The organism is Rhizobium sp. Root1204 (assembly GCF_001424965.1).
Lineage (GTDB): Bacteria > Pseudomonadota > Alphaproteobacteria > Rhizobiales > Rhizobiaceae > Pararhizobium.
Genome location: NZ_LMCZ01000007.1, coordinates 55082 through 112752, shown reverse-complemented (window position 1 = coordinate 112752; position 57671 = coordinate 55082). Strand labels below are relative to the sequence as shown.

The window sequence follows — 57671 nt, the reverse complement described above, 5'->3', positions numbered from 1 at the left end:
TGTTACCTCATCGTCTTCCTCGGCACGATCCTGCGCCGCAAGGAACCGCATATCTACGTCGCCAACTGGTTCTACCTGTCGTTCATCGTCACGGTGGCGATGCTGCACATCGTCAACAACCTGGCGGTTCCGGTCTCGATCACCGGCTCGAAGAGCTATTCGGCTTTTGCCGGTGTTCAGGACGCGCTGACCCAGTGGTGGTATGGCCACAACGCCGTCGGCTTCTTCCTGACCGCAGGCTTCCTTGGGATGATGTATTATTTCGTGCCGAAGCAGGCCAACCGGCCGGTCTACTCCTACCGCCTGTCGATCATCCATTTCTGGGCGCTGATCTTCCTCTACATCTGGGCCGGTCCGCACCACCTGCATTACACCGCTCTGCCGGATTGGGCGCAGACGCTCGGCATGGTCTTTTCCATCATGCTGTGGATGCCTTCGTGGGGTGGCATGATCAACGGCCTGATGACGCTCTCGGGCGCCTGGGACAAGATCCGTACCGATCCGATCATCCGGATGATGGTTGCGGCCATCGCCTTCTACGGCATGTCGACCTTCGAAGGCCCGATGATGTCGATCAAGGCGGTCAATTCGCTCAGCCACTATACCGACTGGACCATCGGTCACGTCCATTCCGGAGCGCTTGGCTGGGTCGGCATGATCACTTTCGGCGCGGTCTACTTCCTCGTGCCAAAACTGTGGAACCGCGAGCGGCTTTATTCGGTGCGCATGGTCACCTGGCACTTCTGGTTCGCCACGCTCGGCCTCGTCGTCTACGCCGCGGTCATGTGGGTCTCGGGCATCCAGCAGGGTCTGATGTGGCGCGAATACGACCAGCAGGGTTTCCTGGTCTACTCCTTCGCCGAAACCGTCGAGGCGATGCACCTCTACTACGTCGTGCGTGCGCTGGGCGGAGCTCTTTATCTCATCGGCGGGCTGATCATGGCGTGGAACGTCACGATGACCATCCTCGGGTACCAGCGCGACGAACAGGAAATCGGCGGCGCCGTGCCAGCGCCCCAAGCGGCCGAATAAGGAAAGAAGACCATGGGTATCCTGGACAAACACGCGATCCTCGAGCGCAATGCGACGCTTCTGCTCATCGGTTCGTTTCTGGTCGTCACCGTCGGTGGCATCGTCGAGATCGCACCACTGTTCTATCTCGAAAATACCATCGAGAAGGTAGAGGGCATGCGGCCATACTCGCCGCTGGAGCTTGCCGGCCGCAATATCTACATCCGCGAGGGTTGTTACGCCTGCCATAGCCAGATGATCCGGCCCTTCCGCGACGAAGTCGAGCGTTATGGCCATTACAGCCTGGCCGCGGAATCGATGTACGACCATCCGTTCCAGTGGGGGTCCAAGCGCACCGGGCCGGACCTTGCCCGCGTCGGCAACCGCTACTCGAATGAATGGCATGTTCAACATCTGACGGAGCCGCGCGACGTCGTGCCGGAATCGATGATGCCGAGCTACGCCTTCCTGAAAAGCAAGCCGCTGCCGGTCAAGGACTTCGCCACGCATCTGAAGGCCAATGCCGCTGTCGGCGTGCCCTACAGTCAGGACATGATCGACAATGCTGATGCCGATCTGCGCGCCCAGGCCGACCCGACGGTCGATACATCAGGCATCGAGAGCCGTTATCCGAAAGCCCGCATCGGCGATTTCGACGGCAATCCGCAGGCGATCACGGAAATGGATGCGCTCGTCGCCTACCTGCAGATGCTCGGCACGTTGGTGGACTTCAAGAGCTACGACGAAGCAGGCAGTGACCGCTGAGGAGGAAAACCAGATGGAATACCAACAACTACGGACCTTCGCCGACAGCTGGGGCCTTCTGGCGATGACGCTGTTCTTCGTCGGCACGCTGATCTTCGCGTTCCGCCCCGGTAGCCGGAAATCTGCCGATGAAGCCGCACAAATCCCGCTCAAGGATGACTGACATGCACGATCCTCATAAAGATCCTCATCTGGACGAGTTGTCGGGCGTATCGACGACCGGGCACGAATGGGATGGCATCAAGGAGCTCAACAATCCGCTGCCGCGTTGGTGGGTCGTGTCCTTCTATGCCTGTATCGTCTGGGCCCTGGTCTACACGGTCTTCTATCCTGCCTGGCCGTTGCTGACGTCCGCCACCACTGGCGTGCTTGGCTATTCGAGCCGTGCCGATGTACGCTCCGAACTGGCCGCTGCCGAAGCGGCTCGCTCAGGCTATGTCGCGGCCATTAAGGCCGCCGATATGCAACAGATTCTTGCCGACGAGACGCTGCGAACGGTTGCAACGGCCGCCGGCAGCGCCGCCTTCAAAGTCAACTGCATCCAGTGCCATGGATCGGGCGCGCAGGGTTCGAAAGGGTTCCCGAACCTCAATGATGATGATTGGCTCTGGGGTGGAACGCCGGAGCAGATTCTGACGACGATCGCCCATGGTGTTCGTGCGCCGGAAGACGCCGACACGCATGTCAGCGAAATGCCCGCCTTCGGCGACATTCTGAAACCCGAGGAGATCGCGTCCGTCGCCACGTTCGTTGCCGATCTGTCGAACGGCACCGGCTTTCCGGAGGAAACGGCGCCCGGCGCGCAGATATTCGCCCAGAACTGCGCGAGCTGCCACGGCGACCGTGGCGAGGGTAATCAGGAGATGGGCGCGCCCAATCTTGCCGACAGCCTGTCGTTGCTGGTGGATGGTGAGGAGGCGATCGCCGCGCAAATCCGTGCGCCGAAACACGGCGTCATGCCGGCCTGGGGCGGACGCCTTGGTGATGTCACGGTCAAGGAACTTGCGGCATATGTCTATTCGCTCGGCGGCGGCAAATAGATTTCTCGCGTTACGGTCGCTTGACCTCGATCAAGGAGATTGGCGCCATCACGTGCCACTCTCCGGTTCAAAGACGAGTGGCCGGCCTTGCCGGCGTCATGCCCTTGAGGGCTGGAATGCTGGAAAAAATGGACATCGAAAGACTGGACGCCGAGGCGGTCAATTCGCAGAAGCAGCGGCAGGTGCTTTATGCGCCGCGTAAAAAGATCTTCCCGAAGCGCGCCTCGGGAGGATTTCGCCGTTTCAAATGGCTCATTATGGCGATCACGCTCGGCATCTACTATCTGGTGCCCTGGCTGCGCTGGGACCGTGGCGGTTATGCACCGGATCAGGCCGTGCTGATCGATATCGCCAACCGGCGTTTCTATTTCTTCTTCATCGAAATCTGGCCGCAGGAGTTTTTCTACGTTGCCGGTCTGCTGGTCATGGCCGGTCTCGGCCTGTTCCTTTTGACCTCGACGGTCGGGCGCGCCTGGTGCGGCTATACGTGCCCGCAGACAGTCTGGGTTGACCTCTTTCTGGTCGTCGAGCGGGCGATCGAGGGTGATCGCAATGCGCGCATCAAGCTCGACAAGGAATCCTATTCGCCGCGCAAGCTGGTGTTGCGGACCACCAAACACGTCATCTGGCTGCTGATCGCGGTGGCCACCGGCGGGGCCTGGATCTTCTATTTTGCCGATGCACCGACACTGCTTGTCGATGTCTTCACCGGCCAGGCTGAAATCGTCGCCTACAGCACCATCGCGTGCCTGACGGCAACGACCTACATCTTCGGTGGGCTGATGCGCGAGCAGGTCTGCACCTATATGTGCCCGTGGCCGCGCATCCAGGCGGCGATGCTCGACGAGGCGTCGCTGACGGTGACCTACAACGACTGGCGCGGCGAGCCGCGTTCGCGCCACGCCAAGAAATCGGCAGCGCAGGGTGCGGTGGTCGGCGATTGCGTCGATTGCAACGCCTGTGTCGCCGTCTGTCCGATGGGGATCGATATCCGCGACGGCCAGCAGCTGGAGTGCATCACCTGCGCGCTGTGCATCGACGCCTGTGACGGCGTGATGGACAAGCTCGGCCGGGAGCGCGGGTTGATCTCCTATACGACACTCAACGACTACAATGCCAACATGGCGCTGGCGACGGCCGGAGGCACCCAGCCGATCGACCCGGCGCGCGTCCGCACACCTGACGGCAAGCTCGCGGCGACGCTGCGCCATATCAGTCTCGCCTCGTTCCTGCGGCCAAGAACGTTGCTCTACGCCGCACTCTGGTCGCTGGTCGGCATCGGCCTCGTTTATGCGCTGGTCACCCGCGACCGGCTCGACGTCAACGTCCTGCATGATCGTAATCCGCAATTCGTCATGTTGTCGGATGGATCGGTGCGCAATGGTTACACACTGAAAATCCTCAACATGATCGCCAAGCCGCGTGTGATGGCCGTGCGGATCGAGGGCTTGCCGCAAAGCTCCGTCGCGATCGCCGGTAACGAGGCTCAGGGTGACGGAACATTCCTTGTACCGGTCGAGCCGGACCGTCTGCGCAGCCTGAAGGTTTTTGTCACCCAGCCGCGCCACGTTGCTGACAAGCAGGTGCAGACCTTCCGGTTCGTCATCGAGGATACAGAAGGCCCCGAGACAAAAACCTACACGGCAACATTCCAGGCACCGGGAGGCTCGAAATGAAACTTCAATCCCGTGAATTTACCGGCCGGCATATGCTGCTGATCATGCTTGCCTTCTTCGGGGTCATTATCGCCGTCAACTTTGTCATGGCGCGGTTTGCCGTGACCAGCTGGACCGGACTGGTGGTCGAGAATTCCTATGTCGCCAGCCAGCAGTTCAACGAAAAGATGATCGCGGTACGAGCCCAGAACGATCTCGGCTGGGTGCCGAAGCTCGACATCGCCGCTGGAAAGATCACCTTCACGCTGGCCGACCGTATTGGCAATCCGGTGAAAATGACCGGTGGCAAAGCGACCTTCCAGCATCCGAGCTTTGAGGCGGCGGACTGGTCGGCGGTACTGGTTCCGTCGGGAGATGGCCAGCTCAGCGCCTCCTCAGCGGTATCTCCCGGCATCTGGGTGGTCAATGTCGAGGTCGAAGGCGGCCTGGCCGTGCCCTACCGCCATAGCGAACGTGTTCTGATCAAGGATGGAAAACGCCAATGAGCTGCTGTGCCGTCGGCAATGCATCGATGCTCGAGCTGGAGGCGGAGCGCCAGGCGATTCCGCCGGCGGATGAAATCCGCCTGCTCAGCCACGTGCTCGGCGACGGTTTGAGGCAGACCAATCTGTCCGTGCCGGATGTGCATTGCGCTGCCTGCATCGGCAAGATCGAGCGGGCGCTGAGCAAGCTCGAGGGCGTCGAGCATGCCCGCGTCAACCTCTCCACCCGGCGAGTTTCGATCCGCTGGCGCGATGGAGCTGTTCCGGATTTCTGTGGGGTGTTGTACCGGCTCGGTTATCCCGCACATCTGTTTTCCGAGCAGGACGGTGAAGGTGATCGCACCCGGTCCGAGCTGATCCGGGCGGTCGCTGTCTGCGGTTTTGCCACGGCGAACATCATGCTCTTGTCCGTCTCTGTCTGGTCGGGGGCCGAAGGTGCAACGCGCGATTTGTTCCACTGGATTTCGGCGCTGATTGCGCTGCCGGCGCTCCTGTTCGGCGGCGGCATCTTCTTTCGCTCGGCGGTATCGGCGCTCCGGCATGGCCGCACCAACATGGACGTGCCCATCGCGGTCGGCATCTCGCTTGCCTTTGGTATGAGCCTTTACGAGACGATCAACCACGGCCAGCATGCCTATTTCGATGCCGTCGCCTCGCTTCTGTTTTTCCTTTTGATCGGTCGCGTGCTTGATCACGTCATGCGTGAGAAGGCCCGCTCGGCCGTCAGCAGTCTCGTGCGGATGACCCCTGCGGGCGCGGTGGTTCTTGGACCGGATGGTAGCCGTGAATATATGCCGCTCGCGCGGATAGAGCCCGGAATGAAGGTGTTCATTGCCGCCGGTGATCGCATTCCAGTCGATGCCATCGTCCGGCAGGGTCTCTCCGAGCTCGATTGCTCGCTGGTGACGGGCGAAAGCGACCCGCGTCCGGTAAAGGCCGGCGATACCATCAGCGCCGGTACGCTCAACCTGACAGGCCCGCTGACGATCGAAGTCACCGCCGCTGCTGAAGCATCGTTTCTCGCCGAAGTCATCCGGCTGATGGAAGCGGCCGAAGCTGGCCGTGGGCTCTACCGGCGCATCGCCGACCGGGCCGCGACCTATTATGCACCGGCGGTTCATCTGACCGCATTTCTCACAGGGATCGGCTGGCTGCTGGTCTCGGGTGATTGGCACAAGGCCATCACCATCGCGATTGCGGTTCTGATCATCACCTGCCCATGCGCCTTGGGACTGGCTGTTCCGATCGTCCAGGTCGTTGCCGCGCGCCGGTTGTTCGAACGCGGCATCATGGTCAAGGACGGGTCGGCCATGGAACGGCTTGCCGAGGCGGATACTGCCGTATTCGACAAGACGGGAACCCTGACGTTGGGCCAGTTGAGTCTTGCCAGCAGCGACGCGCGGGACGAAACAGCTCTTGCCGTCGCTGTCTCCCTGGCGGGATATTCAAGCCATCCCGCCTCACGCGCCATCTGGAAAGCGCATCCCGGCCTTCATTATCCGGATGTCCGGGCTGACCGGGTCACCGAACATCCGGGGCTCGGGATCGAGGCGGCGATAGCCGACAAGACCTATCGCCTTGGGCGCAGCCCCTGGGCGGGAACGATCGAACCGGGCGCGCCGGGCACGACGACGGCGCTTTCGGAAGACGGGATCGTCATTGCCCGCTTCACCTTCCGCGACAAGCTTCGCCCGGATGCGGCTTCGACCATCGAGCATCTGCATCAGAGCGGCATGGCTGTCGAACTTCTTTCGGGGGACACACAGGCGGCGGTGCAGTCTGTTGCGAAAACCTTGAAGATCCAACGCTATGGCGCCGGGCTTTTACCCGCCGGCAAACTCGAACGCCTGCAGACACTGGCGCGGGAGGGCCGGCGACCGCTGATGGTCGGGGACGGGCTCAACGACGCCCCGGCGCTTGCCGCAGCGCATGTTTCCATGGCACCGGCGACGGCTGCGGACGTTGGCCGCAATGCCGCCGATTTCGTTTTCCTGCGCGATTCGCTGAGCGCCGTTACCGTGGCGCTGGATGTGTCGCGCGGGGCTGGCCGGTTGATCCGGCAGAATCTGGCGCTGGCAATCGGCTACAACGCTTTTGCCATCCCTATCGCGGTTTTTGGCTACGTGACGCCGCTCGTTGCCGCCATCGCCATGTCTGCATCCTCGCTGCTGGTGATCGGCAACGCCCTGCGTCTCAATGCCGGGGCGGGCCATTTCGACGCGCCGTCATTATCGCCAGCTGCCAACCCGGAGGGCCAGTTGCGATGAAATCGCTGATCTATCTCATGCCAGTTGCCATCTCGCTCGGATTGGCCGGGCTCGGCGCTTTCATCTGGTCGCTGAGGAGCGGTCAGTACGAGGACATGGACGGCGCGGCACAGCGGATACTGCTTGATGACGAGCGCACACAGCCGAAAGACAACGGGGCTACTTGATCGAGGTCAAGGTGGCAGGAGGCGCGTGGATGTTTCATCAGGCAGAGGAAACGGCGGCATGTTCGCTGCGACACGGGCAAATGCCGAACCGGGGAGGGCCATCGATGGACGCGAAGCTGCCGGGATGGGAAAAGGTTATAACAGGAATTCATCCGGCGCTTGATCGGCTGGAACATGCACTCAAGGACCAGATGGTCCTGTGCGATGCCCTGGAAAGTCTTGCAGACCGGCTGCCGGACAATGTCGCGCACGGTGAATGCCTGCATCTTCGCCGGGCGATCCCGCCGATCCTGACGGCCGTACATCGCCTGGAAGAGGAAATCATCCTTCCATTCATTGCGAAATGCGGGCGAATGCCGCTTGGTCTGCCGGAAATCCTCGACCAGATCCACTACGAGCAGATCGAGGAGGAATGCTATGCCGAAGAGCTCTGCGATGCTCTGCGCGCGTTTGGTACAGGGCTGGTCAAACCGTCACCGGAAACGCTCGGTTACATGCTGCGGGCCTATTTCGATTGCGCCAGGCGGCGCATCCGGTTTGATTGCACCGTTTTGCTCCCAATGCTTTGCGCAGCCCCGGCGTTGCCGGTTAACCGCAGCGAGCCTTGAGGCGGCTGAGGCTCGGGACTGTGATCTCGCGGTTGGCGACTACGGCAATCACCCCTTCGGTCCGCAGCTTGGTGATCTGGCGCGAAACTGTCTCAATCGTCAGACCGAGAAATTCAGCAATGTCCATGCGCGATAAAGGCAGATCAAACTCGGCGGTGTCGCGTGTTTCGGTGCCGGTTGATGGGTTGATATGGCCAGCGATCAGATACAATAGGCTGGCGACCTTTTCGGCCGCGGTCTTCTGTCCAAGCGTGACCATCCAGTCCCGGGCTTCATCGAGCTCGCGCAAAACCTGAGCGAAAAGCCGGTGTTCCATCTGCGGATATTCGGCCACCAGCCGCTCGAAGGCGGCGCGGGGAACTTCGCAGAGCTCGACATCGGACGCAGCCTCTGCCGTCACTGCATTCTCCCGACCAAACAGTCTGCCCAGGAAATCCGGCGCGAACTGCAGGCCGACGACCTGCTGGCGGCCGTTCTCAAGCACCTTTGTCAGCTTGACGACGCCGCGCATGACGTTGGCATAGGACTGGATCGGCGTTTCCTCGCCGGCCAGCAGTTTGCCGGCCTCGTGGCGGGTCATGCGGGTGTGCTTTGCCATGGCAAGCAACTGCCCGGCATCAAGCGCGCCGCACAATCCCTTGTGACGCACTTCGCAGCTTCGACAGAGAATGGGCGTCTCGGAGTTGTGGATATCGATCCGGGCCGTTTCAGACAGTTTGGTTCCCCAATGCTTGGTCAAATTTGCAACTGGAACACGTATTAGCAGATTCCACCGGCCTTTGCCGCTGCGAAGTTGGCTGGCATCGCGGACCTTTCGTCGCGGGTCGCCCGTGCGGCGCCGATCGTCCGGCGGATATGCCAATCAACCGGCCCCGGGATCAGGCAGTTCTGACAAGATCATCATTGGAATTCTAAACAGAATTTAATTCTGGCCTGGTCATTCCTGACACCGTGTTGCCCGGTTCGAGGTCATTGATAACCGTTAGTATTCGGATAATCCGAGTATTCGGCAAAAGCGTTGTTGCCATCGAAGGAAAACAACATGCGGTACCGGAATTCACTTCTTGTTGTGATTGTTGTTGCTGCTGGTGTCTTTCTTGGCCGCGCAGAACTCGGCCGCTATTTGCCAGACCCGATCGCACGCCTTCTTTCGATCGATTCCGCCGAAAGCAAGCCGAACAGCGAAGCAGATAAAGCGACGGCAGCCACCGGACATGTGCGCAACGCCGTGACCGTCACTACGACGGCCGCAAAAGCCGGCGCGCTGCCGGTGACGCGCAGTTCGCTCGGAACCATTGTCCCCTTCGCGTCCACCGCTCTTTCGAGCCCGGCATCGGGCACCGTCGCGCAGATCCTGGTCAAGGACGGTGCCGAAGTCACCGCGGGCACCTTGCTGGTGCAACTCGACGATCGCACGATCAATGCGAACATAGCGCGGGACACCGCCCTGCTTGCCAAGGATCAGGCAGCACTCGACGAAGCCAATACAAACCTCAAGCGGGTAGAGGCGTTGAGCAATGACGGCGCAGAGACCCGCCAGCAATATGATGATGCAATCGCGGCCGCCAAACAGGCGGAAGCGGCAATCGGCGTCGATAGTGCCACGCTGGCTGCCGACAAGGTGGCGCTGACGCAAACACAAGTGCGCGCACCCTTCGACGGTAAGCTCGGGGTGATCCTGTTGTCGCCCGGGGCCTATGTCGCGCCGGGTGAGGATATCGTCACGCTGACGCAGATGAAGCCGGTCTATGCGGAGTTCACGCTACCCGAAACGGATCTGGCTCTCGCCCGTCAGGCGCTTGCAGACGGGCAACTGAATGTCAGCATTTCCCCCACCCTGTCGCAGGATAAAACGGCAGGAGAGACTGGACCGATTGTGTTCATCGACAATGCGGTCGATGCACCCTCCGGCACGTTCAAGATGCGGGCGCGTCTTGATAATGCCAACGGGACATTCTGGCCGGGACAGTCGCTGCGTGTCACGGTCACTGCCGGTGAGCAGAAGGACCTGGTCCTGGTGCCCACAGTCTCGGTGCAGCCGCAGAGCGACGGTGCCGTCTGCTACGTCGTCAGAAAGGACAAGACCGTTGAGGTGCGCAAGGTGAAGGTCGCTTTCAGCGTTGGGGATACGACCGGCATCGCCACTGGCCTGAAGGCGGGCGAGATCGTCGTCACCGAAGGACAGGCGGGCCTGGTAGAGGGAACACCAGTCGAAATCGTATCGGCGCCGGTGGTAGCACCTGAAACGATGGCTGAAGGCGGAGCGATCGAATGAAGATCTCCGAAATCTTCATCCGGCGTCCCGTCGCGACCATCCTCCTGATCGTTGGTGTTCTGCTCGCAGGGGCTTCCGCCTACACCAACCTGCCTGTCGCCGCCCTGCCACAGGCTGATTTCCCGACCATCAATGTCACGGCACAGCTCGCCGGCGCTTCGCCGGATACGATGGCCAGTTCCGTCGCTACGCCGCTGATCAAGCAGTTCGAGACCATCGCCGGGATCGATACGATCAGTGCCAGTTCGTCGCTCGGCAACAGTCAGATCACCATCCAGTTCAATCTCTCTCGCGATATCGATGCCGCTGCGGCCGATGTGCAGGCAGCGATTGCCAGAGCCCAACGGCAATTGCCGGACAACCTCACGGCGCCGCCCAGCTATCGCAAGGCCAATCCTGCCGATGCGCCGGTTTTGATCCTGGCCTTGACCGGAGATGGTGCCTCGCTGACGAAAATGGACGACGTCGCAGAAAACATCATTTCCCCGGCGCTCTCGACCATTTCCGGCGTGGCGCAGGCGCAGGTGTTTGGCGCGAAGGCCTATGCGGTACGGATCGAGGTCGATCCGAACAAGCTGGAAAGCCGCGGCCTTTCGCTGGATGGGCTGGCGGCGACGGTTGCTGTCGCCAACGATCAATCCCCTGTCGGCACCTTGCAAAACAAATCGCAGGCACTGACGGTGGATGTCGCGACCCAGCGCAGCGATGCCGAGGCGTTCAAAACACTGATCATCGCCCAGCCCGGCGGCCGCATCGTCCGGCTGGATGATGTCGCGGATGTCGTCGACAGCGTACAGATCGTCAATCAGGGTAGCTGGCTTGACGGCAAGCCGGCCATCGCGCTTGCCGTGCAGCGCCAGCCCGGTGCCAACACCGTGGTAGTGGTCGATTCCATTCTGGCCAAGGTGCCGAACCTGCAGGCCAACCTTCCTGCCAACATGCACATCAACATCGTCAACGACGCCTCAGTCTCGATCCGTGCGGCGGTGGCCGATGTCGAGACGACGCTGATGATCACCATTGGGCTCGTGGTTCTGGTCATTTACCTGTTCCTCAGGCGCGTTTCGGCAACACTTATCCCGGCGCTCGCCGTGCCTTTGTCGCTGGTGGCGACACTGGCCGCGATGTATGCGCTCGGTTTTTCCATCGACAATATTTCGCTTCTCGGCCTGACCCTCTCGGTCGGTCTTGTGGTCGATGATGCCATCGTCATGCTGGAAAATATCGTTCGCAAGGTGGAGGAGGGCATGGCGCCGCTTGAGGCGGCCATCGAGGGCAGCCGCGAAGTCACCGGCACCATCATTTCGATGTCGATTTCGCTGGTCGCCGTCTTCCTGCCCATCCTGTTGATGGGCGGCATCGTCGGGCGCGTGCTCAACGAGTTCGGGGTCGTCGTCACATTGGCGATCCTGTCCTCGGCCACCGTATCGCTGACCGTCACCCCGATGCTTGCGGCCCGGTTGCCGCACCGGGATATGCAGGAGCCGAAGCGTCAGGGTCTGTTCGACAGAGTGACCGCCGCCTACGGCCGGGCCGTCGGCTGGTGCCTGAACCATCGAGCAATCGTCATGCTGGTCTTCGCTGCCACGTTTGTCGCGTCCGGATGGATGTTCGCCAGCCTGCCGCGAAGCTTCTTCCCCTCAGAGGATATTGGCATCCTGACAATCTCGACTCAGGCGCGGCAGGACATATCCTATCAGGCGATGAGCGTGTTGCAGGCCCGTGCGGCCGCCATTGTCTCCAGCGACCCGTCCGTCGCACACGTGACCTCGACCCTTGGTTCCGGGCCAGGTGGATCGGCACTCAATGCCGGTTCTCTTCTCGTTCAGCTGAAACCGCGCGATACGCGTCCGCCGCTTGATACGACCCTGCAGGCCCTGCGGCATTCGCTGTCAGAGATTGCCGGATTGAAAACCTTCATCACGCCCCAGCAGAGCCTGCGCTTTGGCGGGCGCAGCACCCAGAGCCTCTACCAGGTCGTTCTGCAATCGATTGATGCTGCCGCGGCACGGCAATGGTCGCAGACGCTGGGCGATGCGATGCGGGCAGACCCTGCCCATTTTGTCGATGTTGCCACCGATCTGCAGAACAACGCGCTTCAGGCGCATGTCACCGTCGATAACGATCGGGCAAACAGTCTCGGAATCTCCTCGCAGGCGTTGCGCACGACGCTGGAGGCAGCCTTCGGCAGTTACGTCGTCACGCAGATCCAGACCACCGGCAACAGCTATGACGTGATTATCGAATATGATCAGTCGCTGGACTGGAACGAGCAGTCGCTATCGGCAATCCGGATTGCATCTTCGTCGGGAACGCTGGTGCCGCTGTCGAGCTTCGCGCGGGTAACGCGAGAAGCAGGGCCGGTCACCGTCAATCAGACGGGACAGCTGACGGCCGTCACCCTGTCTTTCAATCTGCCGAAGGGCGTATCGCTCGGGACTGCGACCGCGCGCGTCGATGCGCTCAAGCAGCAGATCAAACTTCCTGCAACGGTCACGACAAACTATGCCGGTGCCGCCCAGATTTTCGAGCAGGCAAGCGGCAATACCGGGCTGTTGATTGGCGCAGCGGTGCTGATCATCTACGTGGTGCTCGGCGTCTTTTACGAGAGCTTCCTGCACCCGCTGACCATTCTCTCCGGCCTGCCGTCGGCAGCATTCGGGGCGCTGCTGACATTGAGGATTTTCGGATTCGATCTGTCGATCATTGCGCTAGTCGGCCTGCTGATGCTGATCGGTATCGTCAAGAAGAACGCCATCATGATGATCGATGTGGCGCTGACATTGCAGCGCGACCAGCATCATGAACCGCACGAGGCCATTCATCTGGCGGCCGTCCGGCGTTTCCGGCCGATCATGATGACGACGTTTTGCGCCCTTCTCGGCGCACTGCCGATCGCCGTCGGAACCGGCGCCAGCTCGGAGCTGCGCCAACCTCTCGGGGTGGCGGTTGTCGGCGGGTTGCTGGTCAGTCAGGTACTGACGCTGTTCATCACGCCGGTCATCTTCGCCGAGATCGAACGGGTGTCCGCCGTCGTCCGGTCGCTCTGGTCACGCAAGGGCGCCATTGTTGCCGCGGAGTAATCGCTCGGAGACTGGCCGCTATCGGTTTGCGGTCGGCAGATCAGTCGCTTGGGCCGCACCAACCGGGCAGATGCTTTGCGGACTTGGTCCGCGCGAGCCTGAGAGCCGCAATTTCGGCGTCTTTGAAATCCCGGTGCAGCAGTTTCACATCGATGCGGCTTCTGAGGAAATCCGCCCACATGAACTCGCTGAACGGCGTATTGTCCTTGGCATAACCGCCGGCGCGGCGAACTGCGCCAGCCAGCGACCGGTAGGGATCGTCGGTCAGCCCGCCGATTGATTTGGGCAGGCTGTTATGCGGTTGCCGCTCGCCTGCCGCGTCGAAGGGGTAACTCCAGCGATAGTGATCCATCACCGACCAGAATTCCGGTTTCGCGAGATCGCTGAGATCGGCAACGACGCTGGTCAGGACATGCGCTACGCCTTCTTCCTGCAATGCCCTGACGAGATGATGATGATCGATCAGATAGCTACGCTTCTTCCAGCCAATGACGACGGGAACCATATGGCGGCCGAGAAAATCGGCGCCGTCATGCCCGGCAATCTCGCGCCATTCCAGCCGTTTTTCGGCGACTTCGCGAAAGCCGACCGTCATTTGCGTTGGCCGCAGGCTTGCTATCGCCACGGGTTGAAGGTGGGGTTCGTAGGTTTGTGTCATGGGGCACCTCGGGTGCTGGATGCTTGGGTCAGAACGGCTGAAACAGCATCATCGACGCTGACGCTGCAGCGGCTTGCAAGCTCAGGTGCTGCCGCCATGATCAGATCGCGGGCCTGGTCATGCACGCGGGCATATTGCACCCGCTTGCTGGCGGCTCTCAATGCGGTGTCGAATTCCAGCAGCGCATCGAGTGCGGTGCTGTCCAGATCAAAACTTTCCTCGAGGCTGACGACAACGCACTTGCTGCGGCCGTCCGCTCGAACGCGGCTGACGATCGTGTTCAAAATGGCATCCGCATTGGCGAAAAACAAAGGTTGCGCCGGCCGCCAGACGGTGACCCCGGAAACCGGGAATGCGTCGGAATGGCGGGCGATATCGACAAAGTCGTGGCCTCCGGCGAGCCGTCCAAGACGTGCCACATAGGGCGATGCAAGGCGCTTGAGCAGCGCTACCAGCGACAATGCGATTGCCACCAGCATGCCGTCGAGGACACCAAACACCAGCACGCCGAGAGCAGCACCCAGTGCGATATAGCCGTCGCGTTTTAGCCGCCACAGGCGCAACAACGGCATGGGATCGAGTGCATGGGTCAATGCAGCGATGACCACCGCTGCCAAGACCGGCTGGGGCAGGAGTGCGACAGGTGCGGCGGCAAAGGCAATCAGCAGCGTCAGCCCGAGCGCCGCGACGACCGCGGTCGCCCCGGTTTGCGCGCCGGCAGCCTCGCTTGCCGCTCCGGCCGAGAACCCGGCTCCGACCGGCATGCCCTGGACGATGGCACTGGCGAGGTTTGAGAGACCAAGCGCGCCAAGCTCCCGGTTTGCTTCGACGGTCTCATTGTGGCGCAGCGAAAACGAACGGATAGTGCCCCAGGATTCGGCAAACAGGATGAGTACCAACGGCAAGACGAAGGGCAGAAGTGCTATGACTTCCGTCCATTGATGAGATGAGAAATCGGGCCAAGCCGGCAGAAGCGGGATAGTCCCGACAAGGGCAACGCCGTGACGGGAAAGATCGAAGAGGGCCGAAGTGGCGATGCCAGCGCAGAGAACCAGAAACGCCCCGGGTAGAATGGGAACGCGGCGAAGCCCGATCAGCGCAGCAAGCGCGGTCACGCCGACAAGAACGCTTGGCATATGCCATTGCGGCACCGACGAAATCAGGCCGGTGACCAGATACAGCAGATTTGAGGTATTAACCTGTACACCGGTCAGAACCGGTATCTGACGCAGGATAATCGTGATCGCCAGCCCGAACGCGAAACCGCGCAGCACGGGCCGTGATATGAATCCTGCCAGATTTCCAAGCCGGACAATCGAAGCGATCAGGAAGAGAATGCCGACAAGAGCGACCAGGATCGTTGCAAGCACCGTTTTGTCGTCGGCGGAGCCCGGCATCGTCAGCAGCGTTGCCGCCAGGATGGCGGCGGAGGAGGAGGTGGGACTGACGATCGCAAACCGGCTTCGTCCAATAAGTCCATAGGCAAGACAGCCGGCAATCGCCGCACAGATCGCCCGCTGCGGCGGCAGACCGGCTATCCCGGCATAGGCGACAGCTTCGGGCAGCATCAATCCCGCGACCGACAGACCCGCAATCCAGTCTCCCTTGCGCATGACGGACCGGCTCTCCTCCGCTTTCGAGATAGGATCAATATCACAGGTTGCCTTGCATCAGGCTTTGCGCCGCAACGGCGCTTCGGGCAGTTCTTCATCGCGGCTTTAGTGGGAGTGATCCATGTTGCTGGGCAGATTTGCGAAATGGGCTAAGGTTTGAACTTCCCCATTTGAACGGACCACGGAGATCGTCCGGTTTGCGATGCCGGATACATGCCAGCCCCGAACATGCAGGCGATGCTGTATGCTCGGGGCTGGCAGGCCTTCATGCCATTCGGTGAATGTTGGCGTGAAGCTGCTCGGCCTGATTTTGCAGGGCAGCGTAGCGAGCTGCCGGTATCGCACCGTTGTGATGATCAGCCACGGTCATGGCTTCGTGGCGTATCCACGCATCGTCGGCTCTCAGGCGCTGATATTCAGCGCTTGTCAGAAGGCCGCGTGATCTGTCTGCGTTCATGGTGCGGTTGTCGGCCCGGAGTTCGGCAAGGATCGTATTGAGCCGCGACTGGTGGACATAAGCAGGCGCATAGGCCGGAACAATATAGGTTGGGCTCGGGGTGACGTCGGTCGTGATGTCGTTGTCGCCCAGCATCGAGCGGTCGTGGAACCCGTTATGGTGATCATGGTCGCGGCCGGGTTCGCCGTGGGTGCCGGCGAAAGCGACCCCCATGGAGGTCGTGATGAAAATCGCGGAGATTGCTGCGGTTTTTGCAAAAGAGAACATTTGCGTTACCTCTGATATAACGACGTTGCTGAAACGTCTCTCGATAGGAAGCTATCCTATAGTGTCGCGTCGCGGTGCGATGGCCGCCGGCAATACATAGCTTCGATCTGGAATATACTGCTCTATCTCAGTAAGATCATGTTAAATTAAAGTAATATTCTGATTCCCGTGCCTGCCACAATTTCGATCAATTGCGGGAGGGGGAAGCGTGACTTGATGCAGGGACGGGCACCCTCAAACCGGAGCGCGGCTGTCGATACGAACTTCCATTTTTGGGCGGAACTGGCTTCCGATCCAGGAAGAGCAGAAATCTCGCCTGACCTTCAAGTCAGTCTTGACCGGAGCAGGCGGTAATAGCCGGCAAGGTGGGGGATCGTATGTTCGAGTTCGGGGAAGGCCGGATCGTTGCTGGTCAAGCTGCCGGCATATTTGGCGGCGATCAACTGCCGGTGCGTTTCAAGCGGCCCGGCCTTGAGCGCTGGAAGTATGGTGAAGATCGGCGATAGCGTGGTGCGGCCCTTGACGGTGATGCTGTCGAGTTCGGCGATGGTGAAATCCGCGGCGCAGAGCGATGCCGTAAGTTCGCCGAGCAAAAGCGGCACGCCGTAATTCTTCGATTCACCTTCGAGACGGGAGGCGAGATTGACGGCATCCCCGAGCACGGAATAGTCGAAACGGCGCGCCGACCCCATATTGCCGACGACACAGTCACCGGTGTTGATGCCGATACCGATCTTCAGCACCCGTGCCTCGATACCAGCGTCCGCAGCCTCCCGCCGCAAGTCTTCATTCAGGCGCTCGATCGCTCCGAGCATCTTCAGCGCCGCGCCAGCCGCATGGCTGGCATGGTGGGGATCGTCGAGCGGCGCGTTCCAGAAGGCCATCAGGCAGTCGCCGATATACTTGTCGATGGTGCCGCCGTTTTCGAGCACAATGTCGGACAACGGTGTCAGCAGCCGGTTGATCAGCGTCGTCAACTGTTCGGGGTCGTCCTTCAGCGCCTCGGAAATGGTGGTGAAGCCACGCACGTCGCAAAAGAGGATGGTCAGCGTCCGGCGTTCGCCGCCCAGTTTCAATTGCGACGGGTCATCGGCAAGGCGCTCGACCAGCGCTGGGGACAGATAGCGCGAGAAGGCCCGGGTGATATCGCGGCGGCTGCGCCGCTCGGCTGCGTAGTCGAGCGCCGTCTGGCTGACGGCAACGGACAGGTATGCCAGTGCCGGGCCGACCGGCGAGACGAAGATATGGCCAAGCCGCAACAGCGCGTAGCTCGCGGCGATCAGCAGGATCAGCACGGCCATGCTCACCACCATGGTTTGCCATCCGGTTGCCCGGTAAACCACGCCCGAGGCCAGCAATGCTCCAAGCGCAATCGCTGCAATGACCGCTCCTTGTCCCGGTTTGGTGATGAACAGGCTATGCGTCATATTGTCGAAGATCGTCGCCTGTATTTCGGCGCCCGAGACCAGATGGCCGGTGTGGACGGTGAATGGCGTGGCAAGAGCGTCGGCACCGCCATCCTTGAGGGTCGGTGCATTCTGCAGACTGAGGCCGACAATGACGACGCGATCGCGCAAGAGACCGTCCGGCAGGAATTGGCCGGGATCGAGCGCCTGGTAATACGACACCGTCGGATAGGTTCGTGCCGGGCCGAATGTCTGGAGAAGGGCGGTTCCGGATACTGGCTGTTTTGGCCGGCCGGCAACCTCGGCCAATTGTGCGGCAAAACCGTCGGCATAGCCCGGCACCTGCCGCAATGTTCCGTCACCGCTCAGATGAACCGAGGCGATGCCCGTTTTAGCGCCGCGGGCAACAAACTCTGCCAACGGCTCCGTCCGCACGAATTGGTCGGCATGGGGCGTCTCGATCAGCGTTTCATCACCGGCCAGAACGACATCGGGACCGAGCGTCTCAGCAAGAGCCGCGTCATTTTCCGGCGTGGCCGAAGGCTCGGCAAAGATCACGTCGATGCCGATGGCCTTCGCACCGGCGGCGCGCAGTGCCTCGATCAACCGTGCATGCAAGGCACGCGGCCACGGCCACTGGCTGCCGATCTCGGTCATTGAGGGCTCGTCGATGGCAACGATGACGGGGCCGTCTTCGGGAAGGGGCGGCGGGGCAAGCGTGGATAGATAGTCGAAGCTGCGCAGTTCGATGAGCGAGAAGGGAGACGTGAGCGAAGCGAGGGAGAGAATTACTGTGACAAGAGCGGCAAGTATGGCAAGGCCAGCGCGGCGGCGCCCGCTGCGGCGGGCTGCTGTGCCGATGTTGAAGCGGTTCTCGGCTATGGGCTCTTTCGCCATTTTTGTCATCAAAAGCGCACTTTGAGCGAGCCTCTGAACGAACGTCCCCAGCCCGGTGTCAGTGGAGCCACGTCAAATTCTTCGTCGAGCAGATTGTAGGCGGCCAACTCAAGGACGAACCGTTTGTCGAATGGCTCCCATGTCAGGTTGCCATCAATTGTCCAATAGCCATCCAGTTTTGTTTTCAACCCGGTATCGCGTTTCCCCACGTAGTTCGCGGCAAGCATCACCTTGATATTCGCCTGATTAACCCAGGTGATTGCCGCCTGCCCGGATGTTTCGGGTATGAAGGGTAAGGAGTCGCCGAACGTCAAGCTTGCTGGATCCTGATCCTCGGAACTGGTCCGGGCAATCGTTCCCGATAGCCCAAAACCATGGCCCACGGCCAAGTTCGCAGTCAGGCTCGCTCTGTCGATCCGGCCTTCGTCTGTTTGGAAGGCCGTTCCCAACGCTGAACCCGGAATATAAGGAAGTGGCGATGTTTGCGGGAAGGCAATCGATACCTTATGCAGATCCTGGTGCTGAAAATCGACTGCGGTGAAAAATCGATCAGACCATTCCGCGTCCCAACGCAAGGCAATCGTATCGGCGCGGCCATCAAGTCCTATTCCATAGGCATTAGGCTGAATTCCAACAACGCCAATCGGCGACAATGTCGGTGCACTGAAGTCGTAGCTCTCACGCATATAGGCGGCGCGAAGCCAATGTCCCTCTATCGGTGTCCAGGCCAATCCCGCGCGAGGCTCCAATCGGCTAACTTCGACATTTTCGCCGCTGATATAGGTGCCGAAAAGGGCATACTCCGCCCTCAGGCTACTGCTGATATCATGCAAGACGTCGACATAGGCTTTTCCAATATCATAACGCCCCTCAAGCGGCTCATAGAGTGGAATGCCATTAATCTCTTGGCGGAAATACGTGTCGGCCCAGCCGCCTTCGAGGCCGTAGCGCCAGGTCAGGTCATCATAGCCGAGGGTGTGATTGATTGCGGCAATATAGGTTCTCTGTTTGCTTGTGTCGATTGAGGATAGGCTGCCGAGGTCAGTTCCCAGGGTGGTCCCGATATCTGCGCGTTCGTCGCCATAGAACAAAGCCAAATTGACGATGTTACGATGCTCGATTGTGTGACTCCAGCCGATACCGGCTCCTGTCGTTCTTGATTCATCGTCGCGGTCGATAAGGTAGGTTATTGGTGCCGGTGTGGAGCTGAACAGGCTGGTGTTCTGTAGAAAATTGTCTGTCAAATAGTTGGCGTAGAAAACGATGCGATCATCTGGCGTGGGTGACGCCGTAAGATATCCATTCGCCGTTTTGACTTCGGTGCTGCCGTCATAATATCCGAGATCGCCGGGGAAGCGCCCGGAAAATGGCGTCGTTTCCCATCGTGCGTTGATATTGAAACTGACTGGAAATACCGCGTTGGCGTAACCCTGTACCTGTCCTTCCGCAAGCCAGTCAGTGTCGCTGCCGCTCGTGTTGAATCCACCTCCGAGGGACGTCTCGATAAATGGCGAGTTGACCAGCATTAATGTACGCTCACTGCTGGCGAGCATATGCGGATCGAGCATCAAAGCCTGGATGAAGGAGGAATAGCTGGAGCCATTCTGAACGTAGTCCGTCGCGTTCCCGCCATAGGCGTAGGTGTTGGCGAATGGGTTGACGCTGCCGTGCACGGATTGGTCCAGATAGGACGTACCGGTGAAAGGATCAAACACCGCATCGCCGTAATACTGCCCCCAGGCGTCTAGCCCTTGGAGACGGAATGCGTCGTTGAGAACTGAACCGGCGCTCTGGTTGGCGCTGAACGAAATGAAATCACCGCCGCGGGCACGGCCCAATCTCAAGAACTCCTGCGCATAGCGTATCGCGTTGTCGGAGTCGTATTCATGAATGGCCATTGACGTCCGGACGGAAGCAATGACCGGATCGTGGGGATCAAGCCGCCCGGCATTGTCTAGCGCCTGGGCGGCGGGGATCCGATCGCCTTTCTCATAAAGGGCGGCGGCCAGCATCAGCTGTCCTTGCGAGTAGCCGGGATTTGCGGTCGAGCCGGCGAGCAGATCCTGCACCGCTTTGTCCATTTCGCCGCGCTGTAAATAGTACCGGCCGCGCGCAATCAGCCCGATGTCAAAGGATGGATCGACCCGCAAGGCCTCGTCGATCTCATGTTTGGCCTCGGCCATGCGCCCTTCCGTGAGATACAAAAGTGCGAGATTGGCGTGACTGACCGGGTCCAGCGGATCGAGCTCGATTGCCTTTTTGTAGGCGGCTTCAGCCTCCCGGTTGGCGTCTCTGTCGCTTTGGGCAAGGCCGATCGTGTTCCAGATAGAGCTGGAGCCAGGTGCGGTTCTAAGGGCGCGATTCAGATCGTCGAGCGCGCCTTGCCGGTCGCTTCGGATAAAAAGCTTGTAGTTCGCTCGGGCTTCGAGGCCGGTCGGATCATCCGGATCGATTGCGAGCGCGCGCTCAAACCCATCGACAACCTCTTTTTCGTCAGCCAGCATGATGCCGAGTTGGGCACGGGCGCCGGGTAAAGTCGGGTCGCCGGGCGTATTGCGCTCGCTTTCCTTGATGACTTCCAGGGCTGCCGGAATATCTTCGCGGAAACCGGCAGTCCAGGCCTTCGCCATGCCGGCATAGCCGCTGTTGGTGAGCCGGGGAGGCTGCTCGACATGATTGGGGTCCGCAAGTGAGCGAGCAAAATAACCGCCATAGGCCGCAATTGCACTGCGCTTGGCGTCAAGCCCCGGTCTTGCTTTTTCAAACAACGCCGCGGCGTCCCGGTAGCGGTTTTCCGAGCCGGCGATCAAAGCGTCGATCAAGTTGGCGCGTGCGATCTGAGAGCCGCGCAAACCTTGAGCGCGCGCCTGATTGAGGGCAGCCTTCGCCTTTTCTTTTCCCTCCAGCGAAAGATAGATTTCCGACAGGCTCAACCAATCTTCCGCCGAACGCGCGCCAGCTTCTTCCGCTTCGAGGCGGTCGCGTTCCTTGCGCATCTGCGGCACGATCAATGGCGTTGCCGGCATCCACTGGAATGCGCTCCTCAGCGACAGATTGAACAGCATCTGTTCCCTGTCTTTCGGCTTGGCGATGACGATCTTTGACGGCTTTTGCCCGATTGCCGCAACGGCGCCTTCGCCCTGTGAGACCGTGACGCTGCCCTGCGCATTACTGAGCTCGACCACACCGTCCAGCACGATCAGCGACGTTTTGCCGTCGGCGCCGACTGTCATCGTCCAGTCCGTGCCGCGGATGGCGGCCGCCGCTGCCGGCGTGTCGATCACCACGCCCTGGCCGCCGCGTTCGGCGCGAGCCCAGATGGTGCCGGATTGCAGCTCCAGCCCTGTATCGCCGGTGCCGCCCATCCGCTTGACCAGCAGCGAGGTGTTGCGGCCAAGCCGCACCTGGGTGCGGTCTGAGAAGAGAACGGCAAGCTGGCCGGTTGCGTTGGTGCGCAGCACGTCGCCGCTCAAAAGGGCCTGCTGCAGATCGACATAACGCCAGCCGGAAATATCGACAAAGCGCACTTCCTCGCCGGATTTGCGGGCAATGACCGACCCGGCAGCCGGGGATGGGCGCGGCAAAGGGTCAGCCTGCGCCGGCATGGCGAGACAGAGCACTCCCAAGGCAGCACCAACCGGCGTATATTTCATGCAGTTTCCCCAAGAATGCACGGATAATCACTGAGTTTGAGTAACCCAAAAGTCAAGTGGGGCGGCGGTCCTGATTCTGCTTTGCGTGGCAAGTGTCGAAATAAGGAAACACAATGCAGAACTGTTGGTTGTTCCTGACGATACATGGGAAGTATCAGTTGCGGCTCTCCCAGGAACGTTCTGCGGATGCGAGTTATTCGACCTGACCCTGTATTGAACAGGCAATGACCATCACGATGGCGCTGCCGCTGGTGCGTTTCCGCAAAATCCTATGAGATTTTTATATCTCTCCCGGACGCCCCGTCTCGAACACTAATGTGGTTCGGGGCGATAGTCAGCGTGGAATTCAGGCCCCGGATCTTGCGTTGAGCATGATCAAACGGGGCCTCTTTCGCGTCGCCGCCCTTCTTTGAAGAGGAGGGAAAGATGAAATTCAACAAAAGGAGCCTGGATCGATGATGGATATTGTCTTGATCGGGATCGGCGTTTTGTTTTTCGCGCTGTCGTTTGCCTATGCCCGGGCCTGCGACCGTCTCTAGTTCGAAGGATTCAGAGAAATGCTTGTCGATTATGTGCTCGGAGCCGGCGTGTCCGTGTTTCTGCTTGCCTATCTGACCTACGCCCTCATTCGCCCTGAGCGCTTCTAACAACGCCAGGTTCGGAAAGTTATTGCCATGACACTCAACGGATGGATCCAGATCCTCATCTTCTGCGGGATCGTCATTTTGCTCATCAAGCCGCTTGGCGCCTATATGACGCGCGTCTTCGGTGGTGAGCGCACCTTGCTGTCGCCCCTTTTTTCTCCGGTCGAACGCGGTCTCTACCGGCTGTCCGGCACCAGCGAGAAGGAAGAGCAGCACTGGACGAGCTACGTGTTCTCCCTGCTCCTGTTCAATCTTGCCGGTTTTGCCATTCTCTATGCGCTGCAGCGGTTCCAGGGCTTCCTGCCGTTCAACCCTGCGGGCATGACCGCTGTTGGGCCTGAGCTTTCGTTCAACACCGCCTCCAGTTTCGTCGCCAATACCAACTGGCAGAACTATGGTGGCGAAAGCACGATGTCCTACCTGGTGCAGATGGCTGGTCTGACGGTGCAGAATTTTGCCTCTGCCGCCACCGGCATGGCCATCGCCGTTGCGCTCATCCGCGGTTTTGCGCGCGCTTCCGGTAAGTCGATCGGCAATTTCTGGGTCGATATGACCCGTGCCACGCTCTACATCCTTCTGCCGATCTGCATCCTACTGACGATTGCCTATGTCTATCTCGGCGTACCGCAGACGCTCGGCGCCTACTTAACGGCAACGACGATCGAAGGTGCGCAGCAGACCATCGCGCTCGGCCCGGTCGCCTCGCAATTGGCAATCAAGATGCTCGGCACCAATGGCGGCGGCTTCTTCAATGCGAACTCCGCGCATCCTTTTGAGAATCCCGACGCAATTTCCAACCTCATCCAGATGGTGTCGATCTTCGCGATCGGCGCGGCCTTCACCAATGTTTTCGGCCGCATGGTCGGAAACCAGCGCCAGGGTTGGGCAATCTTTGCCACGATGGGCGTGCTCTTCCTCGCCGGTGTCGCGGTGACCTATTGGGCTGAAGCAGCCGGCAATCCGCTGGTCCATGCCATGGGCCTTGAAGGTGGCAATATGGAAGGCAAGGAAGTTCGGTTCGGCATCGTCCTTTCTTCGCTGTTCGCGGTCGTCACGACGGCCGCCTCCTGTGGTGCCGTCAATGCCATGCACGGCTCATTCACCGCATTGGGCGGCCTGATCCCGCTGCTCAATATGGAACTGGGCGAAGTGATTATCGGCGGCGTTGGCGCGGGTTTGTACGGCATCCTGATGTTCGTCATCCTGACGGTCTTCGTCGCCGGACTGATGGTTGGCCGCACACCGGAATATCTCGGCAAGAAGATAGAGGCCAAGGAGGTCAAGATGGCTGTTCTCGCCATCCTCATCCTGCCGGCAACCATGCTCGGCTTCACCGCCGTCGCCGTCCTCCTGCCGACAGGCGTGGCCTCGATCGGAAATCCGGGACCGCACGGTTTCTCGGAAGTCCTCTATGCCTATACCTCGGCTGCCGCCAACAATGGCTCGGCTTTCGGCGGTCTGACCGGCAACACGCCCTGGTACAATATCACGCTTGGCATCGCGATGCTGATGGGCCGCTTCCTGGTGATCATTCCGGCGCTCGCCATTGCCGGTTCTTTGGTGATGAAGAAGACGGTGCCGGCTTCGGCAGGGACGTTCCCCACCCATGGCCCGCTCTTCGTCGGACTGCTTTGCGGCGTCATCCTGATCGTCGGCGGTCTCACCTTCTTCCCGGCGCTGGCGCTCGGGCCGATCGTCGAGCACCTGGCGATGATATCGGGTCAAACCTTCTAGGTGCCGTCATGAACCGCTTGTTCCAGCAGAAGTTCAAAAGGCTCCTCAAACCTCGCGACGGTGATCCGCCGCGAGCGGCACCCCCGCAGGCGACCAGCATCATCATCGCTTTCATGCTGGTCCTGCTGGTGATCGGCGGTCTTGCTCACGCTTTTACCGAATTGTTCCACGGCTGACGCGGTCACCGTGATGTCACACACAAAAGAAACTGGAGTTCTCTTATGAGCCAGTCCAAATCTGCGAGCCTGATGGACTCTCGCATCCTTATTCCCGCGATCGGCTCGGCGTTTACCAAGCTCAATCCGCGCACCCTCGCCAAGAATCCGGTGATGTTCGTCGTCGCCGTCGTCTCGACATTGACGACCGTCCTGTTCCTGCGCGATCTCATAACCGGCAGCAGCAATCTCGGTTTTTCGCTGCAGCTCAATATCTGGCTGTGGTTCACGGTGCTGTTTGCCAATTTCGCCGAGGCCGTTGCCGAAGGCCGGGGCAAGGCGCAGGCGGAATCGCTGCGCAAGACCCGGACCGAAACCCAGGCCAAGCTTTTGACCGGGGCGGATCTGAAGAGCTTCAAGATCGTCTCCGGCACCAGCCTCAAGGTCGGTGACATCGTGCTTGTCGAAGCTGGCGAGATCATCCCCTCCGATGGCGAGGTCATCGAAGGGGTCGCCTCCGTCAACGAGGCGGCGATCACCGGCGAATCTGCCCCCGTTATCCGTGAATCCGGCGGCGACCGCTCGGCCGTCACCGGCGGCACGCAGGTGCTGTCGGACTGGATCCGGGTGCGTATCAGCGCCGCAGCGGGCTCGACCTTCATCGACCGGATGATTTCGCTGGTCGAAGGTGCCGAACGTCAGAAGACACCGAACGAGATCGCCCTCAACATTCTTCTCGCCGGCATGACCTTGATTTTCGTTCTGGCCGTTGTGACCATCCCGAGCTTCGCCACCTATGCCGGCGGCTCCATCCCGGTCATCATCCTGGTCGCCCTGTTTGTAACGCTGATCCCGACGACGATCGGCGCGCTTCTCTCGGCCATCGGCATTGCCGGCATGGACCGTCTGGTCCGCTTCAACGTGCTCGCCATGTCCGGCCGCGCCGTCGAGGCTGCCGGCGATATCGATACGCTGCTGCTCGACAAGACCGGCACGATCACGCTCGGCAACCGCCAGGCAACCGAGCTTCACCCGGTGTCCGGCGTGTCGCAGCAGGACCTCGCCGACGCAGCCCAGCTGGCCTCGCTTGCCGATGAAACGCCGGAAGGCCGTTCCATCGTCGTGCTGGCCAAGGAGAAATACGGCATCCGCGCCCGTGACATGGCACAACTGCATGCGACCTTCGTGCCGTTTACCGCACAGAGCCGCATGAGTGGCGTCGACATCGAAGGCTCGTCGATCCGCAAGGGCGCTGTCGATGCGGTCCTGAGCTACGTCGCCAGCCAGAATACGGCGGCGCGTCCGGATACCGTCCGCGAAATCCAGTCGATTGCCGACGAGATCGCCAAGTCGGGTGGTACGCCGCTGGCCGTCGTGCGCGATGGCCGCCTGATGGGCGTGGTGCACCTGAAAGATATCGTCAAGGGCGGCATCCGCGAGCGGTTCGCCGAACTGCGCCGCATGGGTATCCGCACGGTGATGATCACCGGCGACAACCCGATGACAGCCGCTGCCATCGCTGCCGAAGCCGGTGTCGATGATTTCCTTGCCCAGGCAACGCCGGAAAACAAACTGTCGCTGATCCGCGAGGAACAGGCCAAGGGCAAACTTGTCGCCATGTGCGGCGACGGTACCAACGATGCTCCGGCGCTGGCGCAGGCCGATGTCGGCGTGGCGATGAACACCGGTACGGTCGCCGCCCGCGAAGCCGGCAACATGGTCGACCTGGATTCGGACCCGACCAAGCTGATCGAGATCGTCGAGATCGGCAAGCAACTGCTGATGACCCGCGGTGCGCTGACGACGTTTTCGATCGCCAACGATATCGCCAAGTATTTCGCCATCATCCCGGCGATGTTCCTGGCCTTCTATCCGCAGCTTTCGGCGCTGAACATCATGGGCCTTGCCTCGCCGCAAAGCGCAATCCTGTCGGCGATCATCTTCAACGCGCTGGTTATCGTCGCGCTGATCCCGCTGTCGCTGAGGGGTGTCGCCTACCGTGCCGTTGGTGCCGGTGCGCTCCTGTCGCGCAACCTGCTCATCTATGGCCTTGGCGGCATCATTGTCCCGTTCATCGGCATCAAGGCCATCGACTTGGCCATCACCGCCCTTGGTCTCGTTTAAAGGAACATTCAAATGTTGAAACAATTGCGGCCCGCGCTGGTCATGATCGTTGCCATCACCATTATCACCGGCCTTGCCTATCCGCTCGGCATGACCGGCATTACCCAGGCCCTGTTCCCGCATCAGGCCAATGGCAGCCTGGTCGAAAAGGACGGCACCGTTGTCGGCTCCTCCTTGATCGGTCAGGTCTTTACCGGCGATATCTATTTCCATGGCCGTCCGTCGGCTGCAGGCGATGGCTACAATGCGGCTTCGTCCAGCGGCTCAAACCTCGGGCCGACCAACCCGAAGCTGCTTGATCGGATCAAGGCAGATGCCGAAGCACTCAAGGCTGCCAATCCCGGCGCTGCCGTGCCGATGGATCTGGTGACCGCTTCGGGCAGCGGCCTTGATCCGCACATTTCGCCGGAAGCCGCCTATTTCCAGGTTCCGCGCGTCGCCAAGGCGCGGGGCATGGATGAAAGCAAGGTTCGCGCACTGGTCGATCAGGCCGTCGAGGCGCGCGAACTCGGTATTCTCGGTGAGCCGGCGGTCAACGTCTTGGCGCTGAACATGGCGCTTGATAAAGCTGTCTAGCCTTGTTTGGTCACGGTATCGCGCTTCGACGACGAGGCGCGATACCGGCGGCAATTTGATTGACGGAACCGGTCCCAAATTCTGCGGGATTTTGGACCATGTCCGGAATAGTCAAAAGCGGCATCCTGCCGCTTTTCGGCATTGATGAGGAAAGACGAGCGCGCATGCGGGACGATGTCCGTGACATGGATGGAAGACCATCTCCCGACGCCCTGTTGCAGCGGGCGGAGCAGGAAACACGCGGCCGTCTGAAGATCTTTCTGGGGGCGGCGCCCGGCGTCGGCAAGACCTACGAAATGCTGACCTCCGGCCATGCCAAGCAAGCCGATGGCGTCGATGTCGTGATCGGCGTGGTCGAAACGCATGGCCGCAAGGAGACCCAGGCGCTGGCTGACGGTTTCGAAGTCATCGCGCGCATGCCGATCGACTACAAGGGCCGCCATCTTGAAGAAATGGATATCGATGCCATTCTTGCCCGCCGTCCAGGTCTCGTTCTGGTCGATGAACTGGCGCATACCAACGCACCCGGTAGCCGGCATCCAAAACGCTACATGGATGTGCAGGAGCTGCTGTCGCGCGGCATCGACGTTTACTCGACTCTGAATATCCAGCATGTCGAAAGCCTCAACGATGTCGTTGCCCAGATTACCCGCATTCGTGTGCGCGAAACCGTGCCGGATTCGATCATCGACCGGGCCGACGATATCGAGATCATCGATCTGACGCCGGAAGACCTGATCAAGCGTCTGCATGACGGCAAGGTCTATATCCCGAAGACGGCGCAACGAGCCCTCGAAAATTACTTTTCGCCCGGAAACCTGACGGCACTGCGCGAACTTGCACTGCGCCAGACCGCGCAGCGGGTTGATGACCAGCTGCTGACGCATATGCAGGCGCATGCGATTTCCGGCCCTTGGGCGGCCGGTGACCGGGTGCTGGTCTGTGTCGATGACCAGGCCCGCAGCGCATCCCTGGTGCGCTACGCCGCCCGGCTGGCCGACCGTCTGCGCGCGCCGCTGGTGGCGCTACATGTGGAAACGGCGCGATCGGTTCACTTATCTGAGGCCGCGCGCGACCGTATCGCCGCGACGTTAAGGCTGGCTGAGCGGCTGGGGGCCGAAGCGCTGACAAGGCCGGGCTCCGACGAAGCGGAGGAAATCGTCCGTGTCGCCACATCCAGCAATGTCACCCATATCATCGCCGGAACGCCGAAAACATCGGGATGGCGGGAATGGCTGCATGGTTCGGTGACCAGCCGATTGATCCGGCGCGCCGGCAATATCAGCGTTCATGTCATCGCTGGTGACGATCGGGAAGGCGAACCCATTGGAACGGGCGTCAAGACTGCCCCGGCACCCGTCCAGTTCAAGATCAGGCCCTATGCACTGGCGACGCTCTATGTCGGTTGTGCCCTGGCCGTGGGTTTTCTGCTCGACCAGTCCCTTGATGTGCGCAACATTGCACTCGTCTTCCTGATGGCGGTTTTGACTACGGCGGTGACCGAAGGTTTGCGGCCGGCTCTCTATGCCAGCGTCGTCAGTGCGGTCTCGTTGAATTTCTTCTTCCTGCAGCCGCTTTATACGCTGGATATCAGCGATCCCGACAGCGTTGTCGCGTTCATTCTTTTCTTCATCGTGGCGATCATCGCCAGCAACCTGACGGCCAGCGTCCAGCGGCAGGCCGCCGCCGCTCGCCTGCGCGCACGCACCACCGAAGACCTCTATCTCTTCAGCAAGAAGCTGGCAGGGACCGGTACCCTGGACGACGTGTTGTGGGCGACGGCGTTCCAGCTTGCCTCGATGCTGAAGCTGCGGGTGGTGCTGCTCCTGCCGGAAGAGGGAACGATCGCGGTCAAAGCCGGCTATCCGCCGGATGATACGCTTGACGACGCCGATATTGCTGCAGCGCGCTGGGCCTGGGAGCACAATCGCGCCGCTGGACGCGGCGCCGATACGCTGCCGGGCGCAAAACGCCTTTATGTGCCGTTGCGCACCGGCCGCACCGCCGTCGGTGTCATCGGCCTCGACAATGACCGTCAGGGGCCACTCTTGAGCCCCGAACAGCAGCGGCTGCTGGATGCGCTCGCCGATCAGGCAGCGCTTGCCATCGAGCGCGTGCAGCTTGTCGCCGATGTCGATAATGCGCGGCTGGTCGAAGAAGCCGGGCGCCTGCGTTCGGCATTGCTGACCTCGATTTCGCACGACCTGAAGACGCCGCTCGCCGCCATCATGGGGGCTGCCGGAACATTGCGTGACTATCAGTCTGCGCTTCCGGAGGAAGACCGTGTCGAACTTCTGACCACCGTGACCGACGAATCCGAACGGCTGAACCGGTTCATCGCCAATCTGCTCGACATGACCCGGATCGAATCCGGTGCCATGCAGCCGAATTCCGCGTTTCATTATACCGGTGATATTGTCGGGAGCGCCCTGCGCCGGGCGAAGAAGATTCTGGCTGGTCACAGCGTCGATGTTGACGTTCCCGCCAACCTGCCGATGATCAGGGTCGATCCGGTGCTGTTCGAGCAGGTTCTGTTCAACTTGCTCGACAACGCCGCCAAATATGCGCCCGAAGGATCAAGGGTGAGCGTCCGGGCGGAAAGCAATGGCGAGCAGGTCCTTATCCGGATTTCAGATGAAGGGTCGGGCATTCCGCAAGGAGATCTGGAACGGGTCTTCGATACGTTTTACAGGGTGCGCAAGGGCGATCACGTGCGGGCCGGGACCGGGCTTGGCCTGTCCATTTGCCGGGGGTTCGTCGAGGCGATGGGCGGCACCATCGCCGCCGAAAACCGTACTGACCGCTCCGGCGCGATCTTTACGGTCAGCCTGCCACTGTTGCCGGATGCGCCCAATCTCAAGGACATGAAATGACACTTTCCGCAGTCAAGATCCTGGTCGTCGACGACGAGCCGCCTATCCGCCGGCTGTTGCGGGTGGGGCTGGCCACGCAGGACTACGATGTCATCGAGGCCGGAAACGGCAAGGCGGCGCGGGACAGTGTCAAGGCGGAGCTGCCCGATCTCATCCTGCTCGATCTCGGCCTGCCGGATGCGGCTGGCCACGATCTGTTGCAGGGCTGGCGCGAGGAAGGGCTGACGCTGCCGATCGTCATCCTGTCAAGCCGTACCGATGAGGCCGGGATCGTCAAGGCACTGGAACTCGGTGCCGACGATTACGTGACCAAACCCTTCGGCATGAACGAACTGGTGGCGCGCATCCGCGTGGCGCTGCGCCATCGGTTGCAGCAGCAGGGTGAAAAGCCGTTGTTCCAGACCGGCGGCCTGTCGGTCGATCTGGTCAAGCGTATCGTCAAGGTCGATGGCCGCGAGGTGAAACTCTCGCCGAAGGAATATGATATCCTGCGCATGCTGGTGCAGCATGCCGGCAAGGTGCTGACCCACAAATTCCTGCTGAAGGAGGTCTGGGGCAATGCCGATGACGTGCAGTATCTGCGCGTCTATGTGCGCCAGCTTCGCCAGAAGATCGAGGCAACGCCGGACCAGCCGCAATATATCACCACCGAAACCGGCGTCGGCTACCGCCTGCGCGAGGCCGACCTCTAGCCGGATCGGTCTACAGGCTGTTGCGGTTCAGCCAGTTGCGCAGAACGGTGATGCCCTCCGGCACATGCAGGCGGCCGAAACCGACGCGCAGGCAGTTTGGCGGCACGGGCGTGAGTTCCGAGTGATAGACGCTGGAGGGCAGGAAGAACACGCCGGCCTCCTCGACCGCGCGCCGGGCAAACTCCTCGACACCTTCCGGCCCCTTGTAGCGGATGAACGCAACGCAACCGCCGTCCGGCTCGCGCCAGTCGAACAGATGCGGAAAATCGGCGAAAAACGTGTTCCACTCGGTGATGTTGGCGCGAACGATAGCACGTGTCCGGGCCAAGATCCTGTCGCGGTTCTTCAGCGCGATACGGGCCAGAACTTCCGAAGGAGCGGAATTGCAGATCGACAGGAAGTGCTTGTAACGTTCGCAACGTGTCAGGAATTCCGCGTCCTTGCAGGCCAGCCAGCCGATCCGAAGGCCCGGAAGCCCATAAGCCTTCGACATGACATTCAGCGAGATTCCTCGCTCATAGGCATCGACAGCCTGCGGTAGGCGCAGTGCCTCGTCCTTCTCGATCAGCCGGTAGACCTCGTCACTGAACAGCCAGATACCATGCTTGCGGCAGATTTCGATGAGAGCATGAAATGTCGTATGCGGCAGGATCTTGCCGGTCGGGTTGTTGGGAAAATTGATCGAGATCAGCTTGGTGTTCGGCTGGATCGCGGCCTCAATCTTGCCGAGGTCGAGGTTCCAGTCATTGTTGATATCCAAGGCCACGCCCGTCACCGCGCAGATGCTCAGCGGCAAGGTTTCGGCGGCCTGATAGTTGGGCGTAATGACGATGGCATGATCATCCGGCGTCAAGAGCACCTTCATCGCGACATAGATCGCTTCCTCGGCGCCGGCAAAGCAGATCAGGTTTTCCGGTTGAACCGTGTCGTAGGTCCGCGCGATTTCCTGGCGCAGCACCGGTGCGCCAAAGGTTTCGGTGTAGCCAAGGCTGAGATTTTCGAAATCGGTGCGGTCTTCGTCACTGGCCATTGCCAGAAGCTCCGGCAGGCGCATGCTCTCAGCATCCGAGGCCGTCATGTTATATTTGGCGGTGAACTCCCATTTCGACATGAACGTTTCGAGCACAAAATCGCGCATAGGCTTGGTCATCGCGGTTCTCCTTGAACGGCAGCGTCCTGTTTCTGGCGGATTGCGCCAAGGCGGTTGTAGATCGTCGCTCTCGACAGTTTCAGGATTTCGGCAACATAGGGAACAGCTTTGCGGATGGCAAAGACGCCGCGGGCGTCGAGTAGCGCAAGAAGGCTGTCCGTGTCGGAATTGGTCAGGCCCGCGAGACTGGTCTTGTGCGTCGCAAGAAATTCGCCGATCACGGAATTCACCGCTTCGCGCCAGTCATCCGCCATCAGTGCCGATGCCTTTTGCATTGGCGCTGCAACATTCATCATCGATTTCAACTGGTCGAAGATTCCGGCAAAGGCCTCGATATCGTGATTGATGCAAAGAAGGCCGATCGGCTTGCCCACAGCATCACGCAGTACGGAAGTGATCGCCTTCAGCCTGCGGCCATCCCAATTGGACTTGCCGTAGGGGCCGATCACATCCGCATCCAGGGTCGAAACCAGTCCGGCCTCGTTGAGCGAACTGTCCCCCGGTCGGCGCCTGGAAAAGGCGTTGGCGATATGGAAGATCAATCCCGTCTCAAGGTCATGCAGGACCGCTTCCACATGCGGGGAAAACAGCGTGGCGACGGCGTCGCAGACTGGGATGAAAGGAGTGAGCGGATGAGACATAAGGCCTTATCCGTCTATATTGACAATTTGTCAATATAGACAAATTGGACAACTATCGGCCAAACGACGATTTGCCGGAGTTGATCTGCCGTTGAAACTCCGGGTCGCGCTGCGACAGTTTCTTGTGCAGATGAACCATCATGCCGGCGGCAAAGAGCGGGGTCAGCAGATTGAGAAGCGGCACGGCCAGAAATGCAGCAAGCACGAGGCCGCTGAGGAAGACTGTGCCGGCATGTTTGGCGCGGAAAAGCCGGGCTTCCGCCGGGGAGCGATAACGCATCGCCGCAAACTCGAAGAATTCCCGGCCGAGCAGGTAGCCGTTGACGAGAAAGAAGGCGATCAAGTTGATGCCGGGGATCAGCAACAGAAAGAGAGCAACGATGTTGCCGGCGATGATGACGCCGAGAAATTTCAGCGTGCCGGCAATCGCCTCTCCCAGCGGCAAAGCACGGCCCGCCGGTTCGTTCGGGTAATCGCGTTTTTCGACAACTTCCGCGACGTCATCAAGGAAGAAGCCGGCAATCAGCGCCGTTACCGGCGCAAGAAGCAACGCTAGCCCCAAGGCAAGACCGAGACTTGCAAAAATACCGACAACGAATGTCAGCCATCCCGCCCAGCCGGGTGTTCCGGGCAACAACGCGTCAAGCCACGGCAAGGCAAGGTAGATGAACAGTTCGCGCAAGGCGAGCCACAGGCCAATCAGCGCCAGCAGCGTCAGCCCCAACACCTTCCAGAAGACCGAGCGCGTTTCGGGCGCGAAAAGATTGGCAAAGGAAAGCCGCGCCGCGTCGAGTATCATCCGGTATCTCCTTTGAGGGCGTTCGTGCCGCTGTCTGCGCATGTAGGCGGGGCATGGCTTGCGGGCAAGACCGCGAGGCCTGCGGCTTTGAAAAGTCCGCGAAAATCATGTGCGAAGGACGCTGTTTTTGCTGCCAAAACCGGTGCTGCACCGTTATGATGCCAGCACAAGCAGTTGTGGAGTGTTGAGACGATGGATGGAGTGAACATAAATATGTCGGTAGCGGGCCTGTCGGTGCTGCTGCAATCCGGCGCGCTCGATCCGGTCGACCTGGCAAAGGCTTCCCTGGAAAAGATAGCTGGCTACAAGGATCAATCGATTTTCACGGAATTGCTGGATGAACAGGCGCTCTCGGAAGCCAGATTGTCCTCGCAACGCCTTCGTTCGGGGCGGTCTCTCGGTTTGCTTGATGGCATTCCGGTCGCCTGGAAAGATCTGTTCGACACGAAGGGATCGGTAACGACCGCGGGATCCGCTGTGCTGGCCGATGCCGCGCCCGCATCCGCCGATGCTGCTGTCGTTACGGCGCTTGCTGGTGCCGGAATGGTCAGTATCGGCCGCACCAATCTCAGCGAATTCGCCTTTTCCGGCCTCGGCATCAACCCGCACTATGGAACGGCCCATAACCCGGCATCGCGCGATGTGCCGCGCATCCCCGGTGGCTCGTCGGCCGGGTCCGGCGTGGCCGTGGCAGCCGGTCTGGTACCGGTGGCGATCGGTACGGATACCGGCGGCTCGATCCGCATTCCCGCCGCGTTCAATGGCATTGTCGGCTACAAGGCGACGCGTGGACGCTATTCCATGCAAAGTGTCTTCCCGCTGGCAAAGAGCCTCGATTCACTCGGCCCGCTCTGCCGCACCGTGCAGGACGCCGTCTGGATCGATGCAGCCATGCGCGGGCGCACCGCGCCGGATATCCGCCGGACGGATTTAAGCGGCTTGAAGCTTGTCATTCCTGAGACAGTCGTCTTCGATGATGCCGAACCGGGTGTCGTGGCCGCATTCGAGGCTGCGGTTTTGCGGCTGGAGCAGGCCGGTGCCCGGGTCAAGCGGCGGGCCTTCCCGATTTTTGCCGAGATTTTCGAGATTACGGCGCGCCATGGTGCACTGGTCACGGCTGAAGCGTTCGCGCTCCACAAGGCGCGGCTGGAAGGCCCGGAGGCTGCCCGCATGGATCATCGGGTCGTCGCCCGCACACGGCTGGGCGAAAAGACCACGACGGCAGATTACATTGCCATCGCTGACGCCCGCCAGCGGTTGATCGCAGCTTTCACCGAAAGTCTGGATTCCGGAGAACTCGTCATCCATCCGACCCTGCCGCATGTGGCGCCGCCGATCGCGCCGCTGCTTGCCGATGATGATCTGTTTTTCAAGATCAATGGCCGGACATTGCGCAACACATCCATCGGCAATTTCCTTGACGGCTGTGGCGTCTCTATCCCCTGCGGCACGGGCGATGCCGGCATGCCGGTCGGCTTTCTTCTCTCCGGCCTTCGCAACGCCGATGACAATCTGCTTTCCGTGGCACTTTCGGCCGAAGCCATCATCCGGGGCGACGCATGATCGTCTGCTTCGATATTGGCGGCTCTGCCATCAAGGGCGCCGTTGCCCATGCGGCCGACCGGATCGAACCGCTGGAACGCCGCATCACGCCGCTCGATGATTTCAACGCCTTTGTCGGTACGCTTCGCGATGTCATTGCGGAAGCGGGCGAAGCGCCTGACCGCATCGCCATATCGATCACCGGTGTCGTTGATCCCGAAACGCAGGCGATCAAATGCGCCAATATTCCCTGCATCGACGGGCGCGAGCTTGGTGCGGAACTTTCCGTTTTGCTTGGACTGCCTGTGTTGATCGCCAATGACGCGGATTGTTTCGCACTGGCGGAGGCGGGGGCCGGTGCCGGGCGCGGTTACCGCATCGTGCTTGGAGCGATTCTCGGTACTGGCGTCGGCGGCGGCCTGGTGGTGGACGGCCGGCTTATCAATGCGGAAGGCGGGTTCGCCGGCGAATGGGGCCATGGCCCGGCGGTCGCCTCCATGGCTGGTACGCCACCGGTTGCGATTCCCATTTTCGAGTGCGGCTGCGGCCAGCGTGGCTGCGTCGATACGATCGGCGGCGCCCGTGGCATGGAACGTTTGCACCTGACCTTGCACGGCAAGACCCTGGAAAGCCATGAGATCACCGCGCTTTGGCAGAACGGCGATGTGGAAGCCGCTCGTACCATCGATGTGCTCGTTGACCTCATCAGTTCGCCCCTGGCGCTGACGGTCAATATCACCGGGGCGACGATCGTCCCCGTCGGCGGCGGCCTGTCCAACGTGACACCACTGATCGCCGAAATCGACAAGTCTGTTCGGGGCCGAATCCTGCGCAAGTTCGACCGCTCACTGGTGGTGCCGGGCGAATGCCGGATCGAACCGGGACTGATCGGCGCCGCCGTTCTTGGTCTCGCAGGAGAAGCATCATGACAAATATTCTTCTGGAAGTCTGCGTCGACGATGCGGCCGGCCTGCGGGCTGCTGTCGATGGCGGCGCTGATCGCATCGAATTGTGCTCGGCTCTGTCCGTCGGCGGGCTTACGCCTTCGTTGGGCCTGATGGCCCTGGCGGGCAAAGTTGATATTCCCGTTTACGCGATGATCCGGCCAAGGCCGGGCGATTTTGTTTTCGATGCCGGTGACATGGATGTGATGCGCGTCGAAATCGAAGCGGCCCGGTCAGCAGGTCTCGCAGGGGTCGTTCTCGGCGCCAGCCGCCCCGATGGAAGCCTCGATAAAGAAGCGCTCAGGACGCTGGTGGATCACGCGCATGGATTGGGCCTGACCCTGCATCGCGCCTTCGATCTGGTGCCGGATTTTTCCGAGGCCGTCGAGATCGCGGTGGACCTCGGTTTCGAGCGTATCCTGACTTCCGGTGGTGCGAAACGAGCCTCTGACGGTGCTGATGCACTGGCCGGAATTGTTGCGGCCGCAAAGGGCCGCATCTCGATCATGCCCGGTTCGGGGGTGACGCTGGAGACGGTCGGCGGCCTCCTGTCCCGTCTTCCGGTAACAGAGGTTCACTCGTCCTGTTCGGTGGAAAAGCCGGCTTCGGATGCCCGTCTGGTATCGCTTGGCTTTGTTGCGCGCAGCGCAAAGCAGACGGATGAACAGGCCGTGCGGACGCTGAAGGCGCGGCTGTCCGCCGCGCCCTGATATCTCGATATCTCGAAGCTTAGGCTTGGAAAACGCGCGTCCCGCCAATCCACGTCGAGGCCATGTCCAGGCTCTCGGTCAAAAGCACGAAGTCCGCGTCGAGACCGGGCAACAATCTGCCTTTCCGGGCGGCTACACCTGCAGCGTCGGCGGGATAGGCCGATGCCATCCGTAGCGCCTCGTCGAGCGGCAGATCCAGCTTTTCATGGGCAAAACGCACAGAAGCGAGCATGTCGATATCGGCGCCTGCCAGCGTGCCGTCGGCCAATGTCAGGCGCCCGCCCTTGCGGAAGATCTCGCGGCCGTTCAGGAGGAAACTTGTCTGCTCGGAGCCGATCGTCGACATCGCATCGGTGACGATGAAGATGCGGCCGGGGCCATTCTTGGCGCGTAATGCAATGCCCATCGATACCGGATCGGCATGAAAGCCATCGGCAATGATGCCGGCATGCAGGCTGCCAATATCGAGAGCTGCACCAACAACACCCGGTTCGCGATGGCCGAGCGGGCTCATCGCGTTGAACAGATGCGTCACTGTACGCGCGCCAGCCTTGGCATACTCAACGACGGTCTTGTAGCCAGAATCCGTGTGGCCAAGGCTGACGATGATAGCGGCCTCGGCCATCGCTGAAACCTGCGATGCGGTCGTGTTTTCGGGTGCCACCGTTACCATGATGGCATCAAAATCCCCGGCGCATTCGAGCAACGCGTCGAGATCGGCCTGATCCATCGGACGGATCAGGGCCGGGTCATGAGCGCCCTTGCGGGCAACGGAAAGGTGCGGCCCTTCCAGATGCAAACCCAGGAATCCGGGTACATTCTCCGCCTTGGCCTGCCTGCCGCCCGCAATGGTGCGGGCGCGAATCTCGAATGTGTCGGTGATCAGCGTCGGAAGCAGAGCGGTCGTGCCGAACTTCGCGTGAGCAGCGCAGATCGTCCGGATGGCATCGACGTCCTGCCGGTCGTTCAGCATCACGCCACCACCGCCATTCACCTGCAGATCGATAAAGCCGGGTACAAGCAACTGGCTATCGGCCGGGACAATTTCTGTCCCGGCAGGCAGGTCGCTCTGCGGCAGGATACCGGTGATCGTTCCACCATCCAGCAGCAGTGACTGGCCATCATGCCAGAACAGGCCGTCGAAAATCCGGGCTCCGGTGATAGCTTTTTGTGCGGTCATCGCGTTTCCGTAACCTTCTTGAGAGCGACCGGCGCGTCAGGATTGAGGCCGCGTGAACGCGACCAGGATTCAACGAAGCCGTAGAACGGAATGATCAGGGCCAGCGCATCGGTAATCGGATGACCGGTTGCCACGAACGGCAGAGCCTTTGCCGCCTTCGCTTCCGACGAGGTCGCAAAGGCGAGCGCACCCTTGGCAGCCAGGCCGTCAAGAATGCCGGTAACCGACCCTTCCGCAGCATCACGCGCAGCAAGGCCGATCACCGGAAAACGTTTTTCGACCAGCGCCACCGGCCCATGCAGCACTTCCGCCGCCGAATAGGCTTCGGCGTGCATGCCGGACGTCTCCTTGAATTTCAGCGCGGCCTCGCTGGCGATGGCGAGCGCCGGACCGCGGCCGAGCACGAACAGTGATTCCGCGTCACCAAGTTCATCGGCCAGCGATTGCCAGTCGAGCTTCACCGCCTTGGCAAACTGGGCAGGCAGATCGGCGACGGCACGCTGGAGGGCGGTGTCTCCCGTCCATTCACCAAGGATGGCAAGGCCGGCAACGATCGAATTGACATAGGACTTGGTTGCAGCAACAGCGATTTCCGGCCCGGCGAGAATATCGAGCGGATGGGTGCTGGCTTCCGAGATCGGTGAGGGCAGGGTGTTGGTCAGTGCGATCGTCACGGCGCCGGCCTTGGTTGCCGCCTCGGCCATTGCGACGATGTCCGGGCTCTTGCCCGATTGCGAGATGGCGATCGATGCTGCGCCCTGAAGCTGCATCTTGGCGCCGTAAATTGAAGCAAGCGATGGGCCGAGCGAGGCGACGGGCCGTCCGGTCGAAAGCTCGATCGCGTATTTCAGGAACAGTGCGGCATGGTCGGACGAACCACGGGCAATCGTTACGAAAAACGCCGGGTCTTTCGCACGCAGAGCTGCGCCGGTTTCCTTGACCGCTGCCTTGGACTGTTCAAGAAGACGCGCTGCCGCTTCGGGGATTTCGTTGATTTCGCGCCGCATGTTGGTTTGCATGGTCATGTCTTTCTTATCTGGGCCGCTCTCAGGAATCCGACAAAGTCAGTTCGGCGACGAAATCATAGGCGTCGCCCCGATAGAGCGAGCGGGTGAATTCTACCACGCGGCCGGAGGCGAGGTAGGAAATGCGTTCGATGGACAGGCTGGCGGAACCGGCCGGCACGCCCAGCATCGCCGCATCCGGATCCTTCAGGCTGCAGGCGGAAATGCGCTGCACGGCGCGCACAGGCCGCGATTTGGTCTTGTCGAGTTCGGCATAGAGCGATGTGCCGACCCGGACGGGATCCGGCAGGAACTCTGCGGAAACACTGGCCCGCTCGATCGCAAGCGGCATATCATCGGCGATACGTAGTCGGCCAAGCCGCGCCACCAGCGCATCGGCGGGCAGGCCAAGCGCCATCATTTCATCCGGCGAGGGATGGTACAGTCCGCGCTCGATCCATTGCGCCGTCGTCACCAGCCCCCGGCGTGACATATCCTCGGTAAACGATGTCAAGCGCGACAACGATTGCTGGACGCGGTGAACCGGCTTGACGACAAAGGTTCCGGATCCGTGGCGGCGCACCAGCAAACCGTCCTTGACCAGATCGTCGACTGCCTTGCGCACCGTCACGCGGCTGATGCTGGCATAGTCGGCGAGATCCCGCTCTGGCGGCAGGGCGTCGCCATGATTGAGCTTTCCCGACAAAATGGCTTCTTCCAGCGATTGCCGCAGCTTGAGATAAAGGGGGCCGGAGCCCCCGGCCTGCAGGCCGTCCAATGGCAATATGGCTTCGAGATGCTGGGTCATGTGGCAGATCCCGTCACAAACCGCTTGGCAGCCAGCGCCACCGAGCCGGTCAGGGCGTCTGCCTCGGGTTCGATGAACAAAGGCTGATGCCGTTCGGCAAGCCACGGCCGATAGATCGGTGCCAGGCCGCCCAGCAGGCAGAGCTTGCGGCTACCCTGGGCCACCAGGGCATCCAGAGCCTCATCGACGGTTTGCGCGCAGCCCTTGAGTAAGGCGATCGCCACCGGATCGTTGCGGGCCGCATAGTCGAATATCTTCGGTGCGAACCGGCCGAATTCGCCGGGTACCGCAGCGCGGGCAAACTCCACAGCCTCGCGCGGATCATTGTTGAATTCCGCCATCACGGCATCCGTCAGCGGCGACGATGGATGAATCCGGTCGAAGGCAAGAACGCTTTCCTGCAGAAGCGCGTGGCCAAGCCGGGCGCCGCTGCCAAGGTCGCCGATCTGGAACCCCCATCCGCCGATATAGCGGACCTCATCTCCCTGGCGGGAGATATAGATGGAACCGGTGCCAAGAATGGCCACCGCGCCGTCACTATCGCCGAGTGCGCCCTGCAGCGCGATCAGCCCATCGGATTCGATGTCGGCCTTCGCGAACGGCAAGCGTTCCTTCACATAATGCACGGCATCGCCGACATTGCTGCCGGCAACCCCGACCAGCGCACAGGCTGAACCGATTTCCGAAGGAGCAATGCCTGCTTCCTCGAATGCTGCAGTGGCTGCGCTGACGATATGGATCAGGGCGTTATCGGGATCGGTCAGGATGTTGGCAGCGCCGCTTTTGCCGCGCCCGAGGATACGCCCATCGGCGCCCGCTACAGCCGCGCGGCAACTCGTGCCCCCGCCGTCGATTCCCAGAATGTAATGTGGCATGGATACCTCCGGGAAAAAGGATACCAAAAAAATACCATTTACCAAGAGGATTTTGGTCTTTAATTGGATTTATCGATTAACAAACTGAAATATATAAATTATTTTAGAAAATGGAAATTTTATTCAGCTAAAATCGAATTTTTCCTAGACAATTGGTATTTTTTTGGCATTAATTTGCGAAGAGGGAGATAAGCGCATGCCGTCAGTGAAAACCGAGGAGCGTCACGACAAGGCGATGGGGCTGGATGTAATGCATCCGGCGCTTGCTCTGCGTGTGCTTGCGTCCGGCCAGCAGGCAGCGGCCAAAGTTGTTGATTCTGCTATCGAGTCCATCGCCGCTGCCGCGCAGATCGCTGCCGCCGCGCTCGCCAATGGCGGGCGTTTGGCCTATGCCGGTGCCGGCAGTTCAGGCCTTATGGCTATGACCGATGCGCTGGAATTGCCCGGTACCTATGGAATTGCGCTCGACAAGGTCGTGGTGCTTCTTGCTGGCGGTGCCGCGAGCCTTACCGATCTCGCCGGTGGATATGAAGACGATATGGAGCTGGCCCGCAAGGATGTGCGCGATGCCGGTATTGGCGCGGGAGATTGTCTGATTTCGGTGTCGGCCAGCGGCTCGACGCCTTATGCGCTTGCGGCAGCCGACGAGGCCCGCGAGCGGGGCGCACGCGTCATTGCCATGGCCAACAATCCCGGAGCCCTGCTCTTCCAGAATGCCGAAGTCTCTATTCTGCTGCAGACGCCGCCCGAGGTTATCTCCGGATCGACCCGCATGGGCGCAGCCACCGCGCAGAAGATCGCCTTCAACATGTTTTCGACGCTTGTCGGTATTCAGCTCGGTCATGTCTACGATGGACATATGGTCAATCTGAAGGCTGACAATGCAAAACTGCGTGGCCGTGCCATCCGCATCGTTTCCGATATTGCCGGGATCGGCGCCACGGAAGCCGGCCATTATCTGACGACATCTTCTGGCTCGGTAAAGATCGCCATTCTTCTTGCCGCTGGGGCAAAGGATGTGGTCGCTGCGGAAGCAGCGCTTGCTGAGGCCGGTCAAAACTTGCGCCGCGCATTGTCTGCTGTCGCGGCACATTGAGTCCAAGGGTTTTAAAACCGCGCCAAAAATGGCGCACAATGAGGGAGAACGTAATGACCCGCACTACCTTGAAAGGCCTGCTGCTTGCATCCAGCATCCTCGGTTCCGCCGGGCTGGCGCATGCCGAGGACGTCACGCTGACGATCGAAAGCTGGCGCAACGATGACCTGGCCATCTGGCAGGAAAAGCTCATTCCGGCTTTCGAGGCCAAGCATCCGGGCATCAAGGTCGTCTTCGCGCCGACTGCCCCGACCGAGTATAACGCTGCGCTGAACGCCAAGCTCGATGCCGGTTCGGCCGGTGACCTCGTCACATGCCGCCCGTTCGATGCTTCGCTTGAGCTTTACAACAAGAAGCACCTGGCTGACCTGACCGGTCTTGCCGGCATGGAGAATTTCTCGCCGGTCGCCAAGTCCGCCTGGACGACAGACGATGGTTCGGTTGCTTTCTGCGTACCGATGGCATCGGTTATTCATGGCTTCATCTACAATAAGGATGCCTTCGACAAGCTCGGCATCGCCATCCCGGCGACGGAAGCCGACTTCTTCGCAGCGCTCGACAAGATCAAGGCTGACGGCACCTACATTCCGCTCGCCATGGGCACGAAGGATCTTTGGGAAGCCGCGACCATGGGCTACCAGAACATCGGCCCGACCTACTGGAAGGGTGAAGAAGGCCGCGCTGCCCTGATCAAGGGCGAGCAGAAGCTGACGGACGCCGGTTGGGTCGAACCCTACAAGGTTCTTGCCAAGTGGAAGGATTACCTCGGCGACGGCTTCGAAGCCCAGACCTATCCGGACAGCCAGAACCTCTTCACGCTCGGCCGCGCTGCCATCTACCCGGCCGGCTCGTGGGAAATCGGCCTGTTCAACACGCAGGCCCAGTTCAAGATGGGGGCTTTCCCGCCGCCGGTTAAGGCCGCAGGCGATGCTTGCTACATCTCCGACCACAACGACATCGGCGTTGGCCTGAACGCCAAGAGCGCGCATCCGGAAGAAGCCAAGAAGCTTCTCACCTGGATCGCTTCGCCGGAATTCGCCGACATCTATGCCAACTCGCTGCCGGGCTTCTTCAGCCTGAACTCGACACCGGTAAAGATGGCCGACCCACTCGCACAGGAATTCGTTTCCTGGCGCGAAAAGTGCAAGCCGACCATCCGCTCGACCTACCAGATCCTGTCGCGTGGCACCCCGAACCTCGAAAACGAGACCTGGGTTGAATCGGCCAACGTCATCAACGGCACCGATACGCCGGAAGTTGCTGGCGAAAAGCTGCAGAAGGGCCTCGACAGCTGGTACAAGCCTGCCAAGTAAATCGGGCGTGGGCGTATAGCCCAAACCCTAACCCTCCCCCTCACAGGGGGGAGGGGACTTCCGAAGTTTGCAGCTTGTCCCTTCTGCGCGTTACCGGCAGAAGGTGCCCGAGAAGGCGGATGAGGGGCTGCACTTGACGCGGGATGTCCTTGCAAAAAGCAAAGCGTCCAGCCAAAAACATGTAACCTGAAATCACATCCTGCCAGCGCCTTCGGGCTTGCTGGTGATGGCACGCGCCGCGGGGACCGGCAGCGCAGGCCTTGCCGCACATCGCGGCGATCGACGAAAAACGGGTCGGAGCGGCAGAAGCCATGAGCAGCGCCATATCGTCTGAGGACAGCATGCAAATCTCGGCGCGGCCGAGACGTTGGCATATCCTTGTTTTCCTGTTGCCGGCTTTCATCGTCTATTCCGCCGTGATGATCCTGCCGCTGATCGAAACGCTGCGTCTGTCGCTGTTCAATACGGTCGACGGGCAATCCACGTTCGTCGGTCTCGCCAATTTCCAGGTCCTGTTCGGGGATGAGCGCTGGGCCGCCGATTTCTGGCGGGCGCTGAAGAACAACTTCATCTTCTTTACAATCCACATGCTGGTGCAGAATCCGCTCGGCATTGCACTTGCCGCCATGCTGTCGATCCCCAAGCTCAGGCTTGCGGCCTTCTATCGGACAGCAATCTTCATGCCGACGGTCCTGTCCTTCGTTATCGTCGGCTTCATCTGGAAGCTGATCCTCTCGCCGATCTGGGGTATTACGCCGTTCTTCATGGATCTCGTCGGCCTGAAGGCCTTCTTCGGGCCGTGGCTCGGCAAGCCCGGCTCGGCGCTGATTACAGTCTCGCTGATCTCCGTCTGGCAGAATGTCGGCATTCCGATGATGTTGATCTATGCCGCCCTTCTGAACATCCCGGACGAAGTTATCGAGGCTGCCGAATGTGACGGTATCACCGGTTGGAGCCAGTTCTGGAAGATCAAGCTGCCGCTGATCCTGCCCGCCATCGGCATGGTCTCGATCCTGACCTTCGTCGGCAATTTCAATGCGTTCGACCTGATCTACACCGTGCAAGGCGCACTTGCCGGGCCGGACGGGGCGACCGACATTCTCGGAACGCTGCTTTACCGGACCTTCTTCGGCTTCCAACTGCAGCTTGGTGACCGCTCGATGGGCGCCACCATCGCCACCGTGATGTTCCTGATCATCCTGGCCGGCGTCTCGCTATATCTCTTCGGCATCCAGCGGCGCGTTCGCCGCTACCAGTTCTAAGGGGAATGGGCCCATGTCAAAAGCACGCATCTCGCCGCTGCGCTCGGGTTTCGTTCACCTGGCCCTCGCAGCCTATACAGTGGTCGCGCTGTTTCCGGTCGTTCTGACGATCGTCAATTCGCTGAAAGACAAGAACGCCATTTTCCGCACACCGTTGGCTCTGCCGACAGCGGAGACGTTCAGCCTGATCGGTTATACCACAGTGCTGAAACAGGGCGATTTCATCGGTTATTTCCAGAACAGCCTGATCGTCACGGTCGTCTCGATCTTCTTTGCGCTGCTGTTCGGCGCCATGGCGGCGTTCGCGCTGTCGGAATACCGGTTCCGGGGCAATACGCTGCTGGGGCTCTATCTCGCCATCGGCATCATGATCCCGATCCGGCTTGGCACTGTGGCCATCCTGCAGGGCATGGTCGCCGCCGGTCTGGTGAACACACTGACGGCACTGATCCTCGTCTACACCGCCCAAGGCCTGCCGCTTGCCATCTTCATCCTGTCGGAATTCATGCGCACCGTCTCGGATGACCTGAAGAATGCCGGCCGCATCGATGGCCTGTCGGAATATGCGATCTTCTTCCGGCTCGTCCTGCCGCTGGTCCGCCCGGCCATGGCAACCGTCGCGGTCTTCACGATGATCCCGATCTGGAACGATCTCTGGTTTCCGCTGATCCTCGCGCCCGGCGAAGCCACCAAGACCGTCACACTCGGCTCACAGGTCTTCATCGGCCAGTTCGTTACCAATTGGAACGCGGTTCTTGCGGCCCTGTCACTGGCGATCTTCCCTGTCCTTATTCTCTACGTTATCTTCTCGCGGCAGCTGATCCGCGGCATTACCGCAGGAGCAGTCAAGTAATGAGCAAACCCGTCCGTGTCCTCGTCGCCGGTCTCGGCAATATGGGCCGCAGTCATGCGCTGGCCTATCACAACAATCCCGGCTTCGAGATCGTCGGCCTCGTCAATCGCTCCAAGCCGGTGCTGGCGCCGGAGCTTGGCGGCTATACGATCCATCCGGATTTTGCCACGGCCCTCAAAGAGTTAAAACCTGATCTCTGCTCGATCTGCACCTACTCCGACAGCCATGCCGACTATGCCGTCATGGCCTTCGAGGCAGGCTGCGATGTCTTCATCGAAAAGCCGCTGGCAACGACGGTGGCCGATGCTGAACGCGTCGTGGCAGCGGCGAGGAAGGCGGGCAAGAAGCTGGTGGTCGGGTATATCTTACGCCACCATCCGTCCTGGATCCGGTTGATTTCCGAAGCCCGCAAGCTCGGCGGCCCTTATGTGTTCCGCATGAACCTCAATCAGCAATCCAGCGGCCCAACCTGGATGACGCACAAGTCGCTGATGGAGACCACCCCGCCGATCGTCGATTGCGGCGTGCACTATGTCGATGTCATGTGCCAGATCACCGATGCCAAGGCCGTCGAAGTCCGCGGCATGGGCCTGCGCCTGTCCAATGAAATCGCCCCGTCGATGTACAATTACGGCCATCTGCAGGTGTTGTACGAGGATGGTTCCCTCGGTTGGTACGAAGCCGCGTGGGGGCCGATGATCTCGGAGACCGCCTTCTTCGTGAAGGACGTGATGTCGCCGAACGGATCGGTTTCCATCGTCATGGATCCGAATGCCAAATCCGACGATATCGACACGCACACCAAGACCGCGGTCATTCGCGTTCACAAGGCCGAAACCGGCGCGGACGGCAAGTTCGTTCACAAGGACGAGGACCTGAAGATGGACGGCGAGCCTGGACATCAGGAGCTCTGCGACCTCGAGCAGGCCTATGTGTTGAAAGCCATCACCGAAAATATCGATCTCGAACGCCATATGGACGATGCGGTCCAGTCGCTGCGCATCTGCCTTGCGGCCGATGAGAGCGTGCGCACCGGCCAGCCGGTCAAACTTTAAAAGGGGCCTCACGTGGGATCACTTCAACTGAAATCCATCCGCAAGGCCTTCGGCAATCACGAAGTTCTGAAGGGCATCGACCTCGACGTGAAGGATGGCGAGTTCGTCATCTTCGTTGGCCCGTCCGGCTGCGGCAAGTCGACTCTTCTGCGTGTCATCGCCGGTCTTGAGGATGCGACCTCCGGCAGCGTCCAGATCGATGGCCAGGAAGTGGTCACCACGCCGCCGGCCAAGCGCGGCATCGCCATGGTGTTCCAGTCCTATGCGCTCTACCCGCATCTGACGGTCAAGGACAATATGGGCCTCGGCCTGAAGCAGATGGGCGCGCCGAAGGCGGAGGTCGACGCCAAGGTCGCCAAGGCATCCAGCATGCTGTCGCTTGAGTCATATCTTGCCCGCCGTCCTGCGGAACTGTCCGGCGGCCAGCGCCAGCGCGTCGCCATCGGCCGCGCCATCGTGCGGGAGCCAAAGCTGTTCCTGTTTGATGAGCCTCTCTCCAACCTCGATGCTGCGCTGCGCGTCAATACGCGTCTGGAGATCGCCCGGCTGCACCGCAGCCTCAAGGCAACGATGATCTATGTGACGCACGATCAGGTCGAGGCGATGACGCTGGCCGACAAGATCGTCGTTCTCAATGCCGGCCAGATCGAGCAGATCGGCTCGCCGATGGAGCTTTATAACAGGCCGGCTAACATGTTCGTCGGCGGCTTCATCGGTTCGCCGCAGATGAATTTCATTGAAGCCGGCAGGCTCGGCGACAAAGAGGCAAAGACTGTCGGTATCCGGCCGGAACATATTACCCTGTCGCGTGAGAGCGGTGACTGGAAGGGCAAGGTCATTCATGTCGAGCATCTTGGTGCCGATACGATCCTGTATCTGGAAACCGAGGTCACCGGCCTGCTGACGGTTCGCCTCTTCGGTGAGCACAAATACGATGTCGACGACGTCGTCTACGCGACGCCGGACAAGGCTTCGATGCACCGTTTCGGTGCCGACGACCGGGTTCTGCGCTGATTTCGAAACGTGATTGTATCCGAATGTTGATGAAAATTATCGTTCGGTAACGTTTTATTGTGCGTTGCATCATCGGCTTGCGCTGCTTCCGGTTTTAACATACGTATCTGTTTGTATAATTGATGCGTTGGTCGTTCTGTCCCGGAATTTCTTCGTATCATATTGATTTTCATGAACTTCCAGCAGCAGCTGATCTCTTTGAAAAAAGATGATCGGCTGTGTGGCTGGACTTTGCGTATGGAACCAGAGATGCGGATGAACCGACCAATATTGGCTGCAACAGTGGCTGCCCTGGTGATTATTTCAGGCTGCCAGAAGGACGACAGCGAGAAGCAGGCGGCCCCGTCCTATCCGCCGCCGCAGGTCTCGGTGATTACAACGAAGACCGAATCGCTGCCGATCACCAACGACCTGCCGGGCCGCATCGCAGCAACCCGCATTTCGGAAGTGCGTCCGCGCGCCACCGGCATCGTCATCGAACGCGTGTTCGAGCAGGGCTCGCATGTGAACGCCGGCGACGTGCTGTACCGGATTGATCCGGCGCCTTTCAGGGTTCTGGTCGAGAGTGCCGAAGGCACGTTGCGCCGCGCAAAGGCGGTTCAGCTTCAGGCCAAGCAGGCGGCTGATCGCCAGGAGCAGTTAAAGAAATCCGGCGTCGCCACCGGTCAGAACTATGATGACGCGATCGCGCAGCTCGCACAGGCCGATGCCGACGTGGCCATCGCTGAGGCAGGTCTCGCAACCGCCCAGCTCAATCTGCAATATACCAATGTCACAGCGCCGATCAGCGGCCGTATCGGCCGTGCGCTGATCACCGAGGGTGCGCTGGTCAGCGCCAATGGCTCCGAAAACCTGGCCACGATCCAGCAGCTCGATCCTGTCTATGCCGACTTTACCCAGTCTGCGATGGATCTCATCCGCCTGCGCAAGGCGCTGCAGGACGGTGCTTTGGCCGGTGGGGGCAACGAAGCCAAGGTCAATCTGGTGATGGATGACGGCAGTGCCTATCCGCATGCCGGTAAGCTTTTGTTTTCGGAAGCAGCTGTCGATGAGACAACCGGCCAGGTTACGTTGCGTGGTGAATTCCCCAATCCGGACGGCGACCTGCTGCCCGGCATGTATGTGCGCGTAATCATCCAGCAGGGCGTCGAGAAGGATGCCATCGCTGTGCCAACTCAGGCCGTGCAGCGCGATACATCGGGCAATGCACAGGTCTATGTCGTCAAGGATGACAAGACGGCCGAACTGCGCACCGTCTCTGCCGGCCATGTTCTGGGTGATCAATGGATCATCCGCAATGGCTTGAAGGCCGGCGAGAAGGTGATCGTCGAAGGCTTCCAGAAGGTTCGCCCTGGCGCGCCCGTCGAGCCGGCGGACTGGAAGGTCGCTGATGCCCAGCCTGCCGGTGCAAAGCCAGCGGACGCGAAACCCGCTGCTGAGCAGGCCGGCACGGACGGTGCTGCTGCCAAGCCGGCGGAAGAGGCAAAGCCTGCCGAACAGGCGAAGTGAGGATCTGATCGATGCCTAGTTTCTTTATCGACCGGCCGATCTTTGCGTGGGTCGTCGCGCTTTTCATCATGATCTCCGGTATCATCGCGCTGCCGCTGCTGCCGATTTCGCAGTATCCGAACGTCGCACCACCGCAGATTTCCATCAACACCAGCTATCCCGGCGCATCGTCGGAAGAGACCTACCAGAGTGTGACGCGGCTCATCGAAAATGAGCTGAACGGCATCGAGGGAATGCAGTATTTCTCGTCGACGTCCAGCGCTGCAGGCAGCGTGTCGATCAACGTGACCTTTGCTCCGGGCACTGATTCCGGTGACGCCTCGATCGACGTGCAGAACCGTGTTCGCCGCGTCGAGGCGCGTTTGCCCGATGCCGTGCGTCAGCAGGGCATCGAGGTTGAGGAAGCCGGTTCCGGCTTCCTGATGATCCTCGCACTCACATCCACCGACGGTTCCATGGATGCGGTTTCGCTCGGCGACTATCTCAGCCGCAACGTGCTCAACGAAATCCAGCGCGTCGAAGGCGTCGGCCGTGCGCAGATGTTTGCCACCGAGCGCGCCATGCGTATCTGGCTCGATCCGGACAAGATGCGTGGCCTCAATCTGACGGCCAGCGACATCAACGCCGCAATCACCGCACAGAACGCCCAGGTCGCGTCTGGCAGCATCGGCGCCCAGCCGAACCCGATCACACAGCAGATCAGCGCGCCTGTTCTGATCAAGGGCCAGCTCACCTCGGCTGAAGAGTTTGGGGCGATCATCCTGCGTGCCAATCTCAACGGTGCCACGGTTCGTCTGCGCGATGTTGCCCGCATCGAGATCGGCGGTCAGGACTATAGCTTCTCCACCCGCCTGAACGGCAAGCCGTCCGCGGCTATCGGCGTGCAGTTGACCCCAACCGGCAACGCGCTGGCCACGTCCACGGCCATCAAGGCGCGTATGGACGAACTGGCAACGTTTTTCCCGGCGGGCGTCGAATACTCCGTCCCCTACGACACGTCGCCCTTCGTCGCGATCTCGATCGAAAAGGTTCTGCACACGCTGCTTGAAGCGGTGGCCCTGGTGTTCCTCGTGATGTTCCTGTTCCTGCAGAACATCCGCTACACCATCATTCCGACACTCGTCGTTCCCGTAGCATTGCTCGGCACGTGTGCCGCCATGCTCGCCATGGGCTTCTCGATCAACGTTCTGACGATGTTCGGCATGGTGCTTGCCATCGGCATTCTCGTCGACGATGCGATCATCGTCGTCGAAAACGTCGAACGCATCATGTCCGAAGAAGGGCTGACACCGAAGGAAGCAACACGCAAGGCGATGAAGCAGATCACCGGTGCCGTCATCGGCATCACGCTGGTTCTGTCGGCCGTGTTCATTCCGATGGCCTTCTTCCCCGGCGCCGTTGGCGTCATCTACCAGCAGTTCTCGCTGACCATGGTGGTTTCCATCCTGTTCTCGGCTCTGCTCGCCTTGACGCTGACGCCAGCATTGTGCGCCAGCTTCCTCAAGCAGGTTCCGAAGGGCCATCATCACGCCAAGCGCGGTTTCTTCGGGCTGTTCAACCGCGGCTTCGACAAGGCGTCGCATGGCTATAGCGGCTGGGTCGCCGGCATGGTCACGCGCACATGGCGCTTCATGCTGATCTATGTCGTGCTGCTCGGCGGTTTGGCGTATCTGTTCATGCAGCTGCCGTCGTCGTTCCTTCCGGATGAAGACCAGGGCTTCGTCATCGTCTCGATGCAGCTGCCGTCGGAAGCAACCGGAAACCGCACGACCGAGGTTATCGAGCAGACGGAAGCCATCTTCAGCCAGGAACCGGCTGTCGAACGGATCATCGCCATCAGCGGCTTCTCGTTCTCCGGTACCGGTCAGAATGCCGGCCTCGCCTTCGTGACGCTGAAGGACTGGTCGGAGCGTGGACCCAACGATGTTGCCTCGGTCATCGCCGGCCGGGCATCGGGCGCCATGTCCCAGATCAAGGATGCGATCAGCTTTGCGCTCTCGCCGCCGCCGATCCAGGGTCTCGGCACCTCCAATGGCTTCGAGTTCCGCCTGCAGGATCGTGGTGGTCAAGGGGCCGCGGCACTCGCCGCAGCGCGTGACCAGCTTCTCGGCCTTGCCGCGCAAAGCCCGGTCATCTCTGGTGTTCGCGTCGATGGCCTGCCGGATGCGGCACAGGTCAATCTGTTGATCGACCGTGAAAAGGCCAACACGTTCGGTGTGACCTTTGCGGAGATCAACTCGACGATCTCGACCAATCTCGGTTCGTCCTATGTCAACGACTTCCCGAATGCGGGACGTCTGCAGCGTGTGACGGTGCAGGCTGACGAGAACCGGCGCATGCAGACGGCCGACCTTCTGAAGCTCAACGTGCGTAACAGCAATGACGGCATGGTGCCTCTGTCTGCTTTCGCCAGCATCGAGTGGACGAGCGGCCCGACACAGACCGTCGGCTATAACGGCTACCCGTCAGTGCCGATCAGCGGCCAGGCCAATGCAGGCTATTCCTCCGGTGAAGCGATCGCCGAAATGGAACGTCTGTTCAGTCAGCTTCCTCCCGGCTTCGGCTATGAGTGGACGGGGCAGTCGCGGGAAGAAATCGCCTCGGGCACTCAGGCACCGCTTCTGGTGGCGCTGTCCTGCCTCTTGATCTTCCTGTGCCTTGCAGCGCTCTATGAAAGCTGGAGCATCCCCGTTGCGGTGATGATGGTGGTGCCGCTTGGCGTCATCGGTGCGGTTTTGGCCGTGATCCTGCGGGACATGCCGAACGACGTTTACTTCAAGGTCGGCCTGATCGCGATCATCGGACTATCGGCGAAGAACGCGATCCTGATCATCGAGTTCGCCAAGGAGCAGATGGAGGCCGGAAAACCGTTGCTGGATGCCACCATCGAGGCGGCGCACCTGCGCTTCCGTCCGATCCTGATGACCTCGCTGGCCTTTACCCTCGGTGTTCTGCCGCTGGCGATTGCCACCGGCGCAAGCTCCGGCAGCCAGCGCGCCATCGGTACCGGCGTCATGGGGGGCATGATCTCGGCGACGGTGTTGGCGATCTTCTTCGTGCCGGTCTTCTTCGTGTTCATCATGAAGCTGTTCCGCAGAACGACGTTGAAGCCGATCGGTGCGGATGCGGAAACGGCCTCTACACCGGCAGAATAATGGAGACGGCCCGCCGGAAGGCGGGCCTTTTCCGGTTGAGGAGGCGTCATGCGTAGAACAAAAGCCGAGGCGGAAGAGACCCGCAACAGCATTCTGAATGCTGCGGAACGGGTTTTCTTCGAGAAAGGCGTTTCCACTGCATCACTCGATGATGTCGCCAAGGCGGCCGGCGTAACGCGCGGCGCCATCTATTGGCATTTTTCCAACAAGACCGATCTGTTTCTCGAGCTCTACAATACCGTAAACTTGCCGCTGGAAGACATGATCGCCCGCAATGTCGTGCAGCCGGGTGCTGATGTGCTGTGCTATATCGAGAAGTCAGCCGGAGACTGGCTCGACCAACTGGCCGGCGACGAACATCGCCAGCGCATCTTCACCATTCTTCTGCGCTGCCCTTACGGCGAGGATCTGCTGCCGGTTCTGGAAAAGCAGCAAGAGGTCGATGACCGGCACACCGTAATGCTCGATAGCGCTTTTGATACGGCCCGGAGCGAGGGCTTTCTCAATGGAAACTGGACGCCTCAGTCTGCCACCAAAGCGCTGCGCTGGATGATGGAAGGCCTTTGCAGCGAGTGGTTGCTGTTTGGCCGCCGCTTTGATCTGGCGTCGGAAGGCAAGGACGGGCTGAAACGTCTGTTCGACAGCTTTCGCCAGACACCAGCAACTGCGGAAGCGCTGGCCGCTTCCTGATCTATCCTGTTTCGCAGCCGGTTTGCAGGCGGCGTCAGGCTGATGTCGATTTGAACTTGCTCATCAGATAAGGCCCCGACAGAACCGGTGCATGTTTTGCTGTCTCGCCCTCGTTCAGGCAGGCGTCCAGCACGGCAATCTCAGCGTCCCAGTTGGGCTGATGGAAAAAGGCGAGCGATTGCCGCCGCGCCATGCCGCCATCCTCCGGTGATGGATTGACGACGCGGTGCAGCGTCGAAACCCAGCGGTCATTGGTCCAGCGCGCCATCAGGTCGCCGATATTGATGACGAAGGCACCGGGAACCGGCGGTACAGGCTTCCACTGGCCGTCCGGCGTCATCAGTTCCAGTCCCTTCGATCCCGCCTGCGGAAGGAGGATCGTCAGGCTGCCATAATCCGTATGCGCACCGGCGCGCAGCTGGCCGGGTTTCGGCGGCACGTGTTGCTCCGGATAATTCAGCGCGCGCAAAGCACTGATCGGCGTATCGATGAAACGCTCGAAGTAGTTTTCTGGCAGATCAAGCGCTACGGCAAAGAGGCGCATGACACGGGCGGCCAGGTCCTCGAGCGAGGCATAATAGGCTTTCCAGGCTTCGACGAAGCCATCAGGCTTTTCCGGCCAGATCGTCGCCGCATAACAAAAGGCCAGCGCTTCCGGATCGGTCATGGATACCGGCTGTGTCAAAGGTCCGCCGTTGAAGCTTTCCTTCAGGTCCGGCGGGCTGTCGATGTCGCGGGATTTTGCCAAAGCCTCCAGCTCGGGGCCGAGATAGCCATAGGGATAGCCCTTGTAAGGCGCCCGGGCATTTTGCTTTTCTTCCGGCGGCAGGTCGAAAAAGGCGTGCGCCTTGCCCCAGACGGCATCGATGATGGCCTGCGGTACACCATGATTGCGGATCGCCAGAAATCCGGTCGTCCGGCAAATGGCATCGACCTGTTTGCCCAATTCCCGCTTCCTCTCGGCATCCGCTTTTTCAAAGGCACCGAGATCGAAGACGGGAAATTGTGACAGGGGCATATCAACGACTCCAATGCGTTATGAGGATATAGACCCCATCATGCAGGTGGAGCGCCGCGATGCAAGCCGCGGCTTCCCAACATTTAGTGCGCTTCATCCCAATTATGCGCAGCCCGCGCATCGACCTTGAGCGGCACCTTCATGTCGAGCGCCGGCATTGCCGCATTCTCCATGACCGAGACGATCAGCGGGATCGAACGTTCGACATCGGCATCTTCGACCTCGAAGATCAATTCGTCATGCACCTGCAGAAGCATGCGCGCGCGGGCCGAAAGTCCTGCCTGTTCGAGTGCAGGCTCCATCTTCACCATCGCGCGACGGATGATGTCGGCGGCCGAGCCCTGGATTGGCGCATTGATCGCGGCGCGTTCGTTGAAGGCGCGGTGCGAGGGGTTGGACGAACGAATGTCCGGATAGTGCGCCCGGCGGCCGAAGATGGTTTCGACATAACCATTTTCCCGCGCAAACGCCTTGGTGCTTTCCATATAGTCGCGGATACCGGGGAAGCGTTCGAAGTACTTCTTGATGTAGTCGCCCGCTTCCGAGCGCTCGATCGACAGCTGGTTGGCAAGGCCGAAGGCGGAGATGCCATAGATGATGCCGAAATTGATTGCCTTGGCACGGCGGCGGATTTCGCTCGGCATGCCTTCGACCGGCACGCCAAACATTTCCGAGGCCGTCATCGCGTGGATATCGATACCATCGGAAAAGGCCTGTTTCAGCTGTGGAATCTCGGCGACATGGGCAAGAACGCGCAGTTCGATCTGGCTATAGTCAGCCGAAACCAGCTTGTGGCCCGGCGTCGAGATAAAGGCCGTGCGAATCTTGCGGCCTTCGGCGGTGCGCACCGGAATGTTCTGCAGGTTCGGGTCGGAGGACGAAAGGCGACCTGTGGTCGTTGCGGCCAGCGCATAGGACGTGTGGACGCGCTTCGTCTCCGGATGCACGAAACCAGGAAGTGCGTCGGTGTACGTGGATTTCAGCTTGGTCAGCTGCCGCCAGTCGACAATCTTGCGCGGGAGCTCATGGCCGTCGGCGGCGAGGTCTTCAAGCACCGAGGCCGAGGTCGACCATTGCCCAGTCTTGGTCTTGGCGCCGCCCGGCAGGCCAAGCCGGCCAAACAGGATATCGCCAAGCTGTTTGGGCGAGCCGATATTGAAGCTTTCGCCGACAAGCCCGTAGATTTCGTGTTCGAGGCCAGCCGCACCCTGTGCCAATTCACCCGACAGCCGCGACAGGATCTGCCGGTCGATGGTGATGCCGCGCTCTTCCATGCGAGCCAGCACCGGCACCAGCGGTCGCTCCAGACGCTCATAGACCGTGTTGAGGTTCTTGGCGGCCAGACGGGGCTTCAGCACCTGCCAGAGCCTGAGTGTGACATCGGCATCTTCGGCCGCATAGGCGGTTGCCTTGTCGATATCGACATAATCGAAGCTGACGGAGGATTTGCCTGTGCCGGCAACATCCTTGTAGGGAATAGGTTGATGGCCGAGCCATTTTTCCGACAGTGAATCCATGCCGTGCGTACCGGCGCCGGCGTCGACAACGTAGGACATCAGCATCGTATCGTCGAAGCTGACAATGCTGATGCCGTGGCGTTTCATCACCAGATAATCGTATTTGAGGTTCTGCGCGATCTTCAGAACTGATGGGTCCTCCAACAGGTCCTTCAATCGCTCGAGCGCGGCTGCGGCCGGAATCTGGCCCTCTGCGAGCTTCACGCCGTCACTGAAAAGATCGTTGCCGCCGGTCTTGTGGAGGAGCGGCACATAAGCAGCGCGAATATCGGTGCCGGACGGGTCCTTGCTGTTATCGGCAATGGCCAGCGAAAAGCCGACGAGTTCAGCCTGCATCGCGTCGAGCGAGGTGGTTTCCGTGTCGAAGGCAACGAGGCCGGTTTCACGCGCCGCAGCAATCCAGGCATCGAGCGTTGCGATATCGCGGATCGTCACATAGGCGCTGCGGTCGATCTTTGCCGTTGCAAAGAGTTCGGCCCGCCCCTGTGCCAGGTTTTGCGGTGTCGCATCTGCCGGGCCTCCATCGGGAGTAGCGGCCAGAGAGGTTGCCGCTTGCGCTGCGCTTCCAAGGGATGCTGATTTCGCAGAAGAAAGCGCTGATGGGGAGGCCGCTTCGCCCTTGTCGAGATCGGGCCCACGCGCCTGTGCGCCCCATTCGACCGGAACGGACGCTGGCTCGACGGCATCGGCATCCGTCTCGGTCGCAGCGGCGACGCGGCGGGTGAGCGTGGTGAATTCCATCGTCTTCAGGAAGGCAACGAGCTTTGGCCCATCCTGCGCATGCAGCTCGAAATCATCCAGCGGTACGTCGATCGGCGTATCGGTCTTCAGCATGACAAGCTGGCGCGAAAGCTTGGCCAGTTCGGTATTGGCGATGATGTTTTCGCGGCGTTTCTGCTGCTTGATCTCACCGGCGCGGGCAAGCAGCGTGTCGAGATCGCCGAACTCTTCCAGAAGCTGGGCCGCTGTCTTCGGACCGATACCGGGAATGCCGGGCACGTTATCGGTGCTGTCGCCGGTCATCGCCTGCAGGTCGATCATCTTTTCCGGCGGCACGCCCCATTTCTCGATCACTTCCGGGATCGAGATCTGTTTGTCCTTCATGCTGTCGTACATCGACACATTGGCGGTGATGAGCTGCATCAGGTCTTTGTCGGAGGAGATGATCGTCACATCGGCGCCTTCCGCCTCCGCCATCCGCGCATAGGTGGCGATCAGGTCGTCGGCCTCATACCCTTCCTTTTCGATGCAGGGCAGGTTGAAGGCGCGTGTCGCATGGCGGATCAGCCCGAATTGCGGGATCAGGTCTTCCGGCGGTGCGGTGCGGTTTGCCTTGTACTGGTCGTAGAGTTCGTTGCGGAAGGTCTTCGAGGAATAGTCGAAGATAACGGCGAAATGGGTCGGCGTCACACCGACGGACGTGTCGCGCGCGTCGGTCAAAAGCTTCCACAGCATGTTGCAGAAACCAGAGACGGCATTGACCGGCAGGCCATCCGATTTGCGGTTGAGCGGCGGGATGGCGTGGAACGCCCGGAAAATGAACCCGGAGCCGTCGACGAGGAAGAGATGATCACCTTTTTTCATGGCGACAAGGGATAGCGCGGGCCGCGATGGCCGTCCATATCATTCCGGAGCGGCGCGGAATTTTACGCGATTGCCGGGGCACCTTGAAGCGCCTGCCGGCTATCGTCGGGTATTGCAGTTTAAAATGCGCGGCAGGGTTTTACGCCCTGCCGCGCATTTTTCGTTAGGTGCGCTGCGAGTCCAGCTGCTCCTGATTGGTCACGACCTGCTGGGCGCGGGCGTAGCTCTCGATCAGAAGCTGATAGGCCGGGAAGATCTTGGTGTAGATTTCCGCCCAATCCTGCGCATCAGCGCGGTGCCAGGTCTTCTGCAGCTCGGACGCGACCGCAGCCATGTCCATCGGAACGACACCGGCCTGGACGACACGTGCAAGCGTGATTTCCTCGGCCATCTTCGAATAGGTGCCGGAGGCATCGATGACTGCAAAGACCTTGTAGCCGTCATGAACGGCCGCGATCGCCGGGAAGGCCATGCAGACGCTGGTAATGGTGCCTGCGATGATCAGCGTCTTGCGGCCAGTTGCCTTCACCGCCGCGACGAAATCGGCATTGTCCCAGGCGTTGATCTCGCCTTTGCGGGCGATATAGGTGGCGTGCGGGGCGTTTGCATGGATTTCGGGGATCAGCGGACCGTTCGGACCCTGCGGCACGGAGGCGGTGGTGATCACCGGCATTTTGCTCAGCGTGGCCATCTTGGCGAGTGCGGCAGCGTGGTTGCGCAGGACCGGCATCGGCATGTCGCCGATGGTCTGGAAAAGGCCGCTCTGGTGGTCGATCAACAGCATTACTGCGTCGTCGGCATCGATGACTGGTTTCTGGCCGTTGAAGTT

Annotated in this window: 46 protein-coding genes (2 of these 46 running past the window's edge); 30 read left to right on the top strand and 16 right to left on the bottom strand. The window is 60.5% G+C overall.

What is annotated here, in order from left to right:
• The 9 genes from ccoN to ASC96_RS10400 form a co-directional block, all read left to right on the top strand.
• A protein-coding gene (gene ccoN, locus ASC96_RS10440; protein ID WP_060502972.1) for a cytochrome-c oxidase, cbb3-type subunit I crosses the window boundary here: on the top strand, positions 1–1032 show its 3' portion. 579 nt of this gene lie to the left of the window's left edge; only the last 1032 of its 1611 coding nucleotides appear in the window; its start codon lies off the left edge, out of view; its stop codon occupies positions 1030–1032.
• Between the two features lie 12 nt (positions 1033–1044).
• On the top strand, positions 1045–1776 hold the full coding sequence (gene ccoO, locus ASC96_RS10435) for a cytochrome-c oxidase, cbb3-type subunit II (RefSeq protein ID WP_060502971.1): 732 nt from the start codon (positions 1045–1047) through the stop codon (positions 1774–1776).
• A gap of 13 nt (positions 1777–1789) precedes the next feature.
• The gene (locus ASC96_RS10430) at positions 1790–1939 is read left to right on the top strand and encodes a CcoQ/FixQ family Cbb3-type cytochrome c oxidase assembly chaperone (protein WP_037103611.1); all 150 of its coding nucleotides are present in this window, start codon (positions 1790–1792) and stop codon (positions 1937–1939) included.
• 1 nt (position 1940) lies between these two features.
• The gene (gene ccoP, locus ASC96_RS10425) at positions 1941–2816 is read left to right on the top strand and encodes a cytochrome-c oxidase, cbb3-type subunit III (protein WP_060502970.1); all 876 of its coding nucleotides are present in this window, start codon (positions 1941–1943) and stop codon (positions 2814–2816) included.
• Positions 2817–2932: 116 nt separating this feature from the next.
• Entirely contained in the window at positions 2933–4492 is a 1560-nt protein-coding gene (gene ccoG / locus ASC96_RS10420) for a cytochrome c oxidase accessory protein CcoG (RefSeq protein WP_060502969.1), read from the top strand.
• Positions 4489–4977, top strand: a complete 489-nt coding sequence (locus ASC96_RS10415; RefSeq protein WP_060502968.1) for a FixH family protein — start codon at positions 4489–4491, stop codon at positions 4975–4977. Before ccoG ends, ASC96_RS10415 begins: the two co-directional genes overlap by 4 nt.
• On the top strand, positions 4974–7241 hold the full coding sequence (locus tag ASC96_RS10410) for a cation-translocating P-type ATPase (protein ID WP_060502967.1): 2268 nt from the start codon (positions 4974–4976) through the stop codon (positions 7239–7241). The genes ASC96_RS10415 and ASC96_RS10410 overlap by 4 nt, the downstream gene beginning before the upstream one ends.
• On the top strand, positions 7238–7408 hold the full coding sequence (ccoS, locus tag ASC96_RS10405) for a cbb3-type cytochrome oxidase assembly protein CcoS (protein WP_060502966.1): 171 nt from the start codon (positions 7238–7240) through the stop codon (positions 7406–7408). The genes ASC96_RS10410 and ccoS overlap by 4 nt, the downstream gene beginning before the upstream one ends.
• A gap of 104 nt (positions 7409–7512) precedes the next feature.
• Positions 7513–8016, top strand: a complete 504-nt coding sequence (locus ASC96_RS10400; protein ID WP_060502965.1) for a hypothetical protein — start codon at positions 7513–7515, stop codon at positions 8014–8016.
• Here the strand turns inward: ASC96_RS10400 and ASC96_RS10395 are convergent.
• On the bottom strand, positions 7997–8755 hold the full coding sequence (locus ASC96_RS10395) for a Crp/Fnr family transcriptional regulator (RefSeq protein WP_060502989.1): 759 nt from the start codon (positions 8753–8755) through the stop codon (positions 7997–7999). The two genes, ASC96_RS10400 and ASC96_RS10395, sit on opposite strands and share 20 nt — an antisense overlap.
• A gap of 303 nt (positions 8756–9058) precedes the next feature.
• Between ASC96_RS10395 and ASC96_RS10390 the strand changes: the two genes are divergently transcribed.
• Both ASC96_RS10390 and ASC96_RS10385 read left to right on the top strand, forming a co-directional pair.
• Complete coding sequence (locus tag ASC96_RS10390) at positions 9059–10291, top strand: efflux RND transporter periplasmic adaptor subunit (RefSeq protein ID WP_082512008.1); 1233 nt, start codon at positions 9059–9061, stop codon at positions 10289–10291.
• Positions 10288–13374: an efflux RND transporter permease subunit gene (locus ASC96_RS10385; protein WP_060502964.1), complete on the top strand. Its 3087-nt coding sequence runs from the start codon at positions 10288–10290 to the stop codon at positions 13372–13374. The genes ASC96_RS10390 and ASC96_RS10385 overlap by 4 nt, the downstream gene beginning before the upstream one ends.
• Positions 13375–13414: 40 nt before the next feature.
• Here ASC96_RS10385 and ASC96_RS10380 read toward each other — a convergent pair whose 3' ends face one another.
• From ASC96_RS10380 to ASC96_RS10360, 5 genes are all read right to left on the bottom strand, one after another.
• Complete coding sequence (locus ASC96_RS10380; protein WP_060502963.1) at positions 13415–14032, bottom strand: ParB-like protein; 618 nt, start codon at positions 14030–14032, stop codon at positions 13415–13417.
• The gene (locus ASC96_RS10375; protein ID WP_082512007.1) at positions 14029–15645 is read right to left on the bottom strand and encodes a SulP family inorganic anion transporter; all 1617 of its coding nucleotides are present in this window, start codon (positions 15643–15645) and stop codon (positions 14029–14031) included. Before ASC96_RS10375 ends, ASC96_RS10380 begins: the two co-directional genes overlap by 4 nt.
• A 265-nt stretch (positions 15646–15910) precedes the next feature.
• Complete coding sequence (locus ASC96_RS10370) at positions 15911–16369, bottom strand: hypothetical protein (RefSeq protein WP_060502962.1); 459 nt, start codon at positions 16367–16369, stop codon at positions 15911–15913.
• A gap of 323 nt (positions 16370–16692) precedes the next feature.
• Positions 16693–18672, bottom strand: a complete 1980-nt coding sequence (locus ASC96_RS10365; protein WP_060502986.1) for a CHASE2 domain-containing protein — start codon at positions 18670–18672, stop codon at positions 16693–16695.
• An 8-nt stretch (positions 18673–18680) separates the two neighbouring features.
• Positions 18681–22325, bottom strand: a complete 3645-nt coding sequence (locus ASC96_RS10360) for a FecR domain-containing protein (protein ID WP_060502961.1) — start codon at positions 22323–22325, stop codon at positions 18681–18683.
• A gap of 557 nt (positions 22326–22882) precedes the next feature.
• Between ASC96_RS10360 and kdpF the strand changes: the two genes are divergently transcribed.
• From kdpF to ASC96_RS10330, 7 genes are all read left to right on the top strand, one after another.
• A complete protein-coding gene (gene kdpF / locus ASC96_RS10355; protein ID WP_060502960.1) occupies positions 22883–22972 on the top strand; it encodes a K(+)-transporting ATPase subunit F in 90 nt (29 codons plus the stop codon).
• 27 nt (positions 22973–22999) lie between these two features.
• Positions 23000–24703: a potassium-transporting ATPase subunit KdpA gene (gene kdpA / locus ASC96_RS10350; RefSeq protein WP_060502959.1), complete on the top strand. Its 1704-nt coding sequence runs from the start codon at positions 23000–23002 to the stop codon at positions 24701–24703.
• An 8-nt stretch (positions 24704–24711) separates the two neighbouring features.
• Complete coding sequence (locus ASC96_RS32560; protein WP_156393815.1) at positions 24712–24879, top strand: hypothetical protein; 168 nt, start codon at positions 24712–24714, stop codon at positions 24877–24879.
• Between the two features lie 45 nt (positions 24880–24924).
• A complete protein-coding gene (kdpB, locus tag ASC96_RS10345; RefSeq protein WP_060502958.1) occupies positions 24925–26982 on the top strand; it encodes a potassium-transporting ATPase subunit KdpB in 2058 nt (685 codons plus the stop codon).
• Positions 26983–26994: 12 nt separating this feature from the next.
• The gene (kdpC, locus tag ASC96_RS10340) at positions 26995–27558 is read left to right on the top strand and encodes a potassium-transporting ATPase subunit KdpC (protein WP_060502957.1); all 564 of its coding nucleotides are present in this window, start codon (positions 26995–26997) and stop codon (positions 27556–27558) included.
• A gap of 164 nt (positions 27559–27722) precedes the next feature.
• Positions 27723–30431, top strand: a complete 2709-nt coding sequence (locus ASC96_RS10335) for a sensor histidine kinase KdpD (RefSeq protein WP_060502985.1) — start codon at positions 27723–27725, stop codon at positions 30429–30431.
• Positions 30428–31123: a response regulator transcription factor gene (locus ASC96_RS10330; protein WP_060502956.1), complete on the top strand. Its 696-nt coding sequence runs from the start codon at positions 30428–30430 to the stop codon at positions 31121–31123. Before ASC96_RS10335 ends, ASC96_RS10330 begins: the two co-directional genes overlap by 4 nt.
• A gap of 10 nt (positions 31124–31133) precedes the next feature.
• Here ASC96_RS10330 and ASC96_RS10325 read toward each other — a convergent pair whose 3' ends face one another.
• Genes ASC96_RS10325 through ASC96_RS10315 form a run of 3 tightly spaced genes read right to left on the bottom strand, consistent with a single transcriptional unit; the run spans position 31134 to position 33713 of the window.
• Positions 31134–32273 carry an aminotransferase class I/II-fold pyridoxal phosphate-dependent enzyme gene (locus ASC96_RS10325; protein WP_060502955.1) on the bottom strand — a complete coding sequence of 380 codons (1140 nt, stop codon included), beginning with the start codon at positions 32271–32273 and terminating at the stop codon, positions 31134–31136.
• Complete coding sequence (locus tag ASC96_RS10320) at positions 32270–32914, bottom strand: PAS domain-containing protein (protein ID WP_060502954.1); 645 nt, start codon at positions 32912–32914, stop codon at positions 32270–32272. The genes ASC96_RS10325 and ASC96_RS10320 overlap by 4 nt, the downstream gene beginning before the upstream one ends.
• A gap of 52 nt (positions 32915–32966) precedes the next feature.
• Entirely contained in the window at positions 32967–33713 is a 747-nt protein-coding gene (locus ASC96_RS10315; RefSeq protein ID WP_060502953.1) for a sulfate transporter family protein, read from the bottom strand.
• Between the two features lie 192 nt (positions 33714–33905).
• On the opposite strand from ASC96_RS10315, the gene ASC96_RS10310 reads away from it, so the two are divergent.
• The 3 genes from ASC96_RS10310 to ASC96_RS10300 are packed head-to-tail and all read left to right on the top strand — an operon-like array spanning position 33906 to position 36909.
• Positions 33906–35276: an amidase gene (locus ASC96_RS10310; RefSeq protein WP_060502952.1), complete on the top strand. Its 1371-nt coding sequence runs from the start codon at positions 33906–33908 to the stop codon at positions 35274–35276.
• Positions 35273–36184, top strand: a complete 912-nt coding sequence (locus ASC96_RS10305) for an ROK family protein (RefSeq protein ID WP_060502951.1) — start codon at positions 35273–35275, stop codon at positions 36182–36184. Before ASC96_RS10310 ends, ASC96_RS10305 begins: the two co-directional genes overlap by 4 nt.
• Positions 36181–36909, top strand: coding sequence for a copper homeostasis protein CutC (locus tag ASC96_RS10300; protein ID WP_060502950.1), 729 nt, complete (start codon positions 36181–36183; stop codon positions 36907–36909). The genes ASC96_RS10305 and ASC96_RS10300 overlap by 4 nt, the downstream gene beginning before the upstream one ends.
• A gap of 19 nt (positions 36910–36928) precedes the next feature.
• On the opposite strand, the gene nagA is transcribed toward ASC96_RS10300, so the two are convergent.
• The 4 genes from nagA to ASC96_RS10280 are packed head-to-tail and all read right to left on the bottom strand — an operon-like array spanning position 36929 to position 40776.
• On the bottom strand, positions 36929–38089 hold the full coding sequence (gene nagA, locus ASC96_RS10295) for an N-acetylglucosamine-6-phosphate deacetylase (RefSeq protein ID WP_060502949.1): 1161 nt from the start codon (positions 38087–38089) through the stop codon (positions 36929–36931).
• Positions 38086–39108: an SIS domain-containing protein gene (locus tag ASC96_RS10290; RefSeq protein ID WP_060502984.1), complete on the bottom strand. Its 1023-nt coding sequence runs from the start codon at positions 39106–39108 to the stop codon at positions 38086–38088. Before ASC96_RS10290 ends, nagA begins: the two co-directional genes overlap by 4 nt.
• Positions 39109–39136: 28 nt before the next feature.
• On the bottom strand, positions 39137–39901 hold the full coding sequence (locus ASC96_RS10285) for a GntR family transcriptional regulator (protein WP_060502948.1): 765 nt from the start codon (positions 39899–39901) through the stop codon (positions 39137–39139).
• Positions 39898–40776, bottom strand: coding sequence for an N-acetylglucosamine kinase (locus tag ASC96_RS10280; protein WP_060502947.1), 879 nt, complete (start codon positions 40774–40776; stop codon positions 39898–39900). Before ASC96_RS10280 ends, ASC96_RS10285 begins: the two co-directional genes overlap by 4 nt.
• Positions 40777–40972: 196 nt before the next feature.
• Here ASC96_RS10280 and ASC96_RS10275 point away from each other — a divergent pair, with 196 nt between their 5' ends.
• The 9 genes from ASC96_RS10275 to ASC96_RS10235 all read left to right on the top strand — a co-directional run bounded on the left by ASC96_RS10275 (position 40973) and on the right by ASC96_RS10235 (position 52723).
• On the top strand, positions 40973–41872 hold the full coding sequence (locus ASC96_RS10275; RefSeq protein WP_060502946.1) for an N-acetylmuramic acid 6-phosphate etherase: 900 nt from the start codon (positions 40973–40975) through the stop codon (positions 41870–41872).
• Between the two features lie 53 nt (positions 41873–41925).
• Positions 41926–43185 (top strand): ABC transporter substrate-binding protein, encoded by a 1260-nt coding sequence (locus ASC96_RS10270; protein ID WP_060502945.1) that lies wholly within the window; start codon positions 41926–41928, stop codon positions 43183–43185.
• A gap of 311 nt (positions 43186–43496) precedes the next feature.
• A complete protein-coding gene (locus ASC96_RS10265; protein ID WP_060502983.1) occupies positions 43497–44447 on the top strand; it encodes a sugar ABC transporter permease in 951 nt (316 codons plus the stop codon).
• Between the two features lie 13 nt (positions 44448–44460).
• A complete protein-coding gene (locus tag ASC96_RS10260; RefSeq protein WP_060502944.1) occupies positions 44461–45300 on the top strand; it encodes a carbohydrate ABC transporter permease in 840 nt (279 codons plus the stop codon).
• Positions 45300–46355: a Gfo/Idh/MocA family oxidoreductase gene (locus tag ASC96_RS10255; RefSeq protein WP_060502943.1), complete on the top strand. Its 1056-nt coding sequence runs from the start codon at positions 45300–45302 to the stop codon at positions 46353–46355. The genes ASC96_RS10260 and ASC96_RS10255 overlap by 1 nt, the downstream gene beginning before the upstream one ends.
• A 12-nt stretch (positions 46356–46367) precedes the next feature.
• Complete coding sequence (locus ASC96_RS10250; RefSeq protein WP_060502942.1) at positions 46368–47369, top strand: ABC transporter ATP-binding protein; 1002 nt, start codon at positions 46368–46370, stop codon at positions 47367–47369.
• A gap of 237 nt (positions 47370–47606) precedes the next feature.
• Positions 47607–48878, top strand: a complete 1272-nt coding sequence (locus ASC96_RS10245) for an efflux RND transporter periplasmic adaptor subunit (protein WP_060502941.1) — start codon at positions 47607–47609, stop codon at positions 48876–48878.
• A gap of 11 nt (positions 48879–48889) precedes the next feature.
• Entirely contained in the window at positions 48890–52033 is a 3144-nt protein-coding gene (locus ASC96_RS10240) for an efflux RND transporter permease subunit (RefSeq protein ID WP_060502940.1), read from the top strand.
• Between the two features lie 48 nt (positions 52034–52081).
• Positions 52082–52723 (top strand): TetR family transcriptional regulator, encoded by a 642-nt coding sequence (locus ASC96_RS10235; protein WP_060502939.1) that lies wholly within the window; start codon positions 52082–52084, stop codon positions 52721–52723.
• A 34-nt stretch (positions 52724–52757) separates the two neighbouring features.
• On the opposite strand, the gene ASC96_RS10230 is transcribed toward ASC96_RS10235, so the two are convergent.
• The 3 genes from ASC96_RS10230 to ASC96_RS10220 form a co-directional block, all read right to left on the bottom strand.
• Positions 52758–53741 (bottom strand): 2OG-Fe(II) oxygenase family protein, encoded by a 984-nt coding sequence (locus ASC96_RS10230; RefSeq protein ID WP_060502938.1) that lies wholly within the window; start codon positions 53739–53741, stop codon positions 52758–52760.
• A gap of 83 nt (positions 53742–53824) precedes the next feature.
• A complete protein-coding gene (gene polA / locus ASC96_RS10225) occupies positions 53825–56842 on the bottom strand; it encodes a DNA polymerase I (RefSeq protein ID WP_060502937.1) in 3018 nt (1005 codons plus the stop codon).
• 163 nt (positions 56843–57005) lie between these two features.
• Positions 57006–57671, bottom strand: the 3' portion of a protein-coding gene (locus tag ASC96_RS10220) for an isochorismatase family protein (RefSeq protein WP_060502936.1). The gene runs 24 nt beyond the window's last position; the window shows 666 of its 690 coding nt (coding positions 25–690); its start codon lies beyond the right edge, outside the window; it ends in the stop codon at positions 57006–57008.

Coding starts and splice junctions, on each gene's coding strand:
- ccoO (WP_060502971.1), top strand. CDS start 1,045: ATGGGTATCCTGGACAAACACGCGATCCTCGAGCGCAATGCGACGCTT.
- ASC96_RS10430 (WP_037103611.1), top strand. CDS start 1,790: ATGGAATACCAACAACTACGGACCTTCGCCGACAGCTGGGGCCTTCTG.
- ccoP (WP_060502970.1), top strand. CDS start 1,941: ATGCACGATCCTCATAAAGATCCTCATCTGGACGAGTTGTCGGGCGTA.
- ccoG (WP_060502969.1), top strand. CDS start 2,933: ATGCTGGAAAAAATGGACATCGAAAGACTGGACGCCGAGGCGGTCAAT.
- ASC96_RS10415 (WP_060502968.1), top strand. CDS start 4,489: ATGAAACTTCAATCCCGTGAATTTACCGGCCGGCATATGCTGCTGATC.
- ASC96_RS10410 (WP_060502967.1), top strand. CDS start 4,974: ATGAGCTGCTGTGCCGTCGGCAATGCATCGATGCTCGAGCTGGAGGCG.
- ccoS (WP_060502966.1), top strand. CDS start 7,238: ATGAAATCGCTGATCTATCTCATGCCAGTTGCCATCTCGCTCGGATTG.
- ASC96_RS10400 (WP_060502965.1), top strand. CDS start 7,513: ATGGACGCGAAGCTGCCGGGATGGGAAAAGGTTATAACAGGAATTCAT.
- ASC96_RS10390 (WP_082512008.1), top strand. CDS start 9,059: ATGCGGTACCGGAATTCACTTCTTGTTGTGATTGTTGTTGCTGCTGGT.
- ASC96_RS10385 (WP_060502964.1), top strand. CDS start 10,288: ATGAAGATCTCCGAAATCTTCATCCGGCGTCCCGTCGCGACCATCCTC.
- ASC96_RS10380 (WP_060502963.1), bottom strand. CDS start 14,032: ATGACACAAACCTACGAACCCCACCTTCAACCCGTGGCGATAGCAAGC.
- ASC96_RS10375 (WP_082512007.1), bottom strand. CDS start 15,645: ATGCGCAAGGGAGACTGGATTGCGGGTCTGTCGGTCGCGGGATTGATG.
- ASC96_RS10370 (WP_060502962.1), bottom strand. CDS start 16,369: ATGTTCTCTTTTGCAAAAACCGCAGCAATCTCCGCGATTTTCATCACG.
- ASC96_RS10365 (WP_060502986.1), bottom strand. CDS start 18,672: ATGGCGAAAGAGCCCATAGCCGAGAACCGCTTCAACATCGGCACAGCA.
- ASC96_RS10360 (WP_060502961.1), bottom strand. CDS start 22,325: ATGAAATATACGCCGGTTGGTGCTGCCTTGGGAGTGCTCTGTCTCGCC.
- kdpF (WP_060502960.1), top strand. CDS start 22,883: ATGCTTGTCGATTATGTGCTCGGAGCCGGCGTGTCCGTGTTTCTGCTT.
- kdpA (WP_060502959.1), top strand. CDS start 23,000: ATGACACTCAACGGATGGATCCAGATCCTCATCTTCTGCGGGATCGTC.
- ASC96_RS32560 (WP_156393815.1), top strand. CDS start 24,712: ATGAACCGCTTGTTCCAGCAGAAGTTCAAAAGGCTCCTCAAACCTCGC.
- kdpB (WP_060502958.1), top strand. CDS start 24,925: ATGAGCCAGTCCAAATCTGCGAGCCTGATGGACTCTCGCATCCTTATT.
- kdpC (WP_060502957.1), top strand. CDS start 26,995: ATGTTGAAACAATTGCGGCCCGCGCTGGTCATGATCGTTGCCATCACC.
- ASC96_RS10335 (WP_060502985.1), top strand. CDS start 27,723: ATGCGGGACGATGTCCGTGACATGGATGGAAGACCATCTCCCGACGCC.
- ASC96_RS10330 (WP_060502956.1), top strand. CDS start 30,428: ATGACACTTTCCGCAGTCAAGATCCTGGTCGTCGACGACGAGCCGCCT.
- ASC96_RS10325 (WP_060502955.1), bottom strand. CDS start 32,273: ATGACCAAGCCTATGCGCGATTTTGTGCTCGAAACGTTCATGTCGAAA.
- ASC96_RS10320 (WP_060502954.1), bottom strand. CDS start 32,914: ATGTCTCATCCGCTCACTCCTTTCATCCCAGTCTGCGACGCCGTCGCC.
- ASC96_RS10315 (WP_060502953.1), bottom strand. CDS start 33,713: ATGATACTCGACGCGGCGCGGCTTTCCTTTGCCAATCTTTTCGCGCCC.
- ASC96_RS10310 (WP_060502952.1), top strand. CDS start 33,906: ATGGATGGAGTGAACATAAATATGTCGGTAGCGGGCCTGTCGGTGCTG.
- ASC96_RS10305 (WP_060502951.1), top strand. CDS start 35,273: ATGATCGTCTGCTTCGATATTGGCGGCTCTGCCATCAAGGGCGCCGTT.
- ASC96_RS10300 (WP_060502950.1), top strand. CDS start 36,181: ATGACAAATATTCTTCTGGAAGTCTGCGTCGACGATGCGGCCGGCCTG.
- nagA (WP_060502949.1), bottom strand. CDS start 38,089: ATGACCGCACAAAAAGCTATCACCGGAGCCCGGATTTTCGACGGCCTG.
- ASC96_RS10290 (WP_060502984.1), bottom strand. CDS start 39,108: ATGCAAACCAACATGCGGCGCGAAATCAACGAAATCCCCGAAGCGGCA.
- ASC96_RS10285 (WP_060502948.1), bottom strand. CDS start 39,901: ATGACCCAGCATCTCGAAGCCATATTGCCATTGGACGGCCTGCAGGCC.
- ASC96_RS10280 (WP_060502947.1), bottom strand. CDS start 40,776: ATGCCACATTACATTCTGGGAATCGACGGCGGGGGCACGAGTTGCCGC.
- ASC96_RS10275 (WP_060502946.1), top strand. CDS start 40,973: ATGCCGTCAGTGAAAACCGAGGAGCGTCACGACAAGGCGATGGGGCTG.
- ASC96_RS10270 (WP_060502945.1), top strand. CDS start 41,926: ATGACCCGCACTACCTTGAAAGGCCTGCTGCTTGCATCCAGCATCCTC.
- ASC96_RS10265 (WP_060502983.1), top strand. CDS start 43,497: ATGAGCAGCGCCATATCGTCTGAGGACAGCATGCAAATCTCGGCGCGG.
- ASC96_RS10260 (WP_060502944.1), top strand. CDS start 44,461: ATGTCAAAAGCACGCATCTCGCCGCTGCGCTCGGGTTTCGTTCACCTG.
- ASC96_RS10255 (WP_060502943.1), top strand. CDS start 45,300: ATGAGCAAACCCGTCCGTGTCCTCGTCGCCGGTCTCGGCAATATGGGC.
- ASC96_RS10245 (WP_060502941.1), top strand. CDS start 47,607: ATGGAACCAGAGATGCGGATGAACCGACCAATATTGGCTGCAACAGTG.
- ASC96_RS10240 (WP_060502940.1), top strand. CDS start 48,890: ATGCCTAGTTTCTTTATCGACCGGCCGATCTTTGCGTGGGTCGTCGCG.
- ASC96_RS10235 (WP_060502939.1), top strand. CDS start 52,082: ATGCGTAGAACAAAAGCCGAGGCGGAAGAGACCCGCAACAGCATTCTG.
- ASC96_RS10230 (WP_060502938.1), bottom strand. CDS start 53,741: ATGCCCCTGTCACAATTTCCCGTCTTCGATCTCGGTGCCTTTGAAAAA.
- polA (WP_060502937.1), bottom strand. CDS start 56,842: ATGAAAAAAGGTGATCATCTCTTCCTCGTCGACGGCTCCGGGTTCATT.